The organism is Streptomyces sp. NPDC043680 (genome assembly GCF_056436685.1).
The window spans coordinates 176,117-231,029 of record NZ_JBWKCE010000010.1 but is presented as its reverse complement, the minus strand read 5'-3'; the positions used below and the strand labels follow the sequence as shown (position 1 = coordinate 231,029).

Here is a 54,913-nt window from a genome sequence, read left to right as displayed (position 1 = left end):
GTCACTCCCTGAGCCCCGTCGCTCCCCCGCCGGGGGGGCGTTCCCCGGCCATCGGGCCACGGGCGCGGTTCACCCGTACGGAGGACAGGCCTAGGCCGCTTCGGACTCCGGGGCGGCCTGCTCGCGTACGCCCTCCCCGGCGCTCTCGTCCGGGCGCCGCGGTACGCGGTCCCGCGCGGGAGGCGTCGAGACGGCAGTGGCGGCCGCGCCCGCGGCGAGCAGCGCCCCCATGGGCACGGTGGACGGGCGGGGGTCGCGCGGTACTCCGGCTCCTGCCGACATGACTGCCTCCTGACCCGGGCCGGCCGTAACTTAGGTACGCCTAACCAGCCCTCCGTACCATGTCACCACGCGGGCCCGCGTCGGCGCAATATGTTGCCGACGAGTTGTCGGGAAGTTGCCCCTGCCGGGACCTGCGCCTACCGGGCGGAGGCGGCGGTGAGGGCGGCCAGCGCCCCCGCACCGGCCCAGCGCGCCCCGATGCCCCGCACCGAGACCTCGCGCACGTCGTCGAGGACCTCTTCGTGGCCGACCGCGCGGGCGATCACCACGTGCAGCCGGTCGTCGGAGAGCTCCTCCACCTTGCCGTCGCCCCACTCCACGACGACGACGGACTCGGGCAGCGAGACGTCGAGGTCCAGGTCCTCCATCTCCTCCAGCCCGCCGCCGAGGCGGTACGCATCCACGTGGACCAGCGCCGGTCCGCCGACCAGCGACGGGTGCACGCGCGCGATCACGAAGGTCGGGGAGGTCACCGCTCCCCGTACGCCCAGGCCCTCGCCGAGACCCCGGGTCAAGGTGGTCTTGCCCGCGCCCAGTTCCCCGGTGAGCAGCACGAGGTCGCCGGGGCGCAGCAGGCCGGCGATGCTGCGGCCCAGCTCCTGCATGGCCTCGGGCGAGTCGACGGTGATGCGTGCCTGCGCGGCGGGGGCCTCAGCCGCCTGCCTGTGCGGCGCTTCCCGGGGGGCTTGCAGCGGTGCTTCCAGCGGTACTTCTTCCATGCCCGACAACGTTAGTCGCTGCGGGCACCGCACCGGTGCGCGCGAGCAGGTCGACGAGCAGCTCGGTCACCGTGTCGGGGCATTCCAGCATCATCAGGTGGCCGGCGGACTCCAGCACCACCAGCTCGGCGGCGGGCAGGGCGTCCTTGATGATCTGGCTGTGGGCGGCCGGGGTGACCATGTCGCGCGCGCCGGCGATGATCGTGACGGGGATGTCCGCGAACCGCTGGAGTGCGGCGGTCTTGTCGTGGGTCTGGAAAGCCGGGTAGAACTCGGCGACCACGTCGATGGGGGTGGCCTCGATCAGCCGCTCCGCGAAGCGCGCGACGCCGGGGTCCACGTCCCGCGGGACGCCGAACGAGTACAGCTTGATCATGCCGGCGAAGAGGTCGGCGGCGGCCCGGCGCCCCTTCTCCACCAGTTCGACCTGCGAGCCCAGCGCCTTCAGGACGGGCGGCAGGAGGCGGCGTACGGCTCCCATGCCCACCGCGGGCAGGCCGTAGGTCACCTGGTCGAGCCCGCCGCTGGAGGTGCCGACGAGGGCCACGCCGACGATCCGGTCGCGGATGAGCTCCGGGTACTGCTCCGCGAGCGCCATGATGGTCATACCGCCCATCGAGTGGCCCACCAGGATCACCGGGCCCTCGGGGGCGGCCGCCTCGATGACGGTCTTCAGGTCGCTGCCGAGCTGGTCGATGGTCACCCGTACGCCGTCGGCCTGGGAGAACCCGCGCGCGCTGCGGCCGTGGCTGCGCTGGTCCCAGTACACGGTGCGGACCAGGCCGCGCAGGGCGGCGCGCTGGAAGTGCCAGGAGTCCTGGGCGAGGCAGTAGCCGTGGCAGAAGACGAGGGTCGCGGGGGCCGGGGCCTTGCGGCGCAGCCGGCCCCGCTTCTTGGGCTCCACGGGGGGCTCGTCGACCTCGTAGTACAGCTCGGTGCCGTCCTCGGCCCAGCAGGCTCCGGCGGTTCCCCGCAGCGATCCGTAGTCCTCGGTGGCGTCGAGCGCGACGCGCGCCTTGCGGCGCATGCCGCGCCCGACGGTGATCCGCTCGACCGCGACACCGGCCGCCGCTCCTGCGGCTATCACGCCGATCGCGGCGCCGGCCCAGCCGGCCCTGCGCCAGTTCTCGCTCACGCCGTCCTCACTCAGCCGTTGCGGTAGACCCGAGGTACGCGCCCCCCGATACGGGTGACGATCTCATACGCAATCGTGTGTGCCGCTTGAGCCCAGTCCTCGGCGGTGGGTTCTCCCTGGTCACCGCTGCCGAAGAGGACGGCTTCGTCGCCGACGCGGACCCGGTCGGCGCCGATGTCGACGACGAACTGGTCCATGGCGACGCGGCCCGCGACGCGGCGGACCTTTCCGCCGACGAGGACGGGGCCGCGGTCCGAGGCGTGCCGCGGTATGCCGTCGGCGTACCCGGCCGGGATGAGGGCGAGGTTCGTCTCGGCGTCGGTGACGTAGTGGTGGCCGTAGCTGACTCCGTGGCCGGCGGGCACGGTCTTGACCAGCGCCACCGAGGCCTTGAGGGCCATGGCCGGGCGCAGGCCGAGTTCGGCGGAGGTGCCCAGCTCGGGGGCGGGCGACACCCCGTAGACGGCGAGGCCGCAGCGGACGAGGTCGAAGTGGCTCTCCGGCAGCGTCAGCGTGGCGGGTGAGTTGGCGATGTGCCGGACCTCGGGCTCGACGCCCTCCTTCTCGGCGTACGCGAGCATGTCGCGGAAGGCCGCCAGCTGGAGGGGGATGGAGGGATGGCCGGGCTCGTCGGCGCAGGCGAAGTGGGACCAGACGCCGGTGACCCGGACGGTGCCCTCGGCCTGCGCGGCAACCGCTTCGCCGACGAGTTCGGCCCAGTCGGCGGGCTGGCAGCCGTTGCGTCCCAGGCCGGTGTCGGCCTTGAGCTGGATCCGGGCCGGGCGGCCTGCGGCGCGGGCGGCGCGGCGGACCTCTTCGAGGGCCCACAGGCCGCTGACCGACACGTCGATGTCGGCCTCGACGGCCTCCTGCCAGGGCCCTCCGGGGGTCCAGAGCCAGCACATGATCCGGCTGCCGATCCCGGCGGCGCGCAGCGCGAGGGCCTCTTCGGGGGTGGCGGTGCCGAGCCAGGTGGCACCGGCGTCCAGGGCTGCGCGGGCGCAGTGCAGAGCCCCGTGGCCATAGGCGTCCGCCTTGACGACGGCCATCAACTCGGCCCGGGGTGCCCGCTCGCGCAGTGCGCGCACGTTCCGCCGTACGGCATCAAGATCGATCTCGGCGTACACGCGCGTCGGTGTCTCGTTCATCGCCCCCAGTCTCTCAGAGCCCTGCGCCGGCCGACTTCCCGACGCCGCCGCTTGGCCGCAGGCCGGGGCCATGCGGCGTACGGCAGGCGTCCGCAGGGCGGGTGTCCGCGCGGGGCGGCGCCGGCGGGCGGGTCAGGGCGTGGGGCGGGTCAGGGGCGCGGGGCAGCGCGCGTCAGGGCGTGGGGCGGGGCGGGGGCGGGGCAGCGCGCGTCAGGGCGTGCGGATGCTCCGCCAGGCCGAGGGGAGGGCCTCCGCCACCTGATGGGCCGGGACCGGGGCCCCGGCGGAGGCCCTGCGGCCGGCCAGGCCGTGCAGGTACGCCGCCACCGCACCGGCGTCGGGCCCCGACAGGCCGGCGGCGAGCAGCGAACCGCCGAGCCCCGACAGCACGTCCCCGCTCCCGGCGGTGGCCAGCCAGGGCGTCCCCGTGGGATTGACCCGCACGGCGGCAGCGGAGCCGCGCGAGCCGCCGGAGCCGGCGTCCGGGCCGGCCGCGGCGCCCGCCACCAGCGTGGTCGAGCCCTTCAGCAGCACCGTCGCGCCGTACCGCTCGGCCAGTTGGCGCACCGCGGCCAGCCGCCCCGACTCCACCGACTCCCGTGCCACGCCGAGCAGCGCCGCCGCCTCCCCCGCGTGCGGGGTGAGCAGGGTCGCGGCGGGCCGGGCGCGCAGCACCGCGGGGTCGAGCCCGCGCAGCCCGTCCGCGTCCACCAGCACCGGGACGTCCGCGGAGCCCAGGATGTCCGCGACCTCCGCGGCCCGGCCCTGCCCCAGCCCCGGCCCGGCCACCCAGGCCTGCACCCGGCCCTTCCCGATCAGCGTCTCCGGATACCGGGCGAGCACCGCGTCGGCCGCCGGGCCCACGTAGCGCACGGCGCCCGCACCGCCGCGCAGGGCCCCCGCCACGGCCAGCACCGCGGCGCCCGGGTACTGCACGGAGCCGGCGAGGATCCCGACCACGCCCCGGCGGTACTTGTCGCTCGACGCGGTCGGCTCCGGCAGCAGCCGTGCCACATCGGCGTGCTGGAGCGCCTCCACCTCCGGCGTGCCGAGCGACAGGCCGATGTCCACCAGCCGCACCACGCCCGCCCGCGAGGCACCCGGGTCGATGAGCAGGCCCGGCTTGTACGCCCCGAAGGTCACCGTGACATCGGCCCGTACGGCCACCCCCGCCACCTCCCCGGTGTCGGCGTCGACCCCGCTCGGCAGGTCCACGGCGACCACCACCGCGCCCTCGGGGATCCGTTCCACCAGGGCGGCCGCGGCCGGCCGCAGCCCGCCGCGGCCGCCGATGCCGACCAACCCGTCCAGGACGAGGTCCGCGCGGGCGGGCACGGCCGCCTCCACGCGGCCCCCGGCGGTCAGCAGGGCGGCCAGCCCGCCCGGGTGCACCCGCTCGGGATCCATCGGCACCGCCGTCACCCTGGCGCCGCGCCGGGCCAGCCGCGCGCCGGCGTACAGGGCGTCGCCGCCGTTGTCCCCCGGCCCGACGAGCAGTACGACGCGCGAGCCGTAGACCCTGCGCACCAGCCCCGCACAGACGGCGGCCAGTCCGGCCGCCGCCCGTTGCATCAGGGCGCCCTCGGGCAGCCGGGCCATCAACTCCCGTTCGGCGGACCGTACGGTCTGCACGCTGTAAGCAGTACGCATGGCACCAGCCTGCCCGAAAGCCGGCCCGGAACCGGCCTATCCCTCGGCGATCACCACGGCGGACGCGACGCCCGCGTCGTGGCTGAGGGAGATGTGCCAGGACTTCACGCCCAGGGCCACCGCCCGCGCCTCGACGGTCCCCGACACCCGCAGACGCGGCTGCCCGGTCTCCTGCACGTACACCTCGGCGTCGGTCCACAGCAGGCCGGGCGGCGCGCCGAGGGCCTTGGCCAGGGCCTCCTTGGCCGCGAACCGGGCGGCGAGCGAGGCGATTCCGCGCCGCTCGCCGCTCGGCAGCAGCAACTCGGTGCCGAGGAAGAGCCGTTGTGCCATGTTCGGCGTCCGCTCCAGCGCCTCGCCGAACCGCTCGATCTCGGCAACGTCAATCCCCACACCGATAATCACAACGCCAAGCCCCTACTCCACGGTTACGGACTTTGCGAGGTTACGCGGTTGGTCCACCTCGTTGCCCCGCGCGGTCGCCAGCTCGCACGCGAAGACCTGCAGCGGCACCGTCGCCACCAGCGGCTGGAGCAGCGTCGGCGTCGCCGGGATCCGGATCAGGTGGTCGGCGTACGGGACCACCGCCTGGTCGCCCTCCTCCGCGATGACGATGGTCCGGGCCCCGCGGGCCCGGATCTCCTGGATGTTCGAGACGATCTTGTCGTGCAGGACGGAGCGCCCGCGCGGCGACGGCACGACCACCACCACCGGCAGGTCCTTCTCGATCAGCGCGATCGGCCCGTGCTTGAGCTCGCCCGCCGCGAAGCCCTCGGCGTGCATGTACGCGAGCTCCTTGAGCTTGAGCGCACCTTCCAGCGCCACCGGGTAGCCGACGTGCCGCCCCAGGAACAGCACCGTGTCCTTGTCCGCGAGGGAGCGCGCCAGCTCCCGCACCGGCTCCATGGTCTCCAGTACGGTGTCCACGGCCGCGGCGATGTCCGACAGCTCCCGGATCACCGCCCGGATCTCGTCGCCCCACTTGGTGCCCCGGACCTGCCCGAGGTACAGCGCGACCAGGTAGCAGGCCACCAGCTGGGTCAGGAAGGCCTTGGTGGAGGCGACGGCGACCTCCGGACCGGCATGCGTGTAGAGCACCGCGTCCGATTCCCGCGGGATCGTCGAGCCGTTCGTATTGCAGATGGCCAGCACCCGGGCGCCCTGTTCGCGCGCATGACGCAGCGCCATCAGGGTGTCCATGGTCTCGCCGGACTGCGAGATCGCGACCACCAGCGTCCGCTGGTCCAGGATCGGGTCGCGGTAGCGGAACTCGCTCGCCAGTTCCGTCTCGCACGGGATGCGGGTCCAGTGCTCGATGGCCAGCTTCGCGATCATGCCCGCGTGGTACGCCGTACCGCACGCCACGATCACGACCTTGTCGATCTCCCTGAGCACCGAGGCGGGGATGCGCACCTCGTCCAGGGTCAGCGAGCCGCTCGCGTCGATCCTGCCCAGGAGGGTGTCGGCGACAGCCTTCGGCTGCTCGGCGATCTCCTTGAGCATGAAGTAGTCATAACCCCCCTTCTCGGCCGCCGAGGCGTCCCAGTCCACGTGGTACGCCCGCACCGCGGCGGGCGCACCGTTGAAGTCGGTCACCGAGACCCCGTCACGGCGGAGCTCGACGACCTGGTCCTGCCCCAGCTCGATCGCGGAACGGGTGTGGGCGATGAACGCGGCCACGTCCGAGGCGAGGAAGTTCTCACCCTCCCCAACGCCGACCACCAGCGGCGAGTTCCGGCGCGCCCCGACGACCACGTCCGGCTCGTCGGCGTGCACCGCGACCAGCGTGAACGCCCCTTCCAGGCGCCGGCACACCCGGCGCATGGCCTCCGTGAGCCCCCCGGCGGCGGCGAACTGCTCCGCCAGCAGGTGCGCCACGACCTCGGTGTCCGTCTCGGACTCCAGCCGGTGGCCGCGCTCCGCCAGTTCGGCGCGCAGCCCGGCGAAGTTCTCGATGATGCCGTTGTGCACCACGGCGACCCGGCCCGCGTTGTCGAGGTGCGGGTGGGCGTTGACGTCGGTGGGCCCGCCGTGGGTCGCCCAGCGGGTGTGCCCAAGTCCCGTGGAACCCGCCGGAAGCGGGTTCCCGACCAGTGCTTTCTCCAGGTTGACCAGTTTTCCGGCCTTCTTGGTGGAGGTGAGCGCCCCGTCGGCGACGACGGCGACCCCGGCCGAGTCGTAGCCGCGGTACTCCAGCCGCTTGAGTCCGGCGATGACCACATCGAGCGCCGACTGCGCTCCCACGTAACCCACAATTCCGCACATAGGGCGCAGCGTACGCCGATGTCGGCTCTCTGCCCCGTACCTGAACAAGACGAAAACCCCGCCCCGGCGGGAGCGCCGGAGCGGGGTTGACGGACTCTTCGACGTCCCTGGCGGGACGGTCAGCCGAGCTTCTTGACCTGGGCGTCGACGATCGCCTTCGGCTGCTCGGCCGCACCCTTCAGGCTGATGGCGGAGAAGGTCGCGAGGGTGTTGCCCTTGCGGACGACGACGAGCTGCGTCGTGAACTTGGCGCCGTCCGCGTCGCCCTCCACGGTGTAGGCGAGGGCCGCGTCGCCCGCGGTGACCGGGGTCCCGGTGGCAACCTTGCCGACCTTGCCCGCCTCACCGTCCTGGGTGACCGCGTAGCCGCCCGCGCAGGCCGTGCCGGCGGTCTTGAGGGCCGCGAAGGCCTCCTCGGCGCCCTTGCCCTCGTAGGAGGCGAGGGTGACCGCCGTCGCGGTCGAGCCGAGGGCGTCCATGCCGGCCTTCAGCTTCTCCTCCATGCTGGCGCCCTCGGACGGAGCCTTCGGCGTGGCGACGGCCTTGGTCCGCGCGACACCCGTGGACTTGCCGACCGGGGTGACGGCCTGCGCCTTGACCAGGGGCAGGCACTCGGGCTTGTCGCTGGTGGCGGTGGCGCCCGCGGTGGCCTCGGCGGGCGTGACCGGCTTGAACTGGTGGTCGGGCAGATCGGCCTGCGCCACGATCTGGCCCGCCAGCTCGGCGTCCGTCTTGCCCTTCGCGGCCGGCGCGGGCGCGGGGGCCGCGGCGGACGAGCCTTCGGCCTTGGGCTCGGACTTCTCGGCGCCGCAGGCCGTGCCCAGCAGAGCCAGGGACACCGCGGAGGCGGTCAGGACGGTACGACGGACAAGGGTGTTGCGCACGAGAGATCTCCCCCAGAACAAAGACAATGCGATGATCGGCAAATCTACGGGCGAATCCCATCACCACCCCGCCGTTCACCGCGCGTCACCGGAGATCGTGACCCCAGTGAGATCAAACCCGCGGGATCCGGCCCGAAAGGGCGCACGGTTCCCCGCCCGCACGTGACCGACCACACCACCCACAACCGGCCCCGAGCCACGACAATGGCCTTGTGATCACTTCGCCGCCACGAAGCACGCCGGACAGCGCAACGGAGCGCACCGGACGACCCCACCGCCGGGCCGAGACCACCCCCTACGTCGATCTCACCCGCGACGAGTGGAGCGCCCTGCGCGAGCGGACCCCGCTGCCGCTCACCGCCGAGGAGGTCGAACAGCTGCGCGGACTCGGCGACGTCATCGACCTCGACGAAGTGCGGGACGTCTACCTGCCCCTCTCCCGGCTCCTCAACCTCTACGTCGGCGCCACCAGCAATCTCCGCGGCACCCTGAACACCTTCCTCGGCGACGCCGGCAACGGCCACGGCGCCCAGCAGGGCACCCCCTTCGTCATAGGGGTCGCCGGCTCGGTCGCCGTCGGCAAGTCCACCGTGGCCCGCCTGCTCCAGGCGCTCCTGGCCCGCTGGCCCGAGCACCCCCGCGTCGAGCGGGTCACCACCGACGGCTTCCTCTACCCCATGAAGGAGCTCCAGCGGCGCGGCCTGACCTCCCGCAAGGGCTTCCCGGAGTCCTACGACCGCCGCGCGCTGACGCGCTTCGTCGCGGACATCAAGGCCGGCAAGGACGAGGTCACGGCCCCGGTCTACTCCCACCTGATCTACGACATCGTCCCCGGCGAGCAGCTCGTCGTGCGCCGCCCGGACATCCTGATCGTCGAGGGGCTGAACGTCCTGCAGCCGGCGCTGCCCGGCAAGGACGGCCGCACCCGGGTCGGCCTCGCCGACTACTTCGACTTCAGCGTGTACGTGGACGCCCGTCCCGAGGACATCGAGCGCTGGTACCTCAACCGGTTCCGGAAGCTGCGCGCCACCGCGTTCCAGGACCCTTCCTCGTACTTCCGCAAGTACACGCAGGTCTCCGAGGAGGAGGCGCTGGAGTACGCGCAGACGATGTGGCGCACGATCAACCGGCCGAACCTGCTGGAGAACGTGGCCCCCACCCGCGGCCGGGCCACCCTCGTCGTCCGCAAGGGCCCGGACCACAAGGTGCAGAAGCTGAGCCTGCGCAAGCTCTGACCGTAGGGTGCGGCCATGCTGCATCTGAGGATGATCACCCCGTCCGACCGGACAGCCGCCGTGGTCGAGGTCATCGAGAACACCGTCGGCACCACCCACCTGGCGGTGCTGCCCGGCGCTGCGCGCGTCCCCCCGGGCGACATCGTCCTGTGCGACGTCGCACGGGAGGCGGGCGACGAGCTCCTGTACGCGCTGCGGGCCCTCGGCATCGACAACGACGGCTCGATCGCGGTCGAGAACATCGACCTGTCGTTGTCGAAGCGGGCCGAGGACGCCGAGGAGGAGGCCCCGGGCGAGGGGGCCGACGCCGTCCTGTGGGAGCAGCTGAGCGAGGCCACGCAGGAGGAGTCGACCCTCACCATCACCTATACCGCGTTCATGATCCTCGCGACGATGATCGCGGCCTGCGGTGTCCTCCTGGACAACGCCATCCTGATCGTGGGAGCGATGGCGGTCGGCCCCGAGTTCGGGCCGCTCGCCGGCGTGAGCACCGCCCTGGTCCAGCGGGCACCGAAGTTGGCCGCCCGGTCCCTGTTCGCCCTGCTGGTCGGCTTCGCCGTGGCCATCGCCGCCACCACCGTCTTCAGCCTCTGCATGGACGCCCTCGGCCTGTTCCACCAGGACATGCTGGACAACCCGCGCCCGAACACCAGCTTCATCTGGAAGCCGGACCCGTTCTCCTTCGTGGTGGCGATGCTCGCGGGTGTGGCCGGGACGCTGTCCCTGACCTCCGCCAAGTCCGGGGCGCTGGTGGGCGTGGCGATCTCCGTGACCACCGTCCCGGCCGGCGCCAATGCCGCGGTGGCCCTCAGCTACGGGGAGATGGGCCAGATGTGGGGCTCGGCGGAGCAGCTGCTGCTGAACCTGGGCGGGATCATGCTGGCGGGCGTGCTGACCCTGTACGGCCAGAAGCTCCTGTGGCACACCCAGCGCGACCGCTGGCGCCGCGCCGGGAAGGCCTGAGCCGCGCCGGGCCCGGCCCGAAGGGGCCCTGACGCACCGGACGTGCGCCCGTGGGGTGCATACGCCGGCGGCCCCGCCCCCGGACATCCGGCGAGCGGGGCCGCGGCGGATCAGCCGGACCCGGTCAGCCGAGCGCCGACTTCACGACGTCCGCGAGCCGGCCCGCCACCGCGCGGGCCTGCTCGATGTCGGCGGCCTCCACCATCACCCGTACGAGCGGCTCCGTACCCGACGGACGGAGCAGCACCCGACCGGTGCTGCCCAGCTCGCGCTGGGCGTCGGCGACCGCGGCGGCCAGCTCGGCCGAGGTGGCGACCCGGGACTTGTCCACGTCGGGGACGTTGACCAGGACCTGCGGCAGCCGCTGCATGACGCCCGCCAGCTCCGCCAGCGACCTGCCGGTGGCGGCCACCCGGGCCGCCAGCATCAGGCCGGTCAGCGTGCCGTCACCGGTGGTGGCGTGGTCGAGGATGATCACGTGGCCGGACTGCTCGCCGCCCAGCGCGAAACCGTGCTCCTTCATCGCCTCCAGGACGTACCGGTCGCCGACCCCGGTCTGCACGACCTGGATGCCCTCGCCCTCCATGGCCAGCTTGAAGCCCAGGTTGGACATGACGGTGCCGACGACCGTGTCGCCGCGCAGCTGACCGGCCTCGCGCATGGCGAGCGCCAGCACCGCGAGGATCTGGTCGCCGTCGACCTCGGCGCCGGAGGCGTCCACCGCGAGGCAGCGGTCCGCGTCGCCGTCGTGCGCGATGCCGAGGTCGGCCCCGTGCTCGACGACGGCCTGCTTGAGCAGGCCCAGGTGGGTGGAGCCGCAGCCGTCGTTGATGTTCAGGCCGTCGGGCTCGGCACCGATGGTGACGACCTCGGCGCCCGCGCGGGTGAAGGCCTCGGGAGAGACGCGGGCGGCAGCGCCGTGCGCCTCGTCCAGGACGATCTTCAGCCCGTCCAGGCGGTTGGGGAGGACGCCCATGAGGTGGGCGACGTACTTGTCGAAGCCCTGGTCGTAGTCGGAGACCCGGCCCACGCCGGCGCCGGTGGGCCGGTCCCAGGGCGCGCCCGTGCGGTGCTCCTCGTAGACGGCCTCGATGCGGTCCTCCAGCTCGTCGGCGAGCTTGTGGCCGCCGCGGGCGAAGAACTTGATGCCGTTGTCGGGCATCGCGTTGTGGCTGGCGGAGAGCATCACGCCGAGGTCGGCACCCAGCGCACCGGTGAGATACGCCACCGCCGGGGTGGGCAGCACACCGACGCGCAGGACGTCCACGCCCGCGCTCGCGAGGCCCGCGACGACCGCGGCCTCCAGGAACTCGCCGGAGGCCCGGGGGTCGCGGCCGACTACCGCGGTCGCCCGGTGCCCCGCGAAGGTGCCCGCTTCGGCCAGTACGTGGGCAGCCGCGACGGACAGACCGAGCGCGAGCTCAGCCGTCAGATCCGCATTGGCGACGCCGCGTACACCGTCCGTCCCGAAGAGTTGTCCCACTGTTGTCCTCCCGAGTTCACGCTTCGCTTGAGACCGCTTGTGACAGGTATTTGCCGCTTGTGGCGGTAAACGAACCGCCCCGGCAGCACGGAGAGTGCTGCCGGGGCGGTTGGTGCAGAACAGCAGGCGCAGATTAACGCTTGCTGTACTGCGGAGCCTTACGGGCCTTCTTGAGACCGGCCTTCTTGCGCTCGACCGCACGGTCGTCGCGGGAGAGGAAGCCGGCCTTCTTCAGCGCCGGGCGGTTGTTGTCCACGTCCGCCTCGTTCAGCGCACGGGCCACGCCGAGGCGCAGGGCGCCGGCCTGGCCGGAGACGCCGCCACCCGCGATGCGGGCGATGATGTCGTAGCGACCGTCGAGCTCAAGCAGCTTGAACGGCTCGTTGACTTCCTGCTGGTGCACCTTGTTGGGGAAGTAGTCCTCAAGGGTGCGACCGTTGATCTTCCACTTGCCGGTGCCCGGAACGATCCGGACGCGGGCGATGGCGTTCTTGCGACGGCCCAGGCCTGCGGCCGGCTGCGGGTCGCCGAAGCGGCCGGCAAGGGACTCGGAGGTGTAGTCGCCCTCGACGACGGCCTCGGACTCGGTGGTGTACTCCTCGACGCCCTCGAACTCTTCGACGGGGGTCTCGGCGGTGGTCTCGGCCACGATGCTCCTCAGAATTTTCTACGTCTTAGGGGGTGGCCGGAACTACTGCGCGACCTGGGTGATCTCGAACGGCACCGGCTGCTGGGCAGCGTGGGGGTGCTGGTCGCCCGAGTAGACCTTCAGCTTCGAGAGCATCTGCCGGCCCAGGGTGTTCTTGGGGAGCATGCCCTTGACGGCCTTCTCGACGGCCTTCTCCGGGTTGTTCGCCAGGAGGTCGTCGTAACGCACGGAACGCAGACCACCCGGGAAGCCGGAGTGGCGGTACGCCATCTTCTGGGACGCCTTGTTGCCGGACAGGTGCACCTTGTCGGCGTTGATGATGACGACGAAGTCGCCCATGTCCATGTGGGGGGCGTAAGTCGGCTTGTGCTTACCCCGCAGGAGGGCAGCGGCCTGGGTCGCCAGACGGCCGAGGACAACGTCCTGGGCGTCGATGACGAGCCACTGGCGCGAGATGTCGCCGGGCTTGGGGCTGTACGTACGCACGCGTATGCCTTCGCTTCTTCAGTGGTGGTATCCCAGGGGCGCAAGCCCCGCGGGAAGGTCCTGACAGGTCACCACGGACGATCACGACAGCCCTCGTCCACATCGGGGACGCAACCCGTGTGAACCGCTGGTCATCGGCCCGGTGGACCGGCGTAAGGCCCTCACGTGAGAATGAGCAAGCCACTACGCATAACAAACCAGCAGGATACCCAAGCGGACCCGTACGGGTCAAAACGCGGTCCGCGATGCCGATTCTGCTGGCGTCGCGGCGCACTCCGGTTCGGTCCTGGGTGGGGACCCCGCAGTTGTTACGGGTCCCAGAGTAACCCGACCGGAGCGCAGTGCACGACGCGCCAGCAGGATCGCGAGCCCGCACAGGGTGGCGCAGTCCTTGAAGGCGCGCCGCTTGTGGGCCAGCTCCGAGGGCCACGGGACCAGCGCCACCTGGGGCGTCAGGGCCAGCCAGAACCAGGGCGAGCGGGGCATCGAGCCCGGCCGCACCGCGGAGCACAGCAGCAGCGGGAGCACCACCAGCAGGTAGTGGTCGAAGGACGGCCGCGACACCAGGAATGCGGCGAGCATCACCATGCAGGCCGTCTCCGCCAGCCGCAGCTCCCCGCCGTCCGCGTCACCGGGACCGTCCGTACGCCGCCACCGCCGCCATGCCGCGACCAGCCCGCCCAGCGCCCCCGCCCCCGCCAGTGCCACCGCCACCGGCTGCGGGACCCCCAGCCGCGGCAGCACCGCGATCGGCGAGGCGTCCCAGGGCAGCGCGTACGCGTCCTGCCCCTGGAGCAGGAACGGCAGCGTCTTCGTGAAGAACAGCGTCGGGCTGGGCATCATCAGCGCCCCGAACAGCGAGATCCCGAGCGGCACCAGCACGGCCACGGCCAGCCCCCGCCACTGCCGGGCCAGCAGGAACACCAGCCCCACCGGCACCAGCATCGGCTTGCAGGCGATGGCCAGCCCCACGACCAGCCCGGCGGCCGTCCAGGACCGCCGGTGCGCGAGCAGCAGGGCCACCGGCAGCGCGGCGGCGGAGATGGCCGTCCAGTTCCCGATCAGCACCAGGTTCACGTACGGCTTGAAGGCCAGGGCCAGCAGCGCGAACCCGCCGACCGCGAAGCGGGAGCGCACCGGCACCGAGAACAGCCGCAGCGCGGCCCACCAGCCGAGCGCCAGCAGGGCGGACATCCCCAGCGGCAGCACCCAGCGCAGCACCGGCCGGGGCAGCAGCGCCTCGGGGACGGCCATGATCACGGCACTGGGGAGGTACAGGAACCGCTTGTCCTCGTACGGGGACCCGCCGGCCAGCAGCGTGTCCGCGGCCTTGACGACGAAGGCGTTGTCCGAGCCCCAGTTCTCCCGCAGGCTGGTGGAGACCGCGATGCCGAGGACGACCGCGAGGGCCACGGCCACCCAGGACCGGGACGCCGGTCGCAGCAGCCACACGACCAGCCGGTGCCCCGCGGCGGGGCCCGCGACCTCTTCCCACTTCCCGAGCCAGGTGCCAGGCCGCAGCCGCACAACGCCTCCCGATCGACCGCCGGGGAGCGGTCTCCCCCCGGCGTTTCCGCTCGACCCTACGTTCGTCCCGCCTCAGCGCTTCCGCTCGACCCTGCGTTCGTCCCACACGGGCTCCCGAGTCTCTCGTACAACACCGTCCGAACCGAAGACCAGGAAACGGTCAAATGTGCGCGCGAACCAGCGGTCGTGCGTGACACACAGCACAGTGCCCTCGTAGGCCTCCAGGCCGTCCTGCAGCGCCTCCGCGGACTCCAGGTCCAGGTTGTCGGTGGGCTCGTCCAGCAGCAGGGCCGTGGTCCCCGCCAGCTCCAGCAGCAGGATCTGGAAACGGGCCTGCTGGCCGCCCGACAGCTTCTCGAACGGCTGGTCGCCCTGGCGCTCCAGCTCGTACCTGCGCAGCACCGACATCGCGGCGCCGCGGTCCTTCGCGCACTCCGTCCACAGGATGTCGACGAGGGTCCGGCCGAAGAGCTCCGGATGGGCGTGGGTCTGCGCGAAATGCCCGGGGACCACCCGCGCGCCCAGCTTCCAGTCACCCGTGTGCCGGACGTCCTCGCCGGCCAGCAGGCGCAGGAAGTGCGACTTGCCCGAGCCGTTCGAGCCGAGCACCGCGACCCGCTCCCCGTAGTAGACCTCCAGGGAGAACGGCTTCATCAGGCCCGTGAGCTCCAGGTTCTCCACGGTCAGCGCGCGCACGCCCGTACGGCCGCCCTTGAGCCGCATCCGGATGTCCTGCTCCCGCGGCGGCTCCGGCGGCGGCCCGGCCTCCTCGAACTTCTGGAAGCGGGTCTGCATCGCCTTGTACCGCGAGGCCATGTCGGGGCTGATCGCCGCCTGGTTGCGCAGCCGCAGCACCAGCGCCTTCAGCCGCGCGTGCTCCTCGTCCCAGCGCCGCTTGAGCTCCTCGAAGCGGGCGAAGCGCTCCTTGCGGGCGTCGTGGTAGGTGTCGAAGCCGGCACCGTGCACCCATACGTCCGTGCCCATCGGGCTCGGCTCCAGGCTGATGATCTTCTCGGCGGCCCGGGACAGCAGCTCCCGGTCGTGGGACACGAAGAGCACCGTCTTGCGGGTGGCCTTCAGCTGCTCCTCCAGCCACCGCTTGCCGGGCACGTCCAGATAGTTGTCCGGCTCGTCGAGCAGCAGCACCTCGTCCGGCCCGCGCAGCAGCGCCTCCAGCACCAGCCGCTTCTGCTCACCGCCCGACAGGGTGCGCACCTCGCGGAACTGGGCGGTGTCGTAGGGGATGGCCAGCGCGGCCGTCGTGCAGACGTCCCACAGGGTCTCCGCCTCGTAGCCCTGGACGTCGGCCCAGTCGCTGAGCGCCTGCGCGTACGCCATCTGGGCGGATTCGTCGTCCACCGTCATGATCAGGTGTTCGGCGTGGTCGACGGCCTTCGCGGCCGCCCGGATCCGCGGCTGCGCCACCGAGACGAGCAGGTCCCGTACGGTCGTCTCGTCCCGTACGGAGCCCACGAACTGGGACATCACCCCGAGGCCGCCGCTGACGGTGACCCCGCCGCCGTGCGGCTGGAGCTCACCCGAGATCAGCTTGAGCAGGGTGGTCTTGCCGGCCCCGTTCGCCCCGACGAGGGCGACCACCGCGCCCTCCCCCACCCGGAAGGAGACGTCGGGAAGCAGCACCCGCCCGTCGGGAAGGTAGTACTCCAGGTGGCTGGCTTCGAGATGTCCCATGCCGGGCATTGTCCAGGCCGGGGACCGATCCGCCCAAACGGATTAGCCGCGGCCCGGGGGCGGGGTCAGCAGCAGCCTGCGCCGGGCAGGGTCCGCATGTTGCGGGCCACCCGGCTGCGCTCGGCCAGCAGCTCGTCCGCCGGGTAGCCGACCTCCTCCAGGGTGAGCCCGTGCGGCTTCACGACGTGCACGGAGGAGTCCCGTACGGCGGCCCTGAGGACCTTCCCGGGCCAGTCGGTGGGCCGGTGGCCGTCGCCGACGTGCAGCAGGGCGCCCACCAGCGAGCGGACCATGTTGTGGCAGAAGGCGTCGGCGCGGACGGTCGCGGTGACGATCCCGTCCTCGGCGCGCTCCCAGCTGAGCTGCTGGAGGGTGCGGATGGTGGTGGCGCCCTCGCGCTTGCGGCAGTACGCGGCGAAGTCGTGCTCGCCGAGCAGCGGGGCGGCGGCCTCGTTCATGGCGTCCACGTCCAGCGGCCACGGGTGCCACAGCACGTGTCCGCGGCGCAGCGGGTCGACACCGCCCTGGTGGTCGCCGACCCGGTAGGCGTAGCGGCGCCAGATGGCGGAGAACCGGGCGTTGAAGCCCTCGGGGGCCTCGGCGACCTTCCACACCCGTACGTCGTGCGGCAGCCGGCCCGCGAGACGGCGCAGCAGCTTGTCGTGGTGCTCGGCCCACACCTCCTCGGCCAGGTCGAACTGGGCGACCTGCCCGCGGGCGTGCACGCCCGCGTCGGTCCGCCCGGCCACGGTCAGCTCCACCGGCTCCGGCAGCCGCATCACGGTCTGCAGGGCCGACTCCAGCTCGCCCTGCACGGTCCGCAGTACGCGCTGCTTCGCCCAGCCGGAGAAGTCCTTGCCGTCGTACGACAGGTCCAGCCGCACCCGGACGTGCCCGGGCTCCACCTCGTCACTCACGTGACCGATCCTCTCAGACGCAACGAAACGCAGAACGGGCCCGCCCCGGAGGGGGCGGGCCCGTTCAGAGCCGACCGAACAAGCTCGATCCCAGAGCGGGATCAAGCCTCAGGGTCATCCCCGCCGACGCGGGGAAACGCCTCAGGCGTCCTTCGACTCCTCGGCCGGAGCCTCGGACTCGGCGGGAGCCTCGGCCTTGGCCTCGGCCTCCTTCACGGCGCGCTTCGTGGCGGCCTCGGCCTCACCGGTGGCCTGCTGGGCCACGGTCAGGGCCTCGACCAGCTCGATCACGGCCATCGGGGCGTTGTCGCCGCGACGGTTGCCGATCTTGGTGATGCGCGTGTAACCACCGGGGCGGTTCTCGTAGCGCGGGGCGATCTCGGTGAAGAGCGTGTGGACGATGCTCTTGTCCGTGATCGTCTGGAGAACCAGGCGACGGTTGTGGATGTCGCCCTTCTTCGCCTTGGTGATCAGACGCTCGGCGACCGGACGCAGGCGGCGGGCCTTGGCCTCGGTCGTCGTGATGCGGCCGTGCTCGAAGAGCGACTTCGCGAGGTTCGCGAGGAGGTGCTTCTCGTGCGCGGCGCTGCCGCCCAGACGGGCACCCTTTGCGGGACGCGGCATGGTGTTACTCCTTCATATCTGCACCGGCCGTGTCAGGTACCGGTGTCAGTTCCCCCGGGGCGGATGCCGCGGGAAAGATCTACGGGTGCTGCTTAGTACTGCTCGGTCTCGACGAAACCGGCGTCCGCGTCGTCGTCGGCGCCGAAGGCGTCGGCGGCGGCGGTCGGGTCGAATCCGGGCGGGCTGTCCTTGAGGGCCAGGCCCATGCCGGCCAGCTTCGCCTTGACCTCGTCGATCGACTTCGCACCGAAGTTGCGGATGTCGAGCAGGTCGGCCTCGGAGCGGGCGACGAGCTCACCCACGGAGTGGATGCCCTCGCGCTTGAGGCAGTTGTACGACCGAACGGTGAGCTCCAGCTCCTCGATCGGCAGGGCCAGGTCGGCGGCCAGGGCGGCGTCCGTCGGGGACGGACCCATGTCGATGCCCTCGGCGTCGATGTTGAGCTCGCGGGCCAGACCGAACAGCTCGACCAGGGTCTTGCCGGCGGACGCCATGGCGTCACGCGGGCGCATGGCCTGCTTGGTCTCGACGTCGACGATCAGCTTGTCGAAGTCGGTGCGCTGCTCGACTCGGGTCGCCTCGACCTTGTAGGTGACCTTGAGGACCGGGCTGTAGATGGAGTCGACCGGGATACGGCCGATCTCCTGGCCCAGCTGCTTGTTCTGGACGGCGGAGACGTAGCCGCGACCGCGCTCGACGGTCAGCTCCATCTCCAGCTTGCCCTTGCCGTTGAGCGTGGCGAGGACCAGGTCCGGGTTGTGCACCTCGACACCGGCCGGGGGCGCGATGTCGGCAGCGGTGACCAGGCCGGGACCCTGCTTGCGCAGGTACATCACGACCGGCTCGTCGTGCTCCGAGGAGACGACCAGCTGCTTGATGTTGAGGATGAGGTCGGTGACGTCCTCCTTGACGCCCGGCACGGTGGTGAACTCGTGCAGGACACCGTCGATGCGGATGCTGGTGACAGCGGCACCCGGGATCGAGGAGAGGAGCGTACGGCGCAGGGAGTTGCCGAGGGTGTAGCCGAAGCCCGGCTCCAGCGGCTCGATCACGAACCGCGAGCGGTACTCGTCGACGACCTCTTCGGTCAGCGAAGGACGCTGAGCGATAAGCATGTCTGTGTTCCTTCAGTCGTGGACGCCCACTATTTGACGCCCGACAGGTACTGCTGGTTACTGCAAGGGTACGGGCGGCACGGCCCCCGAAGAGGTCGTACCGCCCGGACACTCAAAGACGCACAGGCGTCGCTGCGTCAGACGCGGCGGCGCTTCGGCGGGCGGCAGCCGTTGTGCGGGGTGGGGGTGACGTCCTGGATGGAGCCGACCTCCAGGCCGGTGGCCTGCAGGGAGCGGATCGCGGTCTCGCGGCCGGAGCCCGGACCCTTGACGAAGACGTCGACCTTGCGCATGCCGTGCTCCTGCGCGCGGCGGGCGGCCGACTCGGCGGCCATCTGCGCGGCGAAGGGGGTGGACTTGCGCGAGCCCTTGAAGCCGACGTGGCCGGCGGAGGCCCAGGAGATCACGTTGCCCGAGGGGTCCGTGATCGAGACGATCGTGTTGTTGAACGTGCTCTTGATGTGGGCGTGCCCGTGAGCGACGTTCTTCTTTTCCTTGCGGCGCACCTTCTTGGCAGCGCCCTGACGACCCTTGGGGGGCATCTAAATCTCCTACGGGAGGTGGTCGGTCCTACAGCGCAAGACCGCTGAACAGGACTACTTCTTGCCCGGCTTCTTCTTACCGGCGATCGCGCGACGCGGGCCCTTGCGGGTACGCGCGTTCGTGCTGGTGCGCTGACCGTGCACCGGCAGGCCACGACGGTGGCGGATGCCCTGGTAGCACTGGATCTCGATCTTGCGACGGATGTCGCCCTGGATCTCGCGGCGGAGGTCACCCTCGGTACGGAGGTTGGCGTCCACGTACTCGCGGATCTTGACGAGGTCCTCTTCGGCCAGGTCACGAACGCGGGTGTTCGGGTTCACGCCGGTGGAGGCGAGGATCTCCTTGGACCGGGTGCGCCCGATACCGAAGACGTAGGTGAGTGCGATCTCCACGCGCTTTTCGCGCGGGATGTCAACACCGGAAACGCGTGCCACAAATGGCTCCTGTGTGTTCGGGGGTCTTCCGCAGAACCACTCCCGACCGCCGACCACCCTGTTGAGTGGTGGTACGTCCGGGTCCCCGGCCCCCGCCGGAGGTACCGCCGGCCCCCTGCAGGGCTGGGCGGGTTCTGCGTATGTACGTTCTTACGTCGCGCTGAAGAACTGCGGAGTGCAGGTCGGTCGGCGTGCGTCAGCCCTGGCGCTGCTTGTGGCGCAGGTTGTCGCAGATGACCATGACCCGACCGTGACGGCGGATCACCTTGCACTTGTCGCAGATCTTCTTGACGCTCGGCTTGACCTTCATGTTGGTGAGGTTCTCCGGGTCAGTGCCACCACCCGCACCGGGACGGACGCCCAGGCAGGAGTGAGGACAAGATCTACTTGTATCGGTAGACGATCCGGCCACGCGTCAGGTCGTAGGGAGAGAGCTCCACCACGACCCGGTCATCGGGGAGGATGCGGATGTAGTGCATGCGCATCTTGCCGCTGATGTGCGCGAGGACCTTGTGACCGTTCTGGAGTTCCACCTTGAACATCGCGTTCGGGAGGGACTCGATCACGGTGCCCTCGATCTCGATGGCACCTTGCTTCTTGGCCACGCTTCGCCTTTCGAATCGGCTACCTTGATCAGCTCACGGGCATGGGAATGCACGTAAGCCGACGAGTCAGTCTACGTCAGGGCACCCAGAAAGACGAATCCGGAAAGTTTGCCCATGAGTCTAGATCATTAACCGAGCGGGTCCGGGGCCGTGAGCGGCTGCGCCGACTCCGTCCGCCGGCCCCGGGTACACCGCGCCGGGCGCCGCCACGGTGACCGGCCCCGGCGGTTGCCGGAGGCGTTCGATCCGTCGGGGTCGGGAGCGGTCCCGGATCAGCCCAGGGGATCCGGGGCCGTGGTGACCCCGTACTCCGCGAGCTTCGCCTTGCCGCAGTCCGGGCTGGTGAGCACGATCGGGCCCGCCTCCGTCAGGGCGATGGAGTGCTCCCAGTGCGAGGACCAGGTGCCGTCGGTCGTGATGACCGTCCAGTCGTCCGCCAGGACCTCCGTCTGGGGGGTGCCCAGGGAGACCATCGGCTCGATCGCCAGACAGATGCCCGGGACCAGCTTGATCCCCTTGCCCCGCTTGCGCGAGACGTAGTTCAGCAGGTGGGGGTCCATGTGCATCTCGGACCCGATGCCGTGGCCGCCGTAGTCCTCGATGATCCCGTACTTGCCGGTCACGGGCCGCGGCTGACGGCGGATGTAGCCCTCGATCGCCTTGGAGATGTCCACCAGGCGGTTGCCGTTCTTCATCGCGGCGATCCCGGCCCACATGGACTCTTCCGTCACCCGGGACAGCTCGATCAGCTCCGGGGCGTGACCGGTGCCGACGAAGGCCGTGTACGCGGCGTCCCCGTGCCAGCCGTCCACGATCGCGCCGGCGTCGATGGAGATGATGTCGCCGTCCTTGAGGACGGTCTTGTCGTCCGGGATGCCGTGGACGACGACCTCGTTGACCGAGGTGCAGATGGTGGCGGGGAAGCCGCCGTAACCCAGGAAGTTCGACTTGGCACCGGCGTCGGCGATGACCTTGCGGGCCACCATGTCCAGATCCCGCGTCGTGGCGCCCGGTACGGCCGCCTCACGGGTCGCCGCGTGGATCGCGGCGACGACCAGCCCCGCCTCGCGCATCTTCGCGATCTGCTCGGGGGTCTTGATCTGGACCATGGCTTGTGCCTTCCACCTTCGGATTGAGTCGTCTCAACAGTACGGCCGCGGCGTCCTGGGGACACCGCGGCCGTACCTGCAGAACAGGGGTACTACTTCTTGAGGGCGTCCATCGCGCGCTGCGTGACGTCCGCGACCTCACCGAGGGCCGGGATGGTCACCAGCAGGCCCTGGGCCTTGTAGTAGTCGATGATCGGCTCGGTCTGCGTGTGGTAGACCTCCAGCCGGTTGCGGACCGTCGCCTCGGAGTCGTCGTCGCGCTGGTACAGCTCGCCGCCGCAGGTGTCGCAGACACCCGCGGCCTTCGGGGCCGCGTAGACGACGTGGAACACGTGCGAGGAGTCGTTGCGGCAGATCCGGCGGCCGGCGATGCGCTTGACCACCTCGTCCTCCTCGACCTCCAGGTCGAGGACGGCGTCCAGCTTCATGGCCGCGGACTGGAGCATCTTGTCCAGTGCCTCGGCCTGGGAGACGTTGCGCGGGAAGCCGTCGAGCAGGAAGCCGTTCACGGCGTCCGGCTGCTCCATGCGGTCCTTGGCCATACCGATGGTGATCTCGTCGGGAACGAGGTCACCGGCATCCATGTAGGCCTTCGCGCGCCGGCCCAGCTCGGTGTTCTGGCTGATGTTGGCGCGGAACAGGTCGCCCGTGGAGATGTGCGGGATCGACAGGTTCTTCGCAAGGAACGCGGCCTGCGTTCCCTTGCCCGCACCGGGCGGTCCGACGAGGACGATTCGCATCAGCGGAGGAACCCTTCGTAATTACGCTGCTGGAGCTGGCTCTCGATCTGCTTCACGGTTTCCAGACCCACACCCACGATGATGAGGATGCTCGTCCCGCCGAACGGGAAGTTCTGGTTCGCTCCGAAGCCGGCCAACGCCATCGTCGGCACTAGAGCGATGAGACCCAGGTACAGCGACCCCGGCCAGGTGATCCGGTTGAGCACGTAGCTCAGGTACTCGGCGGTGGGTCGACCGGCGCGGATACCCGGGATGAACCCACCATACTTCTTCATGTTGTCTGCAACTTCCTCGGGGTTGAAAGAAATCGCCACGTAGAAGAACGCGAAGAAGACAATCAGGAGGAAGTAGGCAGCGATGTAGTACGGGTGGTCGCCCTTGACGAAGTGCTTCTGGATCCAGGTGGCCCAGCCGGCGGTGGATCCGCTGAACTGGACGATCAGCGCCGGGATGTAGAGCAGCGACGAAGCGAAGATGACGGGAATCACACCCGCCTGGTTCACCTTGAGCGGGATGTAGGTCGAGGTACCGCCGTACGCACGGCGGCCGATCATGCGCTTCGCGTACTGGACCGGGATCCGGCGCTGCGCCTGCTCGACGAAGACGACCAGGGCGACCATCGCGAGGCCGACGAGGATGACCACGCCGAACTCGACCCAGCCGTCGGCGATCTTGCCCTGGAGCTTGATCTGCCACAGGGCGCCGATGAAGCCGGCGGCGATCGAGATGAACATCAGGATCGACATGCCGTTGCCGATGCCGCGGTCGGTCACGAGCTCACCGAGCCACATGACGACGCAGGTACCGGCGGTCATGGTGACGACCATGACGATGGTGGTGAAGATCGACCGGTTCGGGACGATCTGGCTGGCGACCTGGCAGCCCTGGAACAGGGCGCCAGTGCGGGCGGTGGCGACGAGGCCGGTGCCCTGCAGGATCGCGAGTGCGACCGTCAGATAGCGCGTGTACTGAGTGATCTTGGCCGTGCCGGACTGGCCCTCTTTTTTGAGGTTCTCCAGCTTCGGAATGACCACGGTCAGCAGCTGCAGGATGATGCTCGCCGTGATGTAGGGCATGATCCCGAGCGCGAAGATCGTGATCTGCAGCAGCGCACCGCCGCTGAACATGTTGACGAGACCGAAGAGGCTGTTGCTGCTCCCGGCCTGGTCGACGCAGATCTGGACGTTCTTGTAGCTCACGCCGGGTACCGGGATGTGGGACCCGAGCCGGAACAGCACGATGATGCCGAGCGTGAAGAGCAGCTTCTTGCGCAGGTCGGGCGTCTTGAACGCCCGGGCGAACGCGGTGAGCACGGTGCCTCCTGCGACCCCCGCGCTACTGCGTCAGAGGTGACGGTCTGAGGGATCGACGAATACGTACAAGCAAAGGTGCAGGCCACCTTACCGGCGACTGCGCCCCCCGTGGAACGACCAACCGGGGATGCCCCATATGTGAGGCATCCCCGGTCGGGTTTTTACTCTCTATCTGTCACCTGGGTCCGTCTTAGACGAGCTCGGTGACGGTGCCGCCGGCAGCGGCGATCTTCTCCTTGGCGGAGCCGGAAACGGCGTCAACCGAAACCGTCAGCGCCACGGAGATCTCGCCCTGGCCGAGGACCTTGACGAGGCTGTTCTTGCGCACCGCGCCCTTGGCGACCAGGTCGGCCACCGTGACCTCTCCACCCTCGGGGTAGAGAGCCGCAAGCTTGTCCAGGTTGACGACCTGGAACTCGGTGCGGAACGGGTTCTTGAAGCCCTTGAGCTTCGGCAGGCGCATGTGGAGGGGCATCTGCCCACCCTCGAAGCGCTGCGGGATCTGGTAACGGGCCTTCTGGCCCTTCGTACCACGACCGGCCGTCTTACCCTTCGACGCCTCACCACGACCGACACGGGTCTTCGCGGTCTTGGCGCCGGGGGCGGGACGGAGGTTGTGGGCCTTCAGCGGGCTGTTCTCAGCCATGATTAGTCAACCTCCTCAACCGTCACGAGGTGGCGGACGGTGTGCACCATTCCGCGGAACTCGGGGCGGTCCTCCTTGACGACCACGTCGTTCAGGCGCTTGAGCCCGAGCGAACGCAGCGTGTCGCGGTGGTTCTGCTTGCTGCCGATGTACGACTTCGTCTGCGTGATCTTGAGGCGGGCCATTACGCGACACCCGCCCCGGCACGCGCACGAAGCAGAGCCGCGGGGGCCACGTCCTCAAGGGGCAGACCACGGCGAGCCGCGATCTCCTCGGGACGCTGCAGGCCCTTGAGGGCCGCCACGGTCGCGTGCACGATGTTGATCGCGTTGGACGAGCCAAGCGACTTCGACAGGATGTCGTGAACGCCGGCGCACTCCAGAACGGCGCGCACCGGGCCACCGGCGATAACACCGGTACCGGGGGAAGCCGGCTTCAGCAGCACGACGCCCGCGGCACGCTCACCCGTGATCGGGTGCGGGATGGTGCCCTGGATACGGGGAACCTTGAAGAAGTTCTTCTTGGCTTCCTCGACGCCCTTGGCAATGGCCGCGGGAACTTCCTTGGCCTTGCCGTAACCGACACCTACGGTGCCGTCACCGTCGCCCACCACGACCAGCGCGGTGAAGCTGAAGCGGCGACCACCCTTGACAACCTTGGCGACGCGGTTGATCGCGACAACGCGCTCAACGTAAGCGGTCTTCTCGGCGGCAGCGCCACCGTCGCGACCCTTCCGGTCCCGCCGCTCGCCGCCACCGGCACCGCTTCCGCGGCGCTGGGGTCCAGCCATTGGATTACCTCTCTCTGTTACGTCCGTGAGTCCCGGAACCGGGGCTTAGAACTTCAGCCCGGCTTCGCGGGCGGCGTCAGCCAGAGCGGCAATGCGCCCGGCGTATCGGTTGCCACCGCGGTCGAACACGACGGTCTCGACACCCGCAGCCTTGGCACGCTCGGCGACGAGCGCGCCGACAGCCTGGGCCTGGGCGCTCTTGTCGCCTTCGCCACCGCGGATCGAAGCGTCCAGGGTCGACGCCGACGCAAGGGTGTGACCCTTGAGGTCGTCGATGACCTGGGCAACGATGTTGCGGTTGGAACGCGTCACGACGAGGCGCGGACGCTCCGCCGTACCCGAGACGTTCTTGCGGATGCGGATGTGGCGGCGAGCCTTGGCAGCGCGCTTGTAGGCGTCGCCCTTGGCGATCTTCACACCGTATGCCATGGCTACTTACCAGCCTTTCCGACCTTGCGGCGGATGACCTCGCCGGCGTACTTGACACCCTTGGCCTTGTACGGGTCGGGCTTCCGCAGCTTGCGGATGTTGGCGGCGACCTCGCCGACCTTCTGCTTGTCGATGCCCTCGACCGTGAACTTGGTGGGCGACTCGACCTTGAACGAGATGCCCTCGGGCGCCTCGACCAGGATCGGGTGGCTGTAGCCAAGCTGGAACTCCAGAGCGGAGCCCTTCGCGGCGACGCGGTAACCAACACCGCTGATTTCGAGAGCCTTGACGTACCCCGTGGTCACACCGGTGATCATGTTCGCCACCAGCGTGCGGGACAGGCCGTGCAGGGCCTTGTTCTGACGCTCGTCGTTGGGGCGGGTGACGTTCAGAACGCCGTCCTCACCCTTGACGATCTCGATCGGCGCGGCGACGGTGTGCGAGAGGAGACCCTTGGGGCCCTTCACCGCGACCGTGCGGCCATCGATGGTGACGTCCACACCGGCGGGAACCTGGATGGGGAGCTTGCCGATTCGCGACATTGCTTTTCCTCCGTTCCCGACTACCAGACGTAGGCGAGGACTTCCCCACCTACGCCCTTCTTGCCTGCCTGCTGGCCGGTCAGGAGACCGTGGGACGTGGAGATGATCGCCACGCCCAGGCCGCCGAGGACCTTCGGCAGGTTGGTGGACTTCGCGTACACGCGCAGACCGGGCTTCGAGATCCGCTTGATGCCCGCGATGGAGCGCTCACGGTTCGGCCCGAACTTCAGCTCAAGGACGAGGTTCTTGCCGACTTCGGCGTCCTCGACCTTCCAGCCGGTGATGAAACCCTCCTGCTTGAGGATCTCCGCGATGTGCGACTTGATCTTGCTGTGCGGCATCACGACGGTGTCGTGGTACGCCGAGTTAGCGTTACGCAGACGCGTGAGCATGTCTGCGATCGGGTCAGTCATGGTCATGAAGTGGCCTTCGGCCTCTCTCGCCGGGGTTTCCTGTATGCGCCATCCCTCTCCCCACTCAGTGGCGGGACGGGTGCGGTGCGGGGACCTACGGCGTAGTAAGTCGTTATGGGCGGCGGACGCCCAACCCCACAAGCCTACGGCATGCGGGGCCGGGCACCCACCGTCCAGATGCTTACCGAGAGTCTCTGGTTCTCTCCAAGTCCCTAAGGACGGAAGGGAATTACCAGGAGCTCTTGGTCACGCCCGGCAGCTCGCCACGGTGAGCCATCTCACGAAGGCAGACGCGGCACAGGCCGAACTTGCGGTACACGGAGTGGGGGCGACCGCAGCGCTGGCAGCGGGTGTACGCACGCACACCGAACTTGGGCTTGCGGGCAGCCTTCGCGATGAGAGCCTTCTTCGCCATCTCGCTTACGCCTCCTTGAAGGGGAAGCCGAGGTGACGAAGGAGCGCGCGGCCCTCAGCGTCGTTGGTCGCCGTGGTGACCACGGTGATGTCCATACCCCGGGTACGGTCGATCTTGTCCTGGTCGATCTCGTGGAACATGACCTGCTCCGTGAGACCGAAGGTGTAGTTGCCACGGCCGTCGAACTGCTTCGGCGACAGACCGCGGAAGTCACGGATACGCGGCAGCGCGAGCGACAGCGTACGGTCCAGGAACTCCCACATGCGGTCACCACGGAGGGTGACGTGGCAGCCGATCGGCTGACCCTCGCGCAGCTTGAACTGCGCGATGGACTTGCGGGCCTTCGTGACGGCCGGCTTCTGACCGGTGATCGTCGTCAGGTCGCGGATGGCGCCGTCGATCAGCTTGGAGTCGCGGGCGGCGTCGCCCACACCCATGTTGACCACGATCTTCACGAGGCCGGGGATCTGCATGACGTTCTCGTACGAGAACTCCTCACGCAGCTTGCCGGTGATCTCCTCGCGGTACTTCGTCTTGAGACGCGGAGTGGTAGCCATCAGATGTCCTCACCCGTCCGCTTGGCAACGCGGATCTTGTTGCCCTCGTCGTCGAAGCGGTAGCCGACGCGGGTGACGACCTTCTTGCCGTCCTTCTCCACAACCAGCTGAACGTTGCTCACGTGGACCGGGGCCTCGGTGATCACGATGCCGCCGGCCTGGTTCTGCGCAGCCTTGGTGTGCTTCTTGACCCGGTTGACACCCTCGACGAGGACGCGGTTCTCGCTGGGCATGGCCGCGATGACCTTGCCCTGCTTGCCCTTGTCCTTACCGGTGATGACCTGGACCAGGTCGCCCTTCTTGATCTTCATGCTTACAGCACCTCCGGCGCGAGCGAGATGATCTTCATGAACTTCTTCTCGCGCAGCTCACGGCCGACGGGGCCGAAGATACGGGTGCCGCGAGGGTCGCCGTCGTTCTTCAGAATGACAGCGGCGTTCTCGTCGAAGCGGATGTACGAGCCGTCCTGGCGGCGGCGCTCCTTGACGGTGCGAACGATGACCGCCTTGACGACGTCACCCTTCTTCACGTTGCCACCGGGGATCGCATCCTTGACGGTGGCGACGATGACGTCACCGATGCCCGCGTAGCGGCGACCGGAGCCACCGAGAACACGGATGCAAAGGATCTCCTTGGCACCAGTGTTGTCGGCGACACGCAGTCGCGACTCCTGCTGGATCACGTCTATCTCCTGATTGTCTGCCGGTTCCCGGCGAGGGGTCCGTTGCCGGAGCCCCTCGCCGAGCCTGGCGGAACTGACCTGAGGGAAATCCCCTCAGGTGATTACTTGGCCTTTTCGAGGATCTCGACGATGCGCCAGCGCTTGCTCGCCGACAGCGGACGCGTCTCCATGATGAGGACGCGGTCGCCGACACCGGCAGCGTTCTGCTCGTCGTGAGCCTTGAGCTTGTTCGTACGGCGGATGACCTTGCCGTACAGGGCGTGCTTGACGCGGTCCTCAACGGCGACGACGACGGTCTTGTCCATCTTGTCGCTGACGACCAGACCCTCGCGGGTCTTGCGGAAGCCGCGCTCGGTCTTGTTCTCAGTCACGTTGTTCTCGCTCATCAGGCGCTCTCCACCGTCTCGATGCCCAGCTCGCGCTCGTGCATCAGGGTGTAGATCCGGGCGATGTCCTTACGGACGGACTTGAGCCGACCGTTGTTCTCCAGCTGGCCCGTGGCAGCCTGGAAGCGCAGCTTGAACAGCTCTTCCTTGGCCTCGCGCAGCTTGCCAACGAGCTCCTCGTTGCCGAGCTCACGCAGCTCGGACGCCTTGGTTCCCGTTGCCATCACGACTCACCTGCCTCGCGCCGCACAATCCGGCACTTCATCGGAAGCTTGTGAGCAGCGCGGGTGAGCGCCTCACGAGCAATCTTCTCGTTCGGGTAGGACAGCTCGAACATGACCCGACCCGGGTGCACGTTGGCGATCCACCACTCGGGAGAACCCTTACCGGAACCCATGCGGGTCTCGGCGGGCTTCTTCGTCAGCGGACGGTCCGGGTAGATGTTGATCCAGACCTTGCCGCCACGCTTGATGTGGCGGGTCATCGCAATACGAGCCGCCTCGATCTGGCGGTTCGTCACGTAGGCGGGGGTGAGCGCCTGGATGCCGTACTCGCCGAACGAGACCTCAGTACCGCCCTTGGCCATACCGCGGCGCTTCGGGTGGTGCTGCTTGCGGTGCTTGACCCTACGAGGGATCAGCATGTCGGTCAGGCCTCCGTTCCGGTGCTCTCAGCCGGAGCAGCGGCAGCGGCCTCGGCCTTGGGGGCCTCGGCAGCAGCAGCCTGCTGCGGCTTGCGGCCACCACGGCCGCCGCGCTCGCCACCACGGCCACCACGGCCGGCGGGACGGTCGCCAGCGCCGGCACCACGGGCCGGGCGGTTACCCGCACGGGCCGCAGCGTTCTCGGCGCGAACCTCGGCGATGTTCTTGACGTCGCCCTTGTAGATCCAGACCTTCACGCCGATACGGCCGAAGGTGGTCTTGGCCTCGAAGAAGCCGTAGTCCACGTTCGCGCGCAGCGTGTGCAGCGGCACACGACCCTCGCGGTAGAACTCGGAGCGGGACATCTCGGCGCCGCCGAGACGGCCGCCGCACTGGATCTTGATGCCCTTGGCGCCGGCCTTCATGGTGCCCTGCATGCTCTTGCGCATGGCACGACGGAAGGAGACGCGGGAGGAGAGCTGCTCGGCAACGGCCTGGGCAACCAGCTGAGCGTCGAGCTCGGGGTTCTTGACCTCGAGGATGTTCAGCTGGACCTGCTTGCCCGTGAGCTTCTCAAGGTCGCCGCGGATGCGGTCGGCCTCGGCGCCACGGCGGCCGATGACGATGCCCGGACGAGCGGTGTGGATGTCCACACGCACGCGGTCACGGGTGCGCTCGATCTCAACCTTCGAGATGCCGGCGCGCTCCATGCCGGACGTCATCATCCGACGGATGGCGACGTCTTCCTTGACGTAGTCCTTGTACAGCTTGTCGGCGTACCAACGCGACTTGAAGTCGGTGGTGATGCCGAGCCGGAACCCGTGCGGGTTTACCTTCTGGCCCATTACCGGGAACCTTCCTTGCTGCTGACGACCACGGTGATGTGGCTGGTCCGCTTGCGGATCCGGTAGGCACGGCCCTGGGCACGCGGACGGAACCGCTTCAGGGTCGGACCCTCGTCCACGAACGCCTCGCTGATGAACAGCGAAGAGGCGTCCGGGTGGTTGTAGTTGTGTGCGGCGTTGGCAATGGCGCTGTCCAGCACCTTGCCGACCGGCACGCTCGCGGCCTGCGGGGCGAAACGCAGGACCGCCTGAGCCTCCGTGGCATCCATGCCACGGATAAGGTCCACCACGCGGCGGGCCTTCATGGGCGTGACGCGGATGTACCGCGCCTGGGCCCTGGCTTCCATGGTTGTCCCTTCGGTGTAAGTCATAGTCGTAACCACCCCGCCTTTAGCGGCGCTTCGACTTCCGGTCGTCCTTGACGTGGCCGCGGAAGGTGCGAGTCGGCGAGAACTCGCCGAGCTTGTGGCCGACCATCGACTCGGTGACGAACACCGGGACGTGCGTCTTGCCGTTGTGCACCGCGATGGTGTGACCCAGCATCGCCGGGATGATCATCGAGCGACGGGACCAGGTCTTGATGACGTTCTTGGTACCAGCTTCGTTCTGAGCGTCCACCTTCTTGATGAGGTGGTCGTCGACGAAGGGTCCCTTCTTGAGACTGCGCGGCATCTAAACCCGCTCCTAGCGCTTCTTGTTCGTCTTGCGGCGGCGGACGATGTACTTGTTCGAAGCCTTCTTCGGCGAACGAGTACGACCCTCCTTCTGACCCCACGGGGAGACCGGGTGGCGACCACCACTGGTCTTGCCCTCACCACCACCGTGCGGGTGGTCAACCGGGTTCATCGCGACACCGCGGACGGACGGGCGAACGCCCTTCCAGCGCATACGGCCGGCCTTGCCCCAGTTGATGTTCGACTGCTCGGCGTTGCCGACCTCGCCGACCGTGGCGCGGCAGCGCGCGTCGACGAGACGGATCTCGCCGGACGGCATGCGGAGGTGGGCCATGGTGCCCTCCTTCGCCAGCAGCTGCACGGAGGCACCCGCGGAACGGGCGAACTTGGCGCCACCACCGGGACGGAGCTCGATCGCGTGGATCGTGGTACCGACCGGGATGTTGCGGAGCGCCAGGTTGTTGCCGGGCTTGATGTCGGCCGTGGGGCCGTTCTCAATCCGGTCGCCCTGGTTCAGACCGCGGGGAGCGATGATGTAGCGCTTCTCGCCGTCCGCGTAGTGCAGGAGCGCGATGCGCGCGGTGCGGTTGGGGTCGTACTCGATGTGCGCGACCTTGGCCGGCACGCCGTCCTTGTCGTGACGACGGAAGTCGATCACGCGGTAGGCGCGCTTGTGTCCACCACCCTGGTGGCGAACAGTGATCCGACCGGTGTTGTTACGGCCGCCCTTGCTGTGCAGCGGGCGAACCAGCGACTTCTCCGGCGTGGACCGCGTGATCTCGACAAAGTCGGCGACGCTGGAGCCACGACGGCCCGGGGTCGTCGGCTTGTACTTGCGGATACCCATTTCTCAGTCCTCGTCCGATTCCGGACGACTCAGGACTCCGTTAGGAGGCCTGGCCGCCGAAGATGTCGATACGGTCGCCCTCAGCGAGGGTCACGATGGCGCGCTTGGTGTCAGCACGCTTGCCGAAACCGGTCTTGGTGCGCTTGCGCTTACCCTGACGGTTGATCGTGTTGACCCCGGTGACCTTGACCGAGAAGACCGCCTCGACGGCCTGCTTGATCTGGGTCTTGTTGGCGCCGGGCGCGACGATGAACGTGTACTTGTTCTCGTCCAGCAGCGCGTAGCTCTTCTCCGAGACAACCGGCTTGATCAGCAGGTCGCGCGGGTCAGTGAAGGTCTTGCTGGTAACGGTCGCCTCAGACATCAGGCGTCGCTCCCTTCGGTCTCGTCGGCCTTGGGGCCAGACACGAAGGACTCCAGCGCGGCCTGGGTGAAGACCACGTCGTCAGAGACGATCACGTCGTACGTGTTGAGCTGGCCCGGCTCCAGGATGTGAACCTGGGGCAGGTTGCGGGCGGACAGCCACGCGGCCTCGTCGGCACGCTCGACGACCAGGAGCAGGTTCTTGCGCTCCGTGATCTTGCCGAACAGCGTCTTGGCGGCCTTCGTGGAGACGGCACCCTCGACCACGCCGGTGACGACGTGGATGCGGGAGTGACGCGCACGGTCCGAGAGGGCACCGCGGAGGGCGGCGGCCTTCATCTTCTTCGGGGTCCGCTGCGAGTAGTCACGCGGCTGCGGGCCGTGGACGACGCCACCGCCGGCGAACTGCGGAGCGCGGGTCGAACCCTGACGGGCGCGGCCGGTGCCCTTCTGGCGGTAAGGCTTCTTGCCACCACCACGGACTTCGCCACGGGTCTTGGTCTTGTGCGTGCCCTGACGGGCAGCAGCCAGCTGGGCGACGACGACCTGGTGGATCAGCGGAACGCTGGTCTTCGCGTCGAAGATCTCCGCGGGGAGCTCGACGGTACCGGCCTTGTCGCCTGCCGGCGAAAGGATGTCAATGGTGCTCATTAACCTCAAGCCCCCTTGGCCGCGGTACGGACCAGGACGAGGCCGCCGTTCGGACCGGGGACTGCGCCCTTGATGAGGAGCAGACCCTTCTCCGCGTCTACCGCGTGGATGGTCAGGTTCTGGGTGGTGACGCGCTCGTTGCCCATACGACCAGCCATGCGCATGCCCTTGAAGACACGCCCAGGGGTGGCGCAGCCACCGATCGAACCGGGGGAGCGGTGCTTGCGCTGCACACCGTGACCGGCGCCGAGGCCCCGGAAGTTGTGGCGCTTCATGACACCGGCGAAGCCCTTGCCCTTGCTCTTGCCCGTGACGTCAACCTTGACGCCGGACTCGAACACCTCAGCAGTGATCTCCTGGCCGAGCGTGTACTCGCTGGCGTCGGAGGTGCGGAGCTCCACCAGGTGGCGGCGCGGGGTCACATCGGCCTTGGCGAAGTGGCCCTTGAGGGGCTTGTTCACCTTGCGCGGGTCGATCTCGCCGAAGGCGATCTGGACCGACTCGTAGCCGTCGGTGTCGTTCGTACGGACCTGGGTAACGACGCAGGGCCCGGCCTTGACGACGGTCACCGGGACGACACGGTTGTTCTCGTCCCAGACCTGGGTCATGCCGAGCTTCTCGCCCAGGACGCCCTTGATCTGCTTTGCCATCTTCTCGACGCCTCTCAGAGCTTGATCTCGATGTCAACGCCGGCCGGAAGGTCCAGGCGCATCAGCGAGTCAACGGTCTTGGGCGTCGGGTCGAGGATGTCGATCAGGCGCTTGTGCGTGCGCATCTCGAAGTGCTCGCGCGAGTCCTTGTACTTGTGCGGCGACTTGATGACGCAGTACACGTTCTTCTCAGTGGGCAGCGGCACCGGGCCTGCGACCGACGCACCAGTGCGGGTCACCGTCTCGACGATCTTCTTCGCCGAGGAGTCGATGACCTCGTGGTCGTAGGCCTTGAGCCGGATGCGGATCTTCTGTCCCGCCATGGCTACTCCGTAGTCCTGTCTGTTGTGGAAACGCTCTGGCTCCCGGTCGGCTGTGGACGGATCCACCGCTTCTCTCCGACCCACGCGGTCGGGCGTGTCGCACTCCCTCTCAGAAAATTCCCATACGGAAATTCCCTCATCCAAGGGGGTGCGGTCCCAGGACCGCGGTTCGGGGGAGAAACACCCACCGAGCGCCTGGCAGGCACCGTGCTGTCGCTTCCCAGAAGATTCCCGTACGTCCGCCCCATTGCTGCCCCGGAAGGCAGATAAAGGCGACGAGTACTGTGGGACTCGCTTCCGGTCCTCCCGGCGGGAGGCGCGCAGCATCGGCACTCAGCCGAGCAACTTGAGTAGTCTGCCATACAAGACACGTACTGCGCCAATCGGGCCGAAGAGAATACCCCCCAGCGGTGAGTGGTCAAACCGCGCCACGCGAACCGACGGCCCGGGCCTCCCTTGGGGTGCCCGGGCCAGGCCGTGCAGCTGCCCCGGTCAGGATCGGGAGAGGGTCCCGCAGCCTTCCGGAGGGCCGGTCTCCGTGCTCCTGCTCCGGTCGTACGGGTCCACGGGCGTACCCGAGGGTGTGGGCCCGGTCGGCGTGTCCTCGTCGAAGACGGGGTGCAGGAACCCGTCGTAGATGTCGCACCCGCTGTTGGCGAGGTTGACGCCGACCTTCTCCAGCCAGAGCTTGCCGGCGGTGGCCTGCCACTTGCGCGGGTCCGCGACCGAGAAGGTGATCTCGCGCCGCACGATCGTGCGCTCCACCTGCTCGGCGCCCGGCTTCGCCTTCACGAACGGGTAGACGAAGGTGTAGTCGGTCAGCACGTTGGCCTGGCCGGCCTCCTTGCCGGGCTCCACCCACATCCGGCCACGGACCTTGACCACGTCGCCGACGGGCTTGAGCTCGGCCGGCTTGATGCGGGTGAACAGGTCCAGCGGGTCGTTCTCCTTCGTCGGAGCCGCCAGCGACTGCTCCAGGCGGCCCAGTTCGTCCCCCAGCTTCGGGTCGAGCAGCGCCAGTGCCGCCGCGGGCCGCTCCCCGCGCAGGGTCGCCGGATCCAGGTTGGCCGCGACCAGGAACTGTTTGGCGTTCTCCAGTGCGTCGGCGACCCGCTCCTTGCTCATGCCGCCGACGGCCTCGGCCTCCGGCACCTCGATCCCGGCCGCCCCGTCGGCCCACTGCAGGGCCGGAGAGCCCTTGAAGGGCTCCTTGAGCGTGGGCTGGTCCGGGGGCAGCGTGGAGGGCGCGGCGGTGGGCCGGGCGGTCTCCGCCGCCAGCGGCTCGCGGGCCTCGTCGTTCTGCGCGGCCTTGCCGGTGACGCGGTCGATGACCAGCTCCGGTCGGAGGGTGATCAGCGCGAGGGCGGCTATGAAGACGACGGCCGCCGCGGCCTTGAGCCGCCGCTTGCCCCTCCCCCGCCCTTCCCTCTCCTGCCAGGCCGGACCGGTGCGCCAGCCGGGCGGCTCGTCGGCCTCGGCGCGCAGCCGCGCGGTGACCATGCGCGCCCGGGCGGACGGCTCCTGGGGAGCCCGGCCCGGGCCCGCCGCGGCCTGCTCCATGAACCGGGCCCACTCCTGGTCGGAGACGGCCGGTATGTCGTCGTCGTTCGTTCCCATGTCCCACCCCTGAAATGTCCGGGGCCCCCAGGACCTGGTCCTGGGGGCCCCGCGTCGCTGCTCAGTTCACTTGCTGAAGTAACCCGTGATGTCCGCGATGAGGTCCACGGTGCCCTGGTTGTTGAAGAAGCTGACCTTCCCGTCCACGACCGGGACGACCACCAGGTTCGGGATCGTCTGGCCGGGCGTGAAGTTCAGGTTCGAGGCGCTCGTGCGGGTCGTTCCGCTCGGGTAGACCGACACGAAGCTGGGCTGCGTCGGGTTCGTCGCCGTCACGTTCAGCACCACGGCCGTCACACCCGTCGCCGGGATCCCGTTCGTACCGGCCACCGGCAGCGTCACCACACCGCCCGCGCCGACCTTCGCCGCCGGCACACCGAGGCCCGTACGCGTGTCCATCAGACGCTTCGGACCGATGTTCGTGTGCGTCGCACCGTCACCGGCCGAGGTGAAGTAGCCCGTGATGTCCGCGATCAGGTCCACGGTGCCCTGATTGTTGAAGAAGCTCACCTTCCCGTCCACCACCGGGACCACGACCAGGTTCGGGATGGTCAGGCCGGGGGTGAAGTTCAGGTTCGACGCGCTCGTACGGGTCGTACCGCTCGGGTAGACCGACACGAAGCTCGGCTCGGTGGGGTTCGTCGCCGTCACGTTCAGCACCACGGCCGTCACACCCGTCGCCGGGATCCCGTTCGTACCGGCCACCGGCAGCGTCACCACACCGCCCGCGCCGACCTTCGCCGCCGGCACGCCCAGACCCGTACGCGTGTCCATCAGACGCTTCGGACCGATGTTCGTGTGCGTCGCACCCTCACCGGCCGAGGTGAAGTAGCCCGTGATGTCCGCGATCAGGTCCACGGTGCCCTGATTGTTGAAGAAGCTCACCTTCCCGTCCACCACCGGGACGACCACGAGGTTCGGGATCGTCTGGCCGGGCGTGAAGTTCAGGTTCGACGCGCTCGTACGGGTCGTACCGCTCGGGTAGACCGACACGAAGCTCGGCTCGGTGGGGTTCGTCGCCGTCACGTTCAGCACCACGGCCGTCACATCCGCCGCCGGGATCCCGTTCGTACCGGCCACCGGCAGCGTCACCACGCCACCCGCACCGACCTTCGCCTGCGGCACACCGAGGCCCGTACGCGTGTCCATCAGACGCTTCGGGGTGACTGGGGTGAACTTGGCGGTCTTCACCTCGGCGACGACCTTGACGGGCAGGCTGACGGAGGTCTTGCCGTTGAGCGCGGTCGCCTTGACCTGGACCTGGTGGGTGCCGTTGGTCAGGGTCGTGATCGCCGTCCGGGCCGTGCCGGGGGCCGTCGCGGCCGAGACTCCGTCGACCAGTAGCTCGAAGGAGCCGATGCGGGCGCTCGCCGTGGCGGTCGACCAGCCGACGGACAGGACGCCGTCGGACTTGCCGTCGACGCCGGCCTGGACCGGCACCCCGTTGACGGTGGTCAGGTTCAGCTGCGCCGCGGGGCCGGAGGTGCGGATCGCGTCGAGCTGGCCGTAGAGCGAGTTGCCCGGGCACTCGGTGTTGAAGCCGTCCCGGTGGCCCGACAGCGTCTTGAACGTGTACGTCTGGCCCTTGACGAAATCGGTGCCGAAGTAGTTCTTCTGCGTGTCGCCCGCGGTCAGCGTGGTCGTGCCGTTCATGTCGCCGTCGTACTGGCCGAGCTTGTAGGCCGCGATCCTGGAAATGGCGTCCTGAGCGGCGGCCGAGGCGCCCGCGGCGTTGTAGTCACCGAGGACGGCGATACCCGCGGACTCGGAGTTCCAGCCGTAGGTGTGCGCGCCGAGGACGGGCTGGTCGATACCGCCCTGCCGCCCCTCGAAGATCGTGCCGCACTTGTCGACGAGGAAGTTGTAGCCGAGGTCGCGCCAGCCGTTGGTCTTCACGTGGTAGACGTGGATGCCCCGGACGATCGCCGCGGACTGCGAGCAGTCGTACGGCTGGGCGTCGGCGGTGTGGTGGACGAAGACCGCCTTGACCTTGGCGCCCGGCAGGTAGATCGGGCCCTCGTCGTTCAGCGATTCGTCGGCGCCCCACGCGAGGCGCGAGACCACGCTGGGCTGCGGGGCCGTGGAGGCCGGTCCGGGGTCCGCCGTGGTGGCGGCGAAGGCGGCCGGGCCGGCGTTCAGGGCCCCGCTCTCGGCGCTGCTCTTCTGGGCGCTGCTCTTCTTCGCCGGGCTGCCGGAGCCGCCCGGGTCCACCAGGTTCAGCTCCAGCCCGGCGGGCAGTGCGCCGCCGCCGCTGATCCGTACCTCGGCACCGTCGGAGGCACCGACCCAGACGGGCTCCGTGGAGCCGTGCGCGCCGGGGCGTACGCCGTCCAGCCCGGCCTTGACCGGGTCGAGGGCGATCCAGCGCGACCACTTGCCGGTCTTCGCGTCGCGGGCGCGGGCCTCGATGGTGCCCTTCACCTCGGCCGCGGGGTCCGTCCAGGACACGCCCAGCATGCCGAAGGGCTGGGTGCCGCGCTGGGAGAGCACGGCCTCGCCGGCGCCCTTGGGCTGGAGGGCGAGCTTGTGCACCTCCCCCTCGACCGGCCCGGTCTCCTTGGCGTCGGCGCCGTACGCGGCCGCCGCCGGCCCCTTGCCGCCCGGGGGATCCAGTTCGGCTCCCCCGGCCATTCCCTGAATGCCCAGTACCGCTGCGGCACCGAGCGCGGCCGCCAGAGCGGTACCGCGCACACGACTCAGTCTCACCTTGTTCCCCCCACCCCTTATGGCTGGTGCGCCATAGGACACGACTCTCGGGGCGGATGCTACTGGTGGGGTATGACAGGGGGTGCGGGCGGGGGGCCACCCCGGGCTACCGGAGTGGGCGGCCCTATTTCCTGTCTGTGGCCTTCTCCGCCTCGGCCGCCGCCTTCCGGGCGTCCCTCTCGGCCTGGGCGTCCCGCTCGATGTCCGCCCGCGACCGCACGCGCTTGGGCGCCTTCATCCCGCAGACGGCGGGCCAGTCGTCGGCCACGATGCCGGCGCACCAGATGTAGTCCTGGATGGGACCGGGCTTCCAGTCGTCCTTCTCGATGTCCTTGCAGTCCTTGACGGGCGAGAAGCGCGGGCAGCTGCCGTCCCGCTGCTTGATGGTGTGGGCACGGTACGCGTCGATGCCCATGGAGTCGACGTCGGCCGAGGGCATGTAGCGGTTGACGGACCAGGACGCGCCCATGGTCGCGAACAGGGCGACCACGCACACCATGCCGGCGGCGAGCTGGCGGACCACCCGCCGCGGAACGACCGGGGCGCGCCCGGCCCCCGGCCCCGCCCCGGCCGGGCGCAGCGTGCGCTCGATCCACCCGGAGCCCCGGTTGACGGCCGCCATGACGCCGAGCACGGCGAGGATCATCAGGCAGTACATGATGATCCACGTGGTGCGCGGGTAGAGCTGGATGGCCTTGTCGTGGGCCATGCGCCCGGCGAACCAGAAGCGGGCGAGCCAGGCGCCGGCCAGGACCGCCGCCGCGGTGCGGACCATGACGTTGCGCAGGCCGAGGCCGAGGCCGAGGCCCACCCCGAGGAGCAGCAGCAGGGCGAACCCGCTCTGGCCCGCCAGCTCGCCGGCGGCCGGCCAGGTCTGGTAGGTCAGGGTCCCGGACCGGTCCGAGACCCAGCCGAGGACGTACGTGGGGTCCGCGTAGACGGCGAGGAAGGCGTAGCGGTCGGGGTTCTCCGCGCCCAGCCGGACCATCTGGTACAGCAGCGGGGCCCCGACGACGACCGTCGACGCCAGGGTGGCCCCTATGTACAGGCCGGCCCGCTTGGCCGCCGCGGCGCCCTGGCGCCACGGGAAGAAGAACAGGGCGGCCAGGACCGCGCCGGGTGCGGCCCAGATGTACCAGCCGGAGTACCACAGGAACAGGGCGCCGAAGATCAGGCCGAGGCCGGTGCCGCGCACGAGCAGGTGCCGCGTGGTGCGCCGGCCGGCCCGGCGCATCTCGCGCAGCCAGTATCCGAGCAGCGGCAGCAGCACGATCATGACGATGTGGCTGTACGGACGGATCGGGTCGAGGAAGACCACCGCGGCCGGGACCGCGATCAGCAGCGCCCAGAAGGGCCGCAGCAGTATCCGCCAGGCCAGGTAGGCCATCGGACCGGCCACGGCGGTGAAGAGGATCTGGAGGTCGTGCAGGGCGAAGCCGGTCTCGCCGCGGCCGTTGTAGCGGACCTTCGCCCAGAGGGCCATCAGGGCCGGGAAGGCGGGCGGGTAGATGCCCGACATCCCCTCGTGGTGCAGGAACGAGTTGGCCATGTCGATCAGGACGCCCGGGTCGCCCTCCTGGCCGCCGAGCGGGTGGGGCGTGCCGCGCAGGGCGACGACGACACCGCCCGCGATCACGCCGGTGGCCAGGCCCGCGAGGGCGGCGCAGACGAGGCGCTTCACCAGCTGGTGGCGCCGGGCGGCGCCCCGGTGGGCGGTGTACAGGAGCAGTCCGAGCAGCGGCAGGCCGATGAGCGCGACGTACAGCTGGAGCTTGGCGAGGCCGCTGACCTGGCCGAGGCGGACGATCGGGTTCACGCTGACGTGCCGGCTGAGCAGCACGTAGCCGAGGGCTGCCGTGATGCTGACGACGGCCTCGGCGAGGGCGAGCACCCGGCGCCGGGACGTCCACGGGCGGCGGGCCGGTACCGGGGACGAGACGGGCTTGCCGTCCGCGGCACCGGTACCAGTCCGGCTCTGTGCCGTGCCGGGTTCTCCGACGACCCCGGGGGCCAGGTGTGTCATCTCAGTCCAATTCCGTCGCGAGGCGACCGCGGGTCGGGGCCGGCGGCCTCTGGGTGCGGGGAACGCCCGGTCAGTCGGCTCGCTGACCGGCGGTGAAGGCGTGCCGGGCGAGCGTGCGAACGCCGTCACGCTGTCCGCGGCGCAGTGCGCCGGGCAGCATGGTGAGCGCGTGGAAGCGGGAGCCACTGTGGAACCGGGCCGCGCGGGCGGCCTTCTTCCAGCCCCGCGCGTCCATGCGGTCGGCGACGGCGTTGAAGTACCGCTCGGCCTCGGTGAAGCGGGTGCCGGAGAACGCCTGCACGGAGGACTCGCTGACGGCGTGCCGGCGGTACTGGAAGACGGTGGTCGACTCGTCGATCAGCATCTGCTCGCCGAGTTCGAGCAGATCGACGACCAGGGCCAGGTCCTGGATGACCGAGTACTCGTCGCGGAAGTTGACCCCGCGCAGGGCTTCGCCGCGCCAGGCGATCGAGGGGAAGTACAGCCAGTTGCCGCGCAGCACGCTGGCGGCGAGCTCCTCGCCGCCCATCAGGCGCCGGCCCTTGACCTGGGGGGCGTACAGCCGCCGCTTGGTCTGGTCGGCCAGCCCGTACGCCACCTTGCCGTCGCCGTCGATCACCTCGACGCCGGGCTGGACCATGCCGATGCCCGGGTTCGCCTTGATGAGCGCGCGGACCGTCTCCAGGTAGTGCGGGTGCAGCAGGTCGTCGCAGCCCATGATCACGACGTGGTCGGCCTCGGAGAGCCGTACGCACTTCTGGAAGTTCTTCGTGATGCCGAGGTTCTGCTCGTTGCGGGTGTAGTGGACCCGCTCGTCGCCGAGCGCCTCGAACCAGCCGGGCACGTCCGGCTCCTTGCCGTCGTCGATCACGACGAGGCGGAAGTCCGGGTCCGTCTGGGCCAGGACGCTGCGGACGGCGTCCTGCATCAGCTGCACGTCCCCGTAGTAGGGGAGCATGAAGTCGAAGGTCACCACGGGGCGTCAGGCCTTCACGGAGTCGGAGTCGGGGCTCGCCGCGCCCGGCTTGGAGCCGAGGCGCTCGTCGTTGTGCCGGGCGCCCTCGCTGAGCGCCACCGTCCGGGCCAGGTCGGTGAGCTTCTTCTCCAACGAGCGGAAGCGCAGGAAGGTGTTGAGGGTCAGGAAGCCCATCGCCAGCACCATGACGTACAGCACGAGGTCGGTGCCGCGGCCGACGCCGAGCTGGTGGGCGACCCAGGTCACGTCGGTGGGGCGGAGCACGGCGTAGACGTTGACCACGACGAACACCGAGAACGCGATGCGCTTCCAGGCGCGGTTCTTGGCCTGGCCCCACGTGCGTATGAAGACGAGGGCCATCGACACCGAGCCCGCGATGAGCAGCAGCTGAATCCAGAAGTACTTCATCAGCGGCCACGCTCCCGCATAGTGATGTCGAAGATGATGTTGACGCCGTTGATCAGGGACTGGCCCTTGGCGCGCGAGTACTCGGTGTACAGGATGTCCACCGGCACCTCGGCGACGCGCAGGCCGGAGCCGGCGAGGAAGCCGACGATCTCGGACGCGTGCGCCATGCCGTTCATGGTGATGTTCAGCTGCTCGGCCGCCTTGCGGCTGAGCACCCGCAGCCCGTTGTGGGCGTCGGTGAGCTTGAGCTTGCGGGCGGTCGGGCTGACGGCAGCCGCCGTGCGCAGCACGACCCGCTTGATCCACGGCACCTGGCCGTTCTGCTCGATGAAGCGGGAGCCGAGCACCACGTCGACCTCCCCGCCGCGCAGCAGCTCGACCATCTTCTCCACGTCGGCCGTCTGGTGCTGGCCGTCGGCGTCGAAGGTCGCGAAGTAGCGGGCACCGGGCTGGGCGAGCGCGTACTTGAGACCGGTCTGCAGGGCGGCGCCCTGGCCGAGGTTGACCGGGTGGCGCACCAGGTGGGCGCCCGTGGTCGCGATGTGCTCGGCCGAGTCGTCGGAGCTGCCGTCGTCGACGACGACTATGTTCGGGAAGGTCTCGCGCGCTCCCTCGACCACACCGGCGATCACCTGGCCCTCGTTATAGGCCGGTATGACCAGCCAGACATCGTCGTATTGGGACACGGTAGCTCCAGCGGAATGTGGCACGTGCGAGTGCTCGGTGATCGATGGGACGTCGTAGGCGGACACGGTCACTCCCCGACCGTTCCGGCGCCCAGCGGGCTTGCGGCGACCTCGCGCCCGGGGCCCTCGGCGGTGCCCGGGGCCGCTCCGGGGAACCCCAGCCTCAGCACGGTCAGCATACCGAGCACGGTGGCCAGGGAGCCGAGGGCGTAGGCCAGGATGACCCTCAGGGCGACGTCACCCGGGGCGAAGGTGACGGCGACCAGGACGGCGGCGCCGACGGCCCAGCACAGCAACTGCAGGTTGTGCCGCTTGAATACCATCAGCGCCTGTCCGAGCACCATCGCGAACATGTACGCCACGGTGCCGGCGGACAACAGGAAGAAGTCGAGGCAGCCCAGGACGGGACGGGCGTCGAACAGCACCTCGATCAGCCACGGTCCGAGGGCGGTGGCGGGCACTCCGCCGGCCAGGCCGAGCAGCAGGACCACCACGGCGATCCGGCGCAGCATCGCCGAGAACGCCGCCCGGTCGCCCGCCGTGTAGGCCGCGGTGAGCCCGCCCAGCAGCGAGGCCTGGAGCGAACCGAAGACGAACAGCGGTACGCGGGCCAGGACCAGCGCGTTCAGCAGCGCGCCGATCAGCGCGCTGTCCGTGGGCGCCAGCAGCTTGGTGCTCATCACGGCGGCGTTGACGACCACCTGGGAGAGCAGGGTCGAGCAGATCAACAGGCCCAGCCCGCCCACCAGTTCCCGCCAGGCGATGTCCTCGCCGGGGCCGGCGGCGCGCAGCAGCACCGGCAGGGTCACCAGCATCGCGACCACGGGTGCGCCCGCCAGGACCAGGCTGAAGGCGAGCGCGGAGTGCAGTCCGAGGAGGGCGCAGCCGAACGCGAGGGCGATCCGCAGGCCGCCGTCGACGGCGAGCTGGACGCCGTACGCACCGAACCGGCCGAGGCCGGCCAGCACCCCCCGGGTCAGGTAGCAGACCGCCATGCCGGTGAAGGCACCGCCGAGCGCGGCCACCAGGCCCCGGTCCCCGCGGAACAGCAGGTCCGCGATCGGGGCCGCGCCCAGCCCGAGGACCAGCAGCGTGGCGCCGAGCATCCCCGCGGTCAGCAGGGTGGCGCGGCGCAGTACGGGGGCGGCCCCGTGGCCGAGCACCGCCCGCGCGGCGACGATCCGGGTGAGCTCCTGCTCGATGGGGAAGAAGACGCCGATGCCGACGGACATGACGATGGTCCACAGCACCGACACGTTCGCCATGTCGTCGCTGGACAGGCTGTGTCCGGCCACGCCGAGGTGGACGTACGAGGCGGCGCCGAGCACGACGGTGCCGCCGGCCACCGCGACGGTGCCCGGCGGCAGTGCCGCGCTCAGCTTGTTCAGCAGGGCCTTCATCCCGCTCGGCCGTCCCGGGCCGCTTTCGCGAGTGCCGCGAAGCCGGGGGTGGCGAGCGCCTCGGCCAGCTGCTCCTGCCAGTCGGCGAGCGGGGCGAGGCCTGCCTCGGCCCACTGGTCGTGCGCGAGCACGCTGAAGGCGGGGCGGACGGCCGGGCGGACGAAGGCCTCGGAGGTGGTGGGCCGGATCCGCTCCGGGTCCAGTCCGCTCAGCCGGTACGTCTCGCGGGCCAGTCCCATCCAGGTGGTCCGGCCGCTCGCGGTGCCGTGGTAGACCCCGCCCATGGCCCAGCCCTTCAGCGCGGCCAGGCCCAGTTCGACCAGGTGGCGGGCCAGCGCGTAGGACCAGGTGGGCTGGCCGTGCTGGTCGTCGACCACGTCGAGGGTGTCGCGCTGGGCGGCCAGCTTCAGCATGGTGGCGACGAAGTTCGGCCCGTGCTCGCCGTACAGCCAGGCGGTCCGGACGACGTAGCCGTCCTGCGGCAGCAGCTCGGCGACGGCCTGCTCGCCGACCAGCTTGGAGCGCCCGTAGGCGTTGACCGGGCCGGTCTCGGCGTCCTCGCGGTACGGCTCCGTGGCGTCGCCGGGGAGCACGTAGTCGGTGGAGACGTGCAGCAGGCGCACGTGGGCGGCGGCGCAGGCCTCGGCGAGGACGCGTACGCCCGTGCCGTTGACGGCGGTTGCGGCGTCCTCGGCCGTCTCGGCGCCGTCCACGTCGGTCCAGGCGGCGCAGTTCACGACCACGGCGACACCCTCGACCGCCGCGCGGACCGCGGCCGCGTCGGTGATGTCGAGGTCGTCGCGGCGCAGGCCCACGGCGTCGATGCGGGCGCGCTTCAGGACGGTCAGGACGTCCTGGCCGAGCATCCCGGCGGCGCCGGTGACGAGCCAGCGCCCGGCCAACGAGTTGGTCCTCACTTCTGCAGGGCCGCCTTCGCCTTCAGCGGCTCCCACCAGGCGCGGTTCTCGCGGTACCAGTCGATGGTGGCCTTGATGCCGTCCTCGAAGGTGACCTGCGGGGCGTACCCGAGCTCTGCGCCGATCTTGCTGATGTCGATGGAGTAGCGCAGGTCGTGGCCCTTGCGGTCCTCGACGTGCTCGACCATGTCCCAGCCCAGGCCGGCGGCCTCCAGGAGCACGCCGGTCAGTTCCTTGTTGGTGAGCTCGGTGCCGCCGCCGATGTTGTAGACCTCGCCGGCGCGGCCCTTGCGCATGGCCAGGTCGATGCCGCGGCAGTGGTCGGAGACGTGCAGCCAGTCGCGGACGTTGCCGCCGTTGCCGTACAGCGGGACCTTCTTGCCGTCCATCAGGTTCGAGACGAACAGCGGGATGACCTTCTCCGGGAACTGGTAGTGCCCGTAGTTGTTCGAGCAGCGCGTGACCACGACGTCCATGCCGTGCGTCCGGGCGTAGGCCAGCGCGAGCAGGTCGGAGGAGGCCTTGGAGGCGGAGTACGGGGAGTTGGGGACCAGCGGCCACTCCTCGGTCCAGGAGCCCTCGTTGATCGAGCCGTACACCTCGTCGGTGGAGATGTGCACGAAGCGGCCGACGCCGTGCTTGCGGGCCGCGTCCAGCAGGACCTGCGTACCGACGACGTTGGTCATCACGAAGGGGCCCGCACCGGCGATCGAGCGGTCCACGTGCGACTCGGCGGCGAAGTGCACGACGACGTCGTGACCGGGCATCACCTGGTCGACGGCCTCGGCGTCGCAGATGTCGCCCTTGACGAAGCGGTAACCGGGGTGGTCCGCGACCGGCGCCAGGTTGGCTTCGACGCCGGAGTAGGTCAGCTTGTCGAAGACCGTGATCTGGGCCGATGCATCCGCACCGAGCTGCTGGCGGACAAATTCAGAACCGATGAAGCCGGCGCCGCCGGTCACGAGGATGCGCATAATACGAAGAGTCTAGCGGCTGGCGCACCACCCCCCGGGCCCGGACCTCGGCACTCCGGATGCTCTCGCATAGGGTTGTGGGCATGCGTGGAATTCTCTTGGCCGGCGGCACCGGATCCCGACTCTGGCCGCTGACCCGGGCAGTCTCGAAGCAGCTGCTCCCCGTCTTCGACAAGCCGATGATCTATTACCCGCTTTCCACCCTGGTCATGGCAGGAATCAGCGAGATTCTCGTCATCACCACGCCGGAGGACCGGGCCCAGTTCGAGCGTCTGCTCGGCGACGGCTCCCAGTTCGGCATCCGGCTGGAATACGCGGTCCAGGAGCGCCCCGAGGGCATCGCCCAGGCCTTCGTGCTCGGCGCCGACTTCATCGGCGACGAGTCCGTGGCCCTGATCCTCGGCGACAACATCTTCCACGGCAGCGGCCTCGGCACCCGCCTCGCCGAGCACACCGACTCCAAGGGCGGCCGGGTCTTCGCGTACCCGGTGGCCGACCCGACGGCGTACGGCGTGGTCGAGTTCGACGAGAACGGCCAGGCCATCTCCATCGAGGAGAAGCCGGCCAAGCCCAAGTCCCGCTACGCCGTGCCGGGTCTGTACTTCTACGACAACCGCGTCGTCGAGATCGCCCGCGGCCTCAAGCCCAGCGCCCGCGGCGAACTGGAGATCACCGCGGTCAACGACGCGTACCTCCAGGCCGGTGAGTTGAATGTCACCATCCTCGACCGCGGTACCGCCTGGCTGGACACCGGGACGTTCGTCTCCATGGTCCAGGCCTCGGAGTTCGTCCGGGTCATCGAGGAACGCCAGGGCTTCAAGATCGGCTGCATCGAGGAAGCCGCCTGGCGCGCCGGTCTGATCGACTCCGCGCAGCTGCGCGCACTGGCCGAGCCGCTGCTCAAGAGCGGTTACGGCGACTACCTGCTGGGCCTGCTCGACGAGGAGGCAGCCCGATGAAGTTCCGCGAGCTCTCGATTGCCGGCGCCTACGAGATCACCCCCCAGCTGCACGGCGACCCGCGCGGCCTGTTCACCGAGTGGTACCGCTTCGACAAGCTGTCCGAGGTCGTCGGGCACCCGCTGAACCTGGCGCAGGCGAACCTCTCGGTCTCCTCGCGCGGTGTGGTCCGCGGCATCCACTTCGCCGACGTCCCGCGCGGCCAGGCCAAGTACGTCACCTGCGTCCGCGGCGCCGTCCTCGACGTCATCGTGGACCTGCGGGTCGGCTCGCCGACCTTCGGCCGCTGGGAGGGCGTCCGCCTGGACGACGTGGACCGCCGCGCGGTCTACCTCTCCGAGGGCCTCGGCCACGGGTTCTGCGCCCTGAGCGACGACGCCACGCTGTCGTACCTCTGTTCGGAGACGTACAACCCGACCGCCGAGCACTCGGTTCACCCGCTCGATCCCGAGCTGGGCATCGAATGGCCGGCCGACACACCGCTGCTCTCCGCCCGCGACGAGGCCGCCCCCTCGCTCGCGGAGGCCGTCGCCACGGGCCTGCTGCCCGACTACGCCGTCTGCCGGGAGTTCACGGAGTCGCTGCGCGTGGACTGAGCTCCACCGAGCCCGTACGACGAAGGGCCGCACCCGACCGGGGTGCGGCCCTTCGTCGTACGGTGTGAGCCCGGCGCACCCGGACGGAGGAGTACCCGGACGGAGTACCCGGTCGCAGCACGCCACGGACCACGGCGCAAGGAAAGGGCCCCTCCCCCCTCGCGTGAGCGACGGGGAAGGGGCCCTTCCGTCAAACATGGTGCCCGCTCGCGCGAGCTACCAGGTCAGAACACGAATTACTTCGTGATCTTGGTGACCTGGCCGGCGCCGACCGTACGACCACCCTCACGGATGGCGAACTTCAGGCCCTCCTCCATGGCGACCGGCTGGATCAGCGCGACCGACATCTCGGTGTTGTCGCCCGGCATGACCATCTCGGTGCCCTGCGGGAGGGTCACGACGCCGGTCACGTCCGTGGTACGGAAGTAGAACTGCGGGCGGTAGTTGTTGAAGAACGGGGTGTGACGGCCACCCTCGTCCTTCGACAGGATGTAGGCCTGGGCCTCGAACTCGGTGTGCGGCGTGACCGAACCGGGCTTGATGATGACCTGGCCGCGCTCGACGTCCTCGCGCTTGATGCCACGGAGGAGCAGACCGACGTTCTCACCGGCCTGGCCCTCGTCGAGCAGCTTGCGGAACATCTCGATACCGGTGACCGTGGTGGTGGTCTTCTCTTCCTTGATACCGATGATGTCGACGGTCTCGTTGACCTTCAGGACACCACGCTCGATACGGCCGGTGACGACCGTACCGCGACCGGTGATCGTGAAGACGTCCTCGACGGGCATGAGGAACGGCTTCTCGGTGTCACGCGGCGGGGTGGGGATGGACTCGTCCACGGCCTTCATGAGGCCGAGGAGCTTCTCGCCCCACTCCTTGTCGCCCTCAAGGGCCTTCAGCGCGGAGACGCGGACGACCGGCAGGTCGTCGCCCGGGAACTCGTACTCGGAGAGCAGCTCACGGACCTCGAGCTCGACGAGCTCCAGGATCTCCTCGTCGTCCACCATGTCGGCCTTGTTCAGGGCGACGACGATGTACGGAACGCCGACCTGGCGGGCCAGGAGCACGTGCTCCTTGGTCTGCGGCATCGGGCCGTCGGTGGCGGCGACCACGAGGATGGCGCCGTCCATCTGCGCGGCACCGGTGATCATGTTCTTGATGTAGTCCGCGTGACCCGGGCAGTCGACGTGGGCGTAGTGACGCGCCTCGGTCTGGTACTCGACGTGCGCGATGGAGATGGTGATACCGCGCTGGCGCTCCTCAGGAGCCTTGTCGATCTGGTCGAAGGCCGAGGCCTCGTTCAGGTCCGGGTACGCGTCGTGCAGCACCTTGGTAATGGCGGCCGTGAGGGTCGTCTTACCGTGGTCAATGTGACCGATGGTGCCGATGTTGACGTGCGGCTTAGTCCGCTCGAACTTCGCCTTCGCCACGGGGGTCCTCCTGGAGAGTGGTTCTGTACGCCTTACTCATCGGCGCCAGGTGATCTTTGCTGGATTGCCGTCCCCACCGGGGCAACAAGAGATTTTCTCCTGATGCCCCGGAGGTTCCGGTGATTAGCCTAAAGCGTGAACTCGGAAGAGTTACTCGCCCTTGGCCTTCGCGATGATCTCCTCGGCGACGTTCCTGGGAACCTCGGCGTAGGAGTCGAACTGCATCGAGTAGCTGGCGCGACCCGAGGTCTTGCTGCGGAGGTCTCCGACGTAGCCGAACATCTCCGAAAGCGGCACGAGGCCCTTCACGACGCGGGCGCCGCTGCGCTCCTCCATGGCCTGGATCTGGCCACGGCGAGAGTTGATGTCGCCGATGACATCGCCCATGTAGTCCTCGGGCGTGGTGACCTCAACGGCCATCATCGGCTCAAGGAGCACGGGAGAAGCCTTGCGCGCGGCCTCCTTGAAGGCCTGCGAACCGGCGATCTTGAACGCGAGCTCGGAGGAGTCGACCTCGTGGTAGCCACCGTCGAGAAGGATGACGCGGACGCCGGTCATCTCGTAGCCGGCGAGGATGCCGAACTGCATGGCCTCCTGCGCACCCGCGTCGACCGAAGGGATGTACTCCTTCGGGATGCGGCCACCGGTGACCTTGTTCACGAACTCGTAGGCAGGGCCCTCGGAGTCCGTGATCGGCTCGATCGCGATCTGCACCTTGGCGAACTGACCGGTACCACCGGTCTGCTTCTTGTGGGTGTAGTCGTGACGCTCGACGGCCTTGCGGATCGTCTCGCGGTACGCGACCTGCGGCTTGCCGACGTTGGCCTCGACCTTGAACTCACGGCGCATACGGTCGACCAGCACCTCAAGGTGCAGCTCGCCCATACCACCGATGATGGTCTGGCCGGTCTCCTCGTCCGAGTGAACCTGGAAGGAGGGGTCCTCCTCCGCGAGACGCTGGATGGCGACACCCAGCTTCTCCTGGTCACCCTTGGACTTGGGCTCGATGGCGACCTGGATGACCGGGGCCGGGAAGTCCATGGACTCCAGGATGACCTGGTCCTTCTCGTCGCACAGCGTCTCACCGGTGGTGGTCTGCTTCAGGCCCATGACGGCGACGATGTCGCCGGCGCCCACCGAGTCGATCTCCTCACGCTTGTTCGCGTGCATGCGGTAGATCTTGCCGATGCGCTCCTTCTTGCCCTTGACGGAGTTCGTCACGGCAGTGCCGGACTCCAGGCGGCCCGAGTAAACCCGGACGAAGGTGAGCTTGCCGAGGTGCGGGTCGCTCATGATCTTGAACGCCAGCGCCGCGAGGGGCTCGTCGTCGGACGGCTTGCGCTTGACGACCAGCTCCGCGTCCTTGACGTCGTGGCCCTCGATGGCCTCGACGTCCAGGGGCGACGGCAGGTAGCGGACCACGGCGTCGAGCAGGGGCTGAACACCCTTGTTCTTGAACGCGGTGCCACAGAACACCGCGGTGACCGTGGTGCCCTTCGACTTGCCGGACGCGATGATGATGCGACGGACGGCGGCGTGCAGCTGCTCCACGGACGGCTCCTCGCCGTTCAGGAAGAGCTCCATGATCTCGTCGTCGTTCTCGGCGACGGTCTCGACCAGCTTGCCGCGCCACTCTTCAGCAGCCTCGGTGTGCGTGGCCGGGATGTCGACGATGTCGTACATCTCGCCCTTGGTCGCCTCGGCGGACCAGACGAACGCCTTCATGGTGACGAGGTCGACGACACCCTGGAAGTCGGCCTCGGCGCCGATCGGCAGCTGCATGACGATCGGAACAGCGCCCAGGCGCTCCTCGATCATGTCGACGCAGCGGTGGAACTCGGCACCGGTGCGGTCCAGCTTGTTGACGAAGCAGATCCGCGGCACGCCGTAACGGTCGGCCTGACGCCACACCGTCTCCGACTGCGGCTCCACACCGGCGACACCGTCGAACACGGTGACGGCACCGTCGAGGACGCGGAGCGAACGCTCCACCTCGACCGTGAAGTCCACGTGGCCCGGGGTGTCGATGATGTTGATGGTGTGGTCGACGTCCTCCAGCGGCCAGTGGCAGGTCGTCGCGGCGGACGTGATGGTGATGCCGCGCTCCTGCTCCTGCTCCATCCAGTCCATCGTGGCAGCGCCGTCGTGGACTTCACCGATCTTGTACGAGACACCGGTGTAGAACAGGATGCGCTCGGTGGTGGTCGTCTTGCCCGCGTCGATGTGGGCCATGATCCCAATGTTGCGGACCTTGGCCAGGTCAAGCGAAGTGGTAGCCATAAGGCTTCAGTCTTCTCTCGGTCTCGATGTGGGGTGGGACTACCAGCGGTAGTGCGCGAAGGCCTTGTTGGACTCGGCCATCTTGTGCGTGTCCTCACGCTTCTTGACGGCCGCACCGAGGCCGTTCGAAGCGTCGAGGAGCTCGTTCATGAGGCGCTCGGTCATGGTCTTCTCGCGACGGGCGCGGGAGTAACCGACCAGCCAGCGCAGCGCGAGGGTGGACTGACGGCCGGGCTTGACCTCGACCGGGACCTGGTAGGTCGCGCCACCGACACGGCGGGACTTGACCTCAAGCGACGGCTTGACGTTCTCCAGCGCGCGCTTCAGCGTGATGACCGGGTCGTTGCCGGTCTTCTCGCGGAGGCCTTCCATGGCGCCGTAGACGATGCGCTCGGCGGTGGAGCGCTTGCCGTTCAGCAGGATCTTGTTGATGAGCGAGGTCACCAGAGGAGATGCGTAGACCGGGTCGATGATGACCGGGCGCTTCGGGGCGGGGCCCTTACGAGGCATTCTTACTTCTCCTTCTTGGCGCCGTAGCGGCTGCGGGCCTGCTTGCGGTTCTTGACAGCCTGGGTGTCAAGCGCACCGCGGATGATCTTGTAACGAACACCCGGCAGGTCCTTCACACGGCCACCACGCACGAGCACGATCGAGTGCTCCTGCAGGTTGTGTCCCTCACCCGGAATGTAAGCGGTGACCTCGATGCCGGAGGTCAGACGCACACGCGCGACCTTGCGGAGCGCCGAGTTCGGCTTCTTCGGGGTGGTCGTGAACACACGCGTGCAGACGCCGCGGCGCTGGGGCGAAGCCTCAAGCGCGGGCGTCTTCGTCTTCTCGACCTTGTCCTGCCGGCCCTTACGGACCAGCTGCTGGATCGTAGGCACTACTTCTCCGGTTTCTGTGTGCCGTGTAGTGAAGCTAACCTGGAACTTTGCCGACCCACGCGGTCGGGTGTGTCGGATCCGGCGGACCTCCGCGCAAGCACGGAAACGCATGGATCGCGGTGGCTGATTCGGCTCGCTTGCGGTTGATGGACACGCACGGGAGCCCAGGCACACCCCAGGCACAAGGTCTGAGCGTACCTATCGCACGGACTCCGGTCAAAACAAAAGCCCGGCCCCCGCCGGGACCCCGTTCCCGCCGGTCATGCGCCGCCTGGCCGAGCGCCCGCCCGGACCGTCCCGACTCGCGCGTACGGGAGGGGCGTGGTAGGAGCACCCGGCTCCGGCAGCCCCGGCAGCCGTACCCCCGGCCACTAAACTGCGTCAGCGATTCAGCCGCGAACCGCACGAACCGCACGATCACCAGGGAGCAGGACATTGGGGACGGTCACCTCGGAGCCGACGGCGGCGGACAGCCCCGCCCACCCGTCGTCCCGCCGCCGCCTCCAGCGGCTCCCGCGCCGGACCCGGCGCACGTACGGCCCCCTGCTCGCCTTCCTGATCACCTCGGCCGCCTTCTGCTCGGCCTGGGCGGCGCGCGGCACCTTCCCCTTCGGTGACACCGGCCGGGCCATCAACGACCAGGCCAACCAGTACGTGCCCTTCCACCGGGCGCTGTGGGACCTGGTCCACGGGCAGGCAGCCGGCGACCTGCTCTTCACCTGGCGCGGCGGCTTCGGCCAGCAGTTCCTGTCCGACTACCACACGTACCTCGGCAACCCGTTCTCGTGGCTGGCCGTGCTCGTCCCGCGCGCCCACGTCGACCTCGCCGTCTTCGTGATCACCCCGGTGACGATGGGCACCGCCGCCGCGCTGATGACCGTCTACCTCGGCAAGCTGCACCCCGGCCCGGGCTGGCAGCGCGGGGTGCTCGGCGCCTGCTACGGCCTGTGCGGCTGGGCCCTGAGCGACGCCTCGTACATCCCGATGTGGCTGTGGGGCCTGGTCGCGCTCCCGCTGCTCGGCATCGCCGTCGAGTGGAGCCTGGAGGAGCGCCGCTGGCCGGGGGTCGCGCTGTTCGTGGCGCTCGCCTGGTTCGGCAACTTCTACACCGCGATGATGGCCACGATGGCGGCCTGCGTACTGCTCGGCATCCGGCTCGCCACCCGCGACATGACCGGGGCGCAGCGGCTGCGGGCGGTCTGGCGGGCCTCGACCGCCGCGGCGACCGGAATCCTGCTGACCCTTCCGCTCCTCCTGCCGTCGTTCCTGTCCAGCGGTGCCGCCCAGCCGACGGAGGCCGGGGCCTTCGACCCGGTGCGGATCGAGGTCTTCCTGGCCGGGATGCTCCCGGCCACCCACTTGTGGGGCGGCCGGCCGCGGCTGTACGTGGCCTCGCTCGGCCTGGTCCTCGCCGGATCGTTCGTCCTCAACACCGCCGTCGCACGCCGGACCCGCCTGGTGTGGGCGGCGGCGGTGGTGCTGGTGGCGGCGTCGTTCCAGTTCCCTCCCACCCAGTACCTGTGGCACGGCCTGGCCGTCCCGAACGGCAATCCGTACCGCGAGACCTTCGTCTTCAGCGGACTGGTGGTGATGGCCGCCTGGCTGGCCCTGGCCAACCGGCCGCGCCCGCTCCACCTGGCGGTGTCGGCGGGGCTGCTGGTCGCGGCCACGTTCCTGCTTCGGCACACCGACGACTTCGGCGGCTGGACCTGGCGGGCGGTACTCGTCGGCGGGGGCGTCTCCCTCCTTGCCCTGGTCCTGCTCGCGCTCGGCGAGAAGCGCCGCTTCCTGATCCCCGTGGCGGCCGTCCTCATGGTCGGCGCGGTCTTCGCGGAGTCCACCGTGGCGGCCGCGAACGCGGACGCCCGCCGGGCCCGGGAGCGCTGGGCGAAGCCGGTCGCCACCTCGAACCGCTCCGTCAACGAGCACGGGGACGCCGTCCGGGGGGTGGACGGCTGGCCCGCGTACCGGACGGACTCGGGCGCGCCGCAGACCTCGTACAACGACGCCCTGGCGCTGCGTGCGGAGGGCCCGCAGTACTACAGCAGCTACCTCCCGGAGGTCACCTACCAGGCCCTGGAGCCGCTGGGCTACGGCTTCAAGAACGACGGCCGGACCTTCTTCGGCGCCGACAACCCGGTGCTCGACGCGATCTTCTCGATCGGCGCCCGCGTCCGGCCGGGGGCCGCCGGGGGCGGCTGGACGGCCACCCGCTCCCCCGCGCCCCCGCTGGTGACGGTCCGCAGCGCGGCGTACGCGTCCCCCAACCCGGCGGACAGCGTCTACGCCCGCCAGGAGAACGTCCTCGGCGCCACCGTCTACCAGGTCCCGCCGGTCACCCGGGGCGGCAGCCCCACCGAGCAGACCTACACGGCCCGCTGCACGCCCGGCTCGGAGGCGTACTGGTTCTCCCCCGCCCTCTACGGCACCCTCACCACCGGCGGCGCCGAGCACCGCCTGGAGGACCGGATGACCGGCGTGCTGAAGCTCGGCCCGGTCCCCGCGGACGGCACTCTCCCGGTCACGGTGCACACCCGCACCGACGGCGCCACGGCCGGGGAGCACCCCGTCGGCTGCCTGGACCGCGGCAGGCTGGACGCGGCGGTCACCCACCTCACCCGCACCGGCGCGACCGCGGTCGACGTGGGCGGCCACACCATCGAGGCCACCCTCCCGCAGGGCACCACGGGCACCGCGGTCCTCGCGACGACGGCCGTCCCCGGCTGGCAGTGCTCCGCCCCGATCCGCCCCTTCCACGGCCTGCTCGCGCTCCCCGTATCCCCGGGCACCACGAAGCTCTCCTGCACCTTCACCCCCAAGGGCCTCACCCCCGGCCTGGCCGCCGCCACCCTCGCCCTCCTGGCCCTCACCTCGGTCACGGTCGCCGGAGCCCGCCGCCGGCGCCGGGCCTGACGGGCGGCTCGCAGCCGTCCTCCAGCCGGCGCGCAGCCGGCTGGAGGACCGGCACAGGGCCGGCTGACGGCCGCCCACGGCTCCAGGGGCGGCTCCCCGGCCGGGTACACGAAGAAGCCCCCCGCCGCTCCTCTCGGAGCGACGGGGGGCTTCTTCTTACGAGCTGTTAGCCGTTGTACGGGCCGTAGTCGTAGTCCTCCAGCGGGACCGCCTGGCCGGAGCCGGTGCCGAAGGGCGAGTAGTCGATGTCGTCGTAGCCGACGGCCGAGTACATCGCGGCCTTCGCCTCCTCGGTGGGCTCGACCCGGATGTTGCGGTAGCGGGCGAGGCCCGTACCGGCCGGGATGAGCTTACCGATGATGACGTTCTCCTTGAGGCCGATGAGGCTGTCGGACTTGGCGTTGATCGCCGCATCCGTCAGGACTCGGGTCGTCTCCTGGAAGGAGGCGGCCGACAGCCAGGATTCCGTCGCCAGCGAGGCCTTGGTGATACCCATCAGCTGCGGACGGCCGGAGGCGGGGTGACCGCCCTCGGTGACCACACGACGGTTCTCGGTCTCGAACTTCGAGCGCTCGACGAGCTCGCCCGGCAGGAGCTCCGCGTCACCGGACTCGATGATCGTCACGCGGCGCAGCATCTGCCGGATGATGATCTCGATGTGCTTGTCGTGGATCGACACGCCCTGCGAGTTGTAGACCTTCTGGACCTCGCCGACCAGGTGGACCTGGACGGCACGCTGGCCGAGGATGCGCAGCACGTCGTGCGGGTTG

At 69.5% G+C, this 54,913-nt stretch carries 63 protein-coding genes (1 of these 63 only partly in view); 5 read left to right on the top strand and 58 right to left on the bottom strand.

Annotation, left to right across the window (positions count from 1 at the left end):
- Positions 1–90: 90 nt before the first annotated feature.
- The 8 genes from AC0666_RS21895 to AC0666_RS21860 form a co-directional block, all read right to left on the bottom strand.
- Positions 91–282 (bottom strand): hypothetical protein, encoded by a 192-nt coding sequence (locus AC0666_RS21895; RefSeq protein ID WP_468962865.1) that lies wholly within the window; start codon positions 280–282, stop codon positions 91–93.
- Between the two features lie 137 nt (positions 283–419).
- The gene (gene tsaE / locus AC0666_RS21890; RefSeq protein ID WP_478708147.1) at positions 420–1,001 is read right to left on the bottom strand and encodes a tRNA (adenosine(37)-N6)-threonylcarbamoyltransferase complex ATPase subunit type 1 TsaE; all 582 of its coding nucleotides are present in this window, start codon (positions 999–1,001) and stop codon (positions 420–422) included.
- A complete protein-coding gene (locus AC0666_RS21885; RefSeq protein ID WP_468962861.1) occupies positions 934–2,136 on the bottom strand; it encodes an alpha/beta fold hydrolase in 1,203 nt (400 codons plus the stop codon). The genes tsaE and AC0666_RS21885 overlap by 68 nt, the downstream gene beginning before the upstream one ends.
- A gap of 11 nt (positions 2,137–2,147) precedes the next feature.
- Positions 2,148–3,284 carry an alanine racemase gene (gene alr / locus AC0666_RS21880; protein ID WP_468962859.1) on the bottom strand — a complete coding sequence of 379 codons (1,137 nt, stop codon included), beginning with the start codon at positions 3,282–3,284 and terminating at the stop codon, positions 2,148–2,150.
- Between the two features lie 210 nt (positions 3,285–3,494).
- Entirely contained in the window at positions 3,495–4,934 is a 1,440-nt protein-coding gene (locus tag AC0666_RS21875; protein ID WP_478708146.1) for an NAD(P)H-hydrate epimerase, read from the bottom strand.
- A gap of 36 nt (positions 4,935–4,970) precedes the next feature.
- Entirely contained in the window at positions 4,971–5,339 is a 369-nt protein-coding gene (locus tag AC0666_RS21870) for a holo-ACP synthase (protein WP_478708145.1), read from the bottom strand.
- A 12-nt stretch (positions 5,340–5,351) separates the two neighbouring features.
- Positions 5,352–7,199: a glutamine--fructose-6-phosphate transaminase (isomerizing) gene (gene glmS, locus AC0666_RS21865; RefSeq protein ID WP_468962855.1), complete on the bottom strand. Its 1,848-nt coding sequence runs from the start codon at positions 7,197–7,199 to the stop codon at positions 5,352–5,354.
- 119 nt (positions 7,200–7,318) lie between these two features.
- Positions 7,319–8,083 (bottom strand): hypothetical protein, encoded by a 765-nt coding sequence (locus AC0666_RS21860; protein ID WP_468962853.1) that lies wholly within the window; start codon positions 8,081–8,083, stop codon positions 7,319–7,321.
- Positions 8,084–8,295: 212 nt separating this feature from the next.
- Here AC0666_RS21860 and coaA point away from each other — a divergent pair, with 212 nt between their 5' ends.
- Together coaA and AC0666_RS21850 are read left to right on the top strand one after the other, a co-directional pair.
- A complete protein-coding gene (gene coaA, locus AC0666_RS21855; RefSeq protein ID WP_468584863.1) occupies positions 8,296–9,318 on the top strand; it encodes a type I pantothenate kinase in 1,023 nt (340 codons plus the stop codon).
- A 15-nt stretch (positions 9,319–9,333) separates the two neighbouring features.
- Positions 9,334–10,281, top strand: coding sequence for a DUF389 domain-containing protein (locus AC0666_RS21850; RefSeq protein WP_468962851.1), 948 nt, complete (start codon positions 9,334–9,336; stop codon positions 10,279–10,281).
- Positions 10,282–10,405: 124 nt separating this feature from the next.
- Here the strand turns inward: AC0666_RS21850 and glmM are convergent, their stop codons facing one another.
- From glmM to rfbB, 45 genes are all read right to left on the bottom strand, one after another.
- Positions 10,406–11,764, bottom strand: coding sequence for a phosphoglucosamine mutase (gene glmM / locus AC0666_RS21845; RefSeq protein ID WP_468584867.1), 1,359 nt, complete (start codon positions 11,762–11,764; stop codon positions 10,406–10,408).
- Between the two features lie 133 nt (positions 11,765–11,897).
- Positions 11,898–12,413, bottom strand: a complete 516-nt coding sequence (gene rpsI / locus AC0666_RS21840; protein WP_356851277.1) for a 30S ribosomal protein S9 — start codon at positions 12,411–12,413, stop codon at positions 11,898–11,900.
- Positions 12,414–12,455: 42 nt separating this feature from the next.
- Entirely contained in the window at positions 12,456–12,899 is a 444-nt protein-coding gene (gene rplM, locus AC0666_RS21835) for a 50S ribosomal protein L13 (RefSeq protein WP_356851278.1), read from the bottom strand.
- A gap of 228 nt (positions 12,900–13,127) precedes the next feature.
- Positions 13,128–14,426 carry a glycosyltransferase family 87 protein gene (locus AC0666_RS21830; RefSeq protein ID WP_468962848.1) on the bottom strand — a complete coding sequence of 433 codons (1,299 nt, stop codon included), beginning with the start codon at positions 14,424–14,426 and terminating at the stop codon, positions 13,128–13,130.
- Positions 14,427–14,498: 72 nt separating this feature from the next.
- A complete protein-coding gene (locus AC0666_RS21825) occupies positions 14,499–16,118 on the bottom strand; it encodes an ABC-F family ATP-binding cassette domain-containing protein (RefSeq protein WP_468962846.1) in 1,620 nt (539 codons plus the stop codon).
- 65 nt (positions 16,119–16,183) lie between these two features.
- Positions 16,184–17,035: a tRNA pseudouridine(38-40) synthase TruA gene (truA, locus tag AC0666_RS21820; protein ID WP_468962845.1), complete on the bottom strand. Its 852-nt coding sequence runs from the start codon at positions 17,033–17,035 to the stop codon at positions 16,184–16,186.
- Positions 17,036–17,176: 141 nt separating this feature from the next.
- Complete coding sequence (gene rplQ / locus AC0666_RS21815) at positions 17,177–17,659, bottom strand: 50S ribosomal protein L17 (protein ID WP_361720221.1); 483 nt, start codon at positions 17,657–17,659, stop codon at positions 17,177–17,179.
- A 92-nt stretch (positions 17,660–17,751) separates the two neighbouring features.
- Entirely contained in the window at positions 17,752–18,774 is a 1,023-nt protein-coding gene (locus AC0666_RS21810; RefSeq protein WP_010473911.1) for a DNA-directed RNA polymerase subunit alpha, read from the bottom strand.
- 137 nt (positions 18,775–18,911) lie between these two features.
- Complete coding sequence (rpsK, locus tag AC0666_RS21805; protein WP_003956432.1) at positions 18,912–19,316, bottom strand: 30S ribosomal protein S11; 405 nt, start codon at positions 19,314–19,316, stop codon at positions 18,912–18,914.
- A 54-nt stretch (positions 19,317–19,370) separates the two neighbouring features.
- On the bottom strand, positions 19,371–19,751 hold the full coding sequence (rpsM, locus tag AC0666_RS21800; protein ID WP_007265919.1) for a 30S ribosomal protein S13: 381 nt from the start codon (positions 19,749–19,751) through the stop codon (positions 19,371–19,373).
- A 196-nt stretch (positions 19,752–19,947) separates the two neighbouring features.
- Positions 19,948–20,061 (bottom strand): 50S ribosomal protein L36, encoded by a 114-nt coding sequence (gene rpmJ / locus AC0666_RS21795; RefSeq protein WP_003956441.1) that lies wholly within the window; start codon positions 20,059–20,061, stop codon positions 19,948–19,950.
- A gap of 73 nt (positions 20,062–20,134) precedes the next feature.
- Entirely contained in the window at positions 20,135–20,356 is a 222-nt protein-coding gene (infA, locus tag AC0666_RS21790) for a translation initiation factor IF-1 (protein ID WP_003956442.1), read from the bottom strand.
- A 272-nt stretch (positions 20,357–20,628) separates the two neighbouring features.
- Positions 20,629–21,465 carry a type I methionyl aminopeptidase gene (gene map / locus AC0666_RS21785; protein ID WP_478708144.1) on the bottom strand — a complete coding sequence of 279 codons (837 nt, stop codon included), beginning with the start codon at positions 21,463–21,465 and terminating at the stop codon, positions 20,629–20,631.
- A gap of 92 nt (positions 21,466–21,557) precedes the next feature.
- Entirely contained in the window at positions 21,558–22,205 is a 648-nt protein-coding gene (locus tag AC0666_RS21780; protein WP_356851284.1) for an adenylate kinase, read from the bottom strand.
- A complete protein-coding gene (gene secY / locus AC0666_RS21775) occupies positions 22,205–23,518 on the bottom strand; it encodes a preprotein translocase subunit SecY (protein ID WP_030298219.1) in 1,314 nt (437 codons plus the stop codon). Before secY ends, AC0666_RS21780 begins: the two co-directional genes overlap by 1 nt.
- Before the next feature lie 190 nt (positions 23,519–23,708).
- Positions 23,709–24,164, bottom strand: coding sequence for a 50S ribosomal protein L15 (gene rplO, locus AC0666_RS21770; RefSeq protein WP_356851286.1), 456 nt, complete (start codon positions 24,162–24,164; stop codon positions 23,709–23,711).
- Positions 24,165–24,166: 2 nt separating this feature from the next.
- The gene (gene rpmD, locus AC0666_RS21765; protein ID WP_005313525.1) at positions 24,167–24,349 is read right to left on the bottom strand and encodes a 50S ribosomal protein L30; all 183 of its coding nucleotides are present in this window, start codon (positions 24,347–24,349) and stop codon (positions 24,167–24,169) included.
- Positions 24,349–24,954 (bottom strand): 30S ribosomal protein S5, encoded by a 606-nt coding sequence (rpsE, locus tag AC0666_RS21760; protein WP_361720211.1) that lies wholly within the window; start codon positions 24,952–24,954, stop codon positions 24,349–24,351. The genes rpmD and rpsE overlap by 1 nt, the downstream gene beginning before the upstream one ends.
- 45 nt (positions 24,955–24,999) lie before the next feature.
- Positions 25,000–25,383, bottom strand: coding sequence for a 50S ribosomal protein L18 (rplR, locus tag AC0666_RS21755; RefSeq protein ID WP_356851287.1), 384 nt, complete (start codon positions 25,381–25,383; stop codon positions 25,000–25,002).
- Between the two features lie 2 nt (positions 25,384–25,385).
- Positions 25,386–25,925: a 50S ribosomal protein L6 gene (gene rplF, locus AC0666_RS21750; protein WP_356851288.1), complete on the bottom strand. Its 540-nt coding sequence runs from the start codon at positions 25,923–25,925 to the stop codon at positions 25,386–25,388.
- Positions 25,926–25,945: 20 nt separating this feature from the next.
- Positions 25,946–26,344: a 30S ribosomal protein S8 gene (gene rpsH / locus AC0666_RS21745; protein WP_007265911.1), complete on the bottom strand. Its 399-nt coding sequence runs from the start codon at positions 26,342–26,344 to the stop codon at positions 25,946–25,948.
- A gap of 223 nt (positions 26,345–26,567) precedes the next feature.
- Entirely contained in the window at positions 26,568–26,753 is a 186-nt protein-coding gene (locus AC0666_RS21740) for a type Z 30S ribosomal protein S14 (RefSeq protein WP_003956452.1), read from the bottom strand.
- A gap of 5 nt (positions 26,754–26,758) precedes the next feature.
- Complete coding sequence (rplE, locus tag AC0666_RS21735) at positions 26,759–27,310, bottom strand: 50S ribosomal protein L5 (protein WP_356851289.1); 552 nt, start codon at positions 27,308–27,310, stop codon at positions 26,759–26,761.
- The gene (gene rplX, locus AC0666_RS21730; protein WP_249767358.1) at positions 27,310–27,621 is read right to left on the bottom strand and encodes a 50S ribosomal protein L24; all 312 of its coding nucleotides are present in this window, start codon (positions 27,619–27,621) and stop codon (positions 27,310–27,312) included. Before rplX ends, rplE begins: the two co-directional genes overlap by 1 nt.
- Before the next feature lie 2 nt (positions 27,622–27,623).
- Entirely contained in the window at positions 27,624–27,992 is a 369-nt protein-coding gene (gene rplN, locus AC0666_RS21725; protein WP_003956455.1) for a 50S ribosomal protein L14, read from the bottom strand.
- 101 nt (positions 27,993–28,093) lie between these two features.
- Entirely contained in the window at positions 28,094–28,378 is a 285-nt protein-coding gene (gene rpsQ, locus AC0666_RS21720; RefSeq protein WP_030773830.1) for a 30S ribosomal protein S17, read from the bottom strand.
- A complete protein-coding gene (gene rpmC / locus AC0666_RS21715; protein WP_008739703.1) occupies positions 28,378–28,602 on the bottom strand; it encodes a 50S ribosomal protein L29 in 225 nt (74 codons plus the stop codon). The genes rpsQ and rpmC overlap by 1 nt, the downstream gene beginning before the upstream one ends.
- Complete coding sequence (gene rplP / locus AC0666_RS21710) at positions 28,602–29,021, bottom strand: 50S ribosomal protein L16 (RefSeq protein ID WP_030026326.1); 420 nt, start codon at positions 29,019–29,021, stop codon at positions 28,602–28,604. The genes rpmC and rplP overlap by 1 nt, the downstream gene beginning before the upstream one ends.
- A gap of 5 nt (positions 29,022–29,026) precedes the next feature.
- Entirely contained in the window at positions 29,027–29,866 is an 840-nt protein-coding gene (gene rpsC, locus AC0666_RS21705) for a 30S ribosomal protein S3 (RefSeq protein ID WP_114053739.1), read from the bottom strand.
- Positions 29,866–30,213 (bottom strand): 50S ribosomal protein L22, encoded by a 348-nt coding sequence (gene rplV / locus AC0666_RS21700; protein WP_136213228.1) that lies wholly within the window; start codon positions 30,211–30,213, stop codon positions 29,866–29,868. The genes rpsC and rplV overlap by 1 nt, the downstream gene beginning before the upstream one ends.
- 43 nt (positions 30,214–30,256) lie before the next feature.
- On the bottom strand, positions 30,257–30,538 hold the full coding sequence (rpsS, locus tag AC0666_RS21695) for a 30S ribosomal protein S19 (protein WP_166628878.1): 282 nt from the start codon (positions 30,536–30,538) through the stop codon (positions 30,257–30,259).
- Positions 30,539–30,550: 12 nt separating this feature from the next.
- On the bottom strand, positions 30,551–31,387 hold the full coding sequence (gene rplB / locus AC0666_RS21690) for a 50S ribosomal protein L2 (protein ID WP_356851291.1): 837 nt from the start codon (positions 31,385–31,387) through the stop codon (positions 30,551–30,553).
- A gap of 40 nt (positions 31,388–31,427) precedes the next feature.
- Entirely contained in the window at positions 31,428–31,751 is a 324-nt protein-coding gene (gene rplW / locus AC0666_RS21685; RefSeq protein WP_030298212.1) for a 50S ribosomal protein L23, read from the bottom strand.
- On the bottom strand, positions 31,751–32,401 hold the full coding sequence (gene rplD / locus AC0666_RS21680) for a 50S ribosomal protein L4 (protein WP_468962835.1): 651 nt from the start codon (positions 32,399–32,401) through the stop codon (positions 31,751–31,753). Before rplD ends, rplW begins: the two co-directional genes overlap by 1 nt.
- A gap of 5 nt (positions 32,402–32,406) precedes the next feature.
- Positions 32,407–33,051: a 50S ribosomal protein L3 gene (rplC, locus tag AC0666_RS21675; RefSeq protein ID WP_468584883.1), complete on the bottom strand. Its 645-nt coding sequence runs from the start codon at positions 33,049–33,051 to the stop codon at positions 32,407–32,409.
- Positions 33,052–33,065: 14 nt separating this feature from the next.
- Positions 33,066–33,374, bottom strand: a complete 309-nt coding sequence (gene rpsJ, locus AC0666_RS21670) for a 30S ribosomal protein S10 (protein ID WP_003948644.1) — start codon at positions 33,372–33,374, stop codon at positions 33,066–33,068.
- A 492-nt stretch (positions 33,375–33,866) separates the two neighbouring features.
- Positions 33,867–34,991, bottom strand: a complete 1,125-nt coding sequence (locus AC0666_RS21665; protein ID WP_478708143.1) for a hypothetical protein — start codon at positions 34,989–34,991, stop codon at positions 33,867–33,869.
- 66 nt (positions 34,992–35,057) lie between these two features.
- Entirely contained in the window at positions 35,058–37,682 is a 2,625-nt protein-coding gene (locus AC0666_RS21660) for an N-acetylmuramoyl-L-alanine amidase (RefSeq protein ID WP_478708142.1), read from the bottom strand.
- A gap of 139 nt (positions 37,683–37,821) precedes the next feature.
- The gene (locus AC0666_RS21655; RefSeq protein WP_468962829.1) at positions 37,822–39,720 is read right to left on the bottom strand and encodes a hypothetical protein; all 1,899 of its coding nucleotides are present in this window, start codon (positions 39,718–39,720) and stop codon (positions 37,822–37,824) included.
- A gap of 70 nt (positions 39,721–39,790) precedes the next feature.
- Positions 39,791–40,696, bottom strand: a complete 906-nt coding sequence (locus tag AC0666_RS21650; RefSeq protein WP_468584891.1) for a glycosyltransferase family 2 protein — start codon at positions 40,694–40,696, stop codon at positions 39,791–39,793.
- A gap of 6 nt (positions 40,697–40,702) precedes the next feature.
- Positions 40,703–41,104: a DUF2304 domain-containing protein gene (locus AC0666_RS21645; protein ID WP_361720185.1), complete on the bottom strand. Its 402-nt coding sequence runs from the start codon at positions 41,102–41,104 to the stop codon at positions 40,703–40,705.
- Positions 41,104–41,790, bottom strand: a complete 687-nt coding sequence (locus tag AC0666_RS21640) for a glycosyltransferase family 2 protein (protein WP_356851298.1) — start codon at positions 41,788–41,790, stop codon at positions 41,104–41,106. Before AC0666_RS21640 ends, AC0666_RS21645 begins: the two co-directional genes overlap by 1 nt.
- Positions 41,791–41,858: 68 nt before the next feature.
- Positions 41,859–43,190, bottom strand: a complete 1,332-nt coding sequence (locus AC0666_RS21635; protein WP_468962826.1) for a lipopolysaccharide biosynthesis protein — start codon at positions 43,188–43,190, stop codon at positions 41,859–41,861.
- Positions 43,187–44,107, bottom strand: a complete 921-nt coding sequence (gene rfbD / locus AC0666_RS21630) for a dTDP-4-dehydrorhamnose reductase (RefSeq protein ID WP_468962825.1) — start codon at positions 44,105–44,107, stop codon at positions 43,187–43,189. The genes AC0666_RS21635 and rfbD overlap by 4 nt, the downstream gene beginning before the upstream one ends.
- The gene (gene rfbB, locus AC0666_RS21625) at positions 44,104–45,081 is read right to left on the bottom strand and encodes a dTDP-glucose 4,6-dehydratase (protein ID WP_361720179.1); all 978 of its coding nucleotides are present in this window, start codon (positions 45,079–45,081) and stop codon (positions 44,104–44,106) included. The genes rfbD and rfbB overlap by 4 nt, the downstream gene beginning before the upstream one ends.
- Positions 45,082–45,164: 83 nt before the next feature.
- Here rfbB and rfbA point away from each other — a divergent pair, with 83 nt between their 5' ends.
- On the top strand, positions 45,165–46,040 hold the full coding sequence (gene rfbA / locus AC0666_RS21620) for a glucose-1-phosphate thymidylyltransferase RfbA (RefSeq protein ID WP_468584897.1): 876 nt from the start codon (positions 45,165–45,167) through the stop codon (positions 46,038–46,040).
- A complete protein-coding gene (rfbC, locus tag AC0666_RS21615) occupies positions 46,037–46,636 on the top strand; it encodes a dTDP-4-dehydrorhamnose 3,5-epimerase (protein WP_468584899.1) in 600 nt (199 codons plus the stop codon). Before rfbA ends, rfbC begins: the two co-directional genes overlap by 4 nt.
- A 236-nt stretch (positions 46,637–46,872) precedes the next feature.
- Here the strand turns inward: rfbC and tuf are convergent, their stop codons facing one another.
- The 4 genes from tuf to rpsL all read right to left on the bottom strand — a co-directional run bounded on the left by tuf (position 46,873) and on the right by rpsL (position 51,230).
- A complete protein-coding gene (gene tuf / locus AC0666_RS21610; RefSeq protein WP_356851304.1) occupies positions 46,873–48,066 on the bottom strand; it encodes an elongation factor Tu in 1,194 nt (397 codons plus the stop codon).
- Between the two features lie 150 nt (positions 48,067–48,216).
- Positions 48,217–50,346 (bottom strand): elongation factor G, encoded by a 2,130-nt coding sequence (gene fusA / locus AC0666_RS21605; protein WP_361720169.1) that lies wholly within the window; start codon positions 50,344–50,346, stop codon positions 48,217–48,219.
- Between the two features lie 39 nt (positions 50,347–50,385).
- Entirely contained in the window at positions 50,386–50,856 is a 471-nt protein-coding gene (rpsG, locus tag AC0666_RS21600) for a 30S ribosomal protein S7 (protein WP_007265894.1), read from the bottom strand.
- 2 nt (positions 50,857–50,858) lie between these two features.
- Positions 50,859–51,230 (bottom strand): 30S ribosomal protein S12, encoded by a 372-nt coding sequence (rpsL, locus tag AC0666_RS21595; protein ID WP_007265893.1) that lies wholly within the window; start codon positions 51,228–51,230, stop codon positions 50,859–50,861.
- 435 nt (positions 51,231–51,665) lie between these two features.
- On the opposite strand from rpsL, the gene AC0666_RS21590 reads away from it, so the two are divergent.
- Positions 51,666–54,143 (top strand): YfhO family protein, encoded by a 2,478-nt coding sequence (locus AC0666_RS21590; RefSeq protein ID WP_478708141.1) that lies wholly within the window; start codon positions 51,666–51,668, stop codon positions 54,141–54,143.
- A gap of 166 nt (positions 54,144–54,309) precedes the next feature.
- On the opposite strand, the gene AC0666_RS21585 is transcribed toward AC0666_RS21590, so the two are convergent.
- Positions 54,310–54,913, bottom strand: partial view of a DNA-directed RNA polymerase subunit beta' gene (locus tag AC0666_RS21585; protein ID WP_361720163.1) — the end only. It continues 3,296 nt past the right edge of the window; 604 of the gene's 3,900 nt are visible here — the last part of the coding sequence; the start codon falls outside the window, past its right edge — the gene reads right to left on this strand; its stop codon occupies positions 54,310–54,312.

Bases quoted from the DNA above. Each gene is read 5' to 3' on its own strand.
- rplC (WP_468584883.1), bottom strand. From the start codon at position 33,051: ATGGCAAAGCAGATCAAGGGCGTCCTGGGCGAGAAGCTCGGCATGACC.
- AC0666_RS21875 (WP_478708146.1), bottom strand. From the start codon at position 4,934: ATGCGTACTGCTTACAGCGTGCAGACCGTACGGTCCGCCGAACGGGAG.
- AC0666_RS21895 (WP_468962865.1), bottom strand. From the start codon at position 282: ATGTCGGCAGGAGCCGGAGTACCGCGCGACCCCCGCCCGTCCACCGTG.
- rplP (WP_030026326.1), bottom strand. From the start codon at position 29,021: ATGCTGATCCCTCGTAGGGTCAAGCACCGCAAGCAGCACCACCCGAAG.
- AC0666_RS21665 (WP_478708143.1), bottom strand. From the start codon at position 34,991: ATGGGAACGAACGACGACGACATACCGGCCGTCTCCGACCAGGAGTGG.
- rfbB (WP_361720179.1), bottom strand. From the start codon at position 45,081: ATGCGCATCCTCGTGACCGGCGGCGCCGGCTTCATCGGTTCTGAATTT.
- rplW (WP_030298212.1), bottom strand. From the start codon at position 31,751: ATGTCTGAGGCGACCGTTACCAGCAAGACCTTCACTGACCCGCGCGAC.
- rplF (WP_356851288.1), bottom strand. From the start codon at position 25,925: ATGTCGCGAATCGGCAAGCTCCCCATCCAGGTTCCCGCCGGTGTGGAC.
- rplR (WP_356851287.1), bottom strand. From the start codon at position 25,383: ATGGCATACGGTGTGAAGATCGCCAAGGGCGACGCCTACAAGCGCGCT.
- rplB (WP_356851291.1), bottom strand. From the start codon at position 31,387: ATGGGTATCCGCAAGTACAAGCCGACGACCCCGGGCCGTCGTGGCTCC.
- AC0666_RS21655 (WP_468962829.1), bottom strand. From the start codon at position 39,720: ATGACACACCTGGCCCCCGGGGTCGTCGGAGAACCCGGCACGGCACAG.
- AC0666_RS21635 (WP_468962826.1), bottom strand. From the start codon at position 43,190: ATGAAGGCCCTGCTGAACAAGCTGAGCGCGGCACTGCCGCCGGGCACC.
- rpmJ (WP_003956441.1), bottom strand. From the start codon at position 20,061: ATGAAGGTCAAGCCGAGCGTCAAGAAGATCTGCGACAAGTGCAAGGTG.
- rpmC (WP_008739703.1), bottom strand. From the start codon at position 28,602: ATGGCAACGGGAACCAAGGCGTCCGAGCTGCGTGAGCTCGGCAACGAG.
- tsaE (WP_478708147.1), bottom strand. From the start codon at position 1,001: ATGGAAGAAGTACCGCTGGAAGCACCGCTGCAAGCCCCCCGGGAAGCG.
- rplV (WP_136213228.1), bottom strand. From the start codon at position 30,213: ATGGAAGCCAGGGCCCAGGCGCGGTACATCCGCGTCACGCCCATGAAG.
- AC0666_RS21825 (WP_468962846.1), bottom strand. From the start codon at position 16,118: ATGGGACATCTCGAAGCCAGCCACCTGGAGTACTACCTTCCCGACGGG.
- rpsJ (WP_003948644.1), bottom strand. From the start codon at position 33,374: ATGGCGGGACAGAAGATCCGCATCCGGCTCAAGGCCTACGACCACGAG.
- AC0666_RS21740 (WP_003956452.1), bottom strand. From the start codon at position 26,753: ATGGCGAAGAAGGCTCTCATCGCGAAGGCTGCCCGCAAGCCCAAGTTC.
- rfbC (WP_468584899.1), top strand. From the start codon at position 46,037: ATGAAGTTCCGCGAGCTCTCGATTGCCGGCGCCTACGAGATCACCCCC.
- AC0666_RS21780 (WP_356851284.1), bottom strand. From the start codon at position 22,205: ATGCGAATCGTCCTCGTCGGACCGCCCGGTGCGGGCAAGGGAACGCAG.
- rpmD (WP_005313525.1), bottom strand. From the start codon at position 24,349: ATGGCCCGCCTCAAGATCACGCAGACGAAGTCGTACATCGGCAGCAAG.
- glmS (WP_468962855.1), bottom strand. From the start codon at position 7,199: ATGTGCGGAATTGTGGGTTACGTGGGAGCGCAGTCGGCGCTCGATGTG.
- rplO (WP_356851286.1), bottom strand. From the start codon at position 24,164: ATGGCTGAGAACAGCCCGCTGAAGGCCCACAACCTCCGTCCCGCCCCC.
- AC0666_RS21850 (WP_468962851.1), top strand. From the start codon at position 9,334: ATGCTGCATCTGAGGATGATCACCCCGTCCGACCGGACAGCCGCCGTG.
- alr (WP_468962859.1), bottom strand. From the start codon at position 3,284: ATGAACGAGACACCGACGCGCGTGTACGCCGAGATCGATCTTGATGCC.
- AC0666_RS21810 (WP_010473911.1), bottom strand. From the start codon at position 18,774: ATGCTTATCGCTCAGCGTCCTTCGCTGACCGAAGAGGTCGTCGACGAG.
- fusA (WP_361720169.1), bottom strand. From the start codon at position 50,346: ATGGCTACCACTTCGCTTGACCTGGCCAAGGTCCGCAACATTGGGATC.
- rpsH (WP_007265911.1), bottom strand. From the start codon at position 26,344: ATGACCATGACTGACCCGATCGCAGACATGCTCACGCGTCTGCGTAAC.
- rplQ (WP_361720221.1), bottom strand. From the start codon at position 17,659: ATGCCGCGTCCCGCAAAGGGTGCCCGTCTGGGCGGCAGCGCCGCGCAC.
- rpsQ (WP_030773830.1), bottom strand. From the start codon at position 28,378: ATGAGCGAGAACAACGTGACTGAGAACAAGACCGAGCGCGGCTTCCGC.
- rpsK (WP_003956432.1), bottom strand. From the start codon at position 19,316: ATGCCCCCCAAGGGTCGTCAGGGCGCTGCCAAGAAGGTGCGCCGCAAG.
- rpsE (WP_361720211.1), bottom strand. From the start codon at position 24,954: ATGGCTGGACCCCAGCGCCGCGGAAGCGGTGCCGGTGGCGGCGAGCGG.
- map (WP_478708144.1), bottom strand. From the start codon at position 21,465: ATGGTCCAGATCAAGACCCCCGAGCAGATCGCGAAGATGCGCGAGGCG.
- rfbA (WP_468584897.1), top strand. From the start codon at position 45,165: ATGCGTGGAATTCTCTTGGCCGGCGGCACCGGATCCCGACTCTGGCCG.
- AC0666_RS21645 (WP_361720185.1), bottom strand. From the start codon at position 41,104: ATGAAGTACTTCTGGATTCAGCTGCTGCTCATCGCGGGCTCGGTGTCG.
- rplD (WP_468962835.1), bottom strand. From the start codon at position 32,401: ATGAGCACCATTGACATCCTTTCGCCGGCAGGCGACAAGGCCGGTACC.
- rplE (WP_356851289.1), bottom strand. From the start codon at position 27,310: ATGGCTACCACTCCGCGTCTCAAGACGAAGTACCGCGAGGAGATCACC.
- rpsG (WP_007265894.1), bottom strand. From the start codon at position 50,856: ATGCCTCGTAAGGGCCCCGCCCCGAAGCGCCCGGTCATCATCGACCCG.
- rplX (WP_249767358.1), bottom strand. From the start codon at position 27,621: ATGAAGATCAAGAAGGGCGACCTGGTCCAGGTCATCACCGGTAAGGAC.
- rpsS (WP_166628878.1), bottom strand. From the start codon at position 30,538: ATGCCGCGCAGTCTCAAGAAGGGACCCTTCGTCGACGACCACCTCATC.
- rpsC (WP_114053739.1), bottom strand. From the start codon at position 29,866: ATGGGCCAGAAGGTAAACCCGCACGGGTTCCGGCTCGGCATCACCACC.